The sequence below is a fragment of the Dictyobacter sp. Z7_2 genome, assembly GCF_057551105.1.
Genome location: NZ_BAAJPE010000001.1, coordinates 1,153,035 through 1,210,705, shown reverse-complemented (window position 1 = coordinate 1,210,705; position 57,671 = coordinate 1,153,035). Strand labels below are relative to the sequence as shown.

At 52.0% G+C, this 57,671-nt stretch carries 46 protein-coding genes (1 of these 46 only partly in view); 29 read left to right on the top strand and 17 right to left on the bottom strand.

Translation table 11 applies throughout. The features are described from left to right. Positions 1-189: 189 nt before the first annotated feature. A complete protein-coding gene (locus tag AC27N8_RS04545) occupies positions 190-480 on the top strand; it encodes a hypothetical protein (RefSeq protein WP_487064396.1) in 291 nt (96 codons plus the stop codon). A 4-nt stretch (positions 481-484) separates the two neighbouring features. Here AC27N8_RS04545 and AC27N8_RS04540 read toward each other — a convergent pair whose 3' ends face one another. The 4 genes from AC27N8_RS04540 to AC27N8_RS04525 all read right to left on the bottom strand — a co-directional run bounded on the left by AC27N8_RS04540 (position 485) and on the right by AC27N8_RS04525 (position 5,797). After that, positions 485-1,891: a GH1 family beta-glucosidase gene (locus AC27N8_RS04540; protein WP_487064394.1), complete on the bottom strand. Its 1,407-nt coding sequence runs from the start codon at positions 1,889-1,891 to the stop codon at positions 485-487. A 10-nt stretch (positions 1,892-1,901) separates the two neighbouring features. Beyond that, a complete protein-coding gene (locus AC27N8_RS04535) occupies positions 1,902-2,936 on the bottom strand; it encodes an ABC transporter permease (RefSeq protein ID WP_487064392.1) in 1,035 nt (344 codons plus the stop codon). A 16-nt stretch (positions 2,937-2,952) separates the two neighbouring features. Continuing rightward, positions 2,953-3,924 (bottom strand): ABC transporter permease, encoded by a 972-nt coding sequence (locus AC27N8_RS04530; protein WP_487064390.1) that lies wholly within the window; start codon positions 3,922-3,924, stop codon positions 2,953-2,955. 178 nt (positions 3,925-4,102) lie between these two features. Beyond that, a complete protein-coding gene (locus tag AC27N8_RS04525; protein WP_487064387.1) occupies positions 4,103-5,797 on the bottom strand; it encodes an ABC transporter substrate-binding protein in 1,695 nt (564 codons plus the stop codon). Positions 5,798-6,448: 651 nt separating this feature from the next. Between AC27N8_RS04525 and AC27N8_RS04520 the strand changes: the two genes are divergently transcribed. From AC27N8_RS04520 to AC27N8_RS04500, 5 genes are all read left to right on the top strand, one after another. Then, entirely contained in the window at positions 6,449-9,523 is a 3,075-nt protein-coding gene (locus AC27N8_RS04520) for a discoidin domain-containing protein (protein ID WP_487064385.1), read from the top strand. Between the two features lie 210 nt (positions 9,524-9,733). Then, positions 9,734-11,905 (top strand): discoidin domain-containing protein, encoded by a 2,172-nt coding sequence (locus AC27N8_RS04515; RefSeq protein ID WP_487067902.1) that lies wholly within the window; start codon positions 9,734-9,736, stop codon positions 11,903-11,905. Positions 11,906-11,962: 57 nt separating this feature from the next. Next, complete coding sequence (locus AC27N8_RS04510) at positions 11,963-12,130, top strand: hypothetical protein (RefSeq protein ID WP_487064383.1); 168 nt, start codon at positions 11,963-11,965, stop codon at positions 12,128-12,130. A gap of 104 nt (positions 12,131-12,234) precedes the next feature. Continuing rightward, complete coding sequence (locus AC27N8_RS04505) at positions 12,235-15,810, top strand: glycoside hydrolase family 3 C-terminal domain-containing protein (RefSeq protein WP_487064381.1); 3,576 nt, start codon at positions 12,235-12,237, stop codon at positions 15,808-15,810. A gap of 25 nt (positions 15,811-15,835) precedes the next feature. Beyond that, positions 15,836-19,129 carry a glycosyl hydrolase gene (locus AC27N8_RS04500; protein ID WP_487064379.1) on the top strand — a complete coding sequence of 1,098 codons (3,294 nt, stop codon included), beginning with the start codon at positions 15,836-15,838 and terminating at the stop codon, positions 19,127-19,129. Positions 19,130-19,210: 81 nt separating this feature from the next. Here the strand turns inward: AC27N8_RS04500 and AC27N8_RS04495 are convergent, their stop codons facing one another. From AC27N8_RS04495 to AC27N8_RS04485, 3 genes are all read right to left on the bottom strand, one after another. Beyond that, on the bottom strand, positions 19,211-19,870 hold the full coding sequence (locus tag AC27N8_RS04495; RefSeq protein ID WP_487064377.1) for a response regulator: 660 nt from the start codon (positions 19,868-19,870) through the stop codon (positions 19,211-19,213). A gap of 16 nt (positions 19,871-19,886) precedes the next feature. Then, positions 19,887-21,365 (bottom strand): sensor histidine kinase, encoded by a 1,479-nt coding sequence (locus tag AC27N8_RS04490; protein WP_487064375.1) that lies wholly within the window; start codon positions 21,363-21,365, stop codon positions 19,887-19,889. A 192-nt stretch (positions 21,366-21,557) separates the two neighbouring features. Next, the gene (locus tag AC27N8_RS04485; protein ID WP_487064373.1) at positions 21,558-22,343 is read right to left on the bottom strand and encodes a CPBP family intramembrane glutamic endopeptidase; all 786 of its coding nucleotides are present in this window, start codon (positions 22,341-22,343) and stop codon (positions 21,558-21,560) included. A gap of 283 nt (positions 22,344-22,626) precedes the next feature. Here AC27N8_RS04485 and AC27N8_RS04480 point away from each other — a divergent pair, with 283 nt between their 5' ends. The 4 genes from AC27N8_RS04480 to AC27N8_RS04465 all read left to right on the top strand — a co-directional run bounded on the left by AC27N8_RS04480 (position 22,627) and on the right by AC27N8_RS04465 (position 26,559). After that, positions 22,627-23,568: an LLM class F420-dependent oxidoreductase gene (locus AC27N8_RS04480; RefSeq protein WP_487064371.1), complete on the top strand. Its 942-nt coding sequence runs from the start codon at positions 22,627-22,629 to the stop codon at positions 23,566-23,568. A 107-nt stretch (positions 23,569-23,675) separates the two neighbouring features. Continuing rightward, on the top strand, positions 23,676-24,650 hold the full coding sequence (locus AC27N8_RS04475; protein WP_487064369.1) for a ring-cleaving dioxygenase: 975 nt from the start codon (positions 23,676-23,678) through the stop codon (positions 24,648-24,650). A gap of 32 nt (positions 24,651-24,682) precedes the next feature. Continuing rightward, a complete protein-coding gene (locus AC27N8_RS04470) occupies positions 24,683-25,357 on the top strand; it encodes an alpha/beta hydrolase (RefSeq protein WP_487064367.1) in 675 nt (224 codons plus the stop codon). A 320-nt stretch (positions 25,358-25,677) separates the two neighbouring features. Next, on the top strand, positions 25,678-26,559 hold the full coding sequence (locus AC27N8_RS04465) for an SDR family oxidoreductase (protein ID WP_487064365.1): 882 nt from the start codon (positions 25,678-25,680) through the stop codon (positions 26,557-26,559). A gap of 225 nt (positions 26,560-26,784) precedes the next feature. Here the strand turns inward: AC27N8_RS04465 and AC27N8_RS04460 are convergent, their stop codons facing one another. Both AC27N8_RS04460 and AC27N8_RS04455 read right to left on the bottom strand, forming a co-directional pair. Beyond that, positions 26,785-27,096, bottom strand: coding sequence for a hypothetical protein (locus AC27N8_RS04460; protein WP_487064363.1), 312 nt, complete (start codon positions 27,094-27,096; stop codon positions 26,785-26,787). A 92-nt stretch (positions 27,097-27,188) separates the two neighbouring features. Then, positions 27,189-28,301 (bottom strand): ArsR/SmtB family transcription factor, encoded by a 1,113-nt coding sequence (locus AC27N8_RS04455; RefSeq protein WP_487064361.1) that lies wholly within the window; start codon positions 28,299-28,301, stop codon positions 27,189-27,191. Between the two features lie 327 nt (positions 28,302-28,628). Here AC27N8_RS04455 and AC27N8_RS04450 point away from each other — a divergent pair, with 327 nt between their 5' ends. The 5 genes from AC27N8_RS04450 to AC27N8_RS04430 all read left to right on the top strand — a co-directional run bounded on the left by AC27N8_RS04450 (position 28,629) and on the right by AC27N8_RS04430 (position 32,729). Further along, on the top strand, positions 28,629-28,829 hold the full coding sequence (locus AC27N8_RS04450) for a hypothetical protein (RefSeq protein WP_487064359.1): 201 nt from the start codon (positions 28,629-28,631) through the stop codon (positions 28,827-28,829). Between the two features lie 106 nt (positions 28,830-28,935). Then, entirely contained in the window at positions 28,936-29,520 is a 585-nt protein-coding gene (locus AC27N8_RS04445) for a hypothetical protein (RefSeq protein ID WP_487064357.1), read from the top strand. 14 nt (positions 29,521-29,534) lie between these two features. Next, a complete protein-coding gene (locus AC27N8_RS04440) occupies positions 29,535-29,714 on the top strand; it encodes a hypothetical protein (protein WP_487064355.1) in 180 nt (59 codons plus the stop codon). Between the two features lie 62 nt (positions 29,715-29,776). Next, positions 29,777-31,954 carry a peptidase domain-containing ABC transporter gene (locus AC27N8_RS04435; protein ID WP_487064353.1) on the top strand — a complete coding sequence of 726 codons (2,178 nt, stop codon included), beginning with the start codon at positions 29,777-29,779 and terminating at the stop codon, positions 31,952-31,954. A 109-nt stretch (positions 31,955-32,063) separates the two neighbouring features. Further along, positions 32,064-32,729 carry an MBL fold metallo-hydrolase gene (locus tag AC27N8_RS04430; RefSeq protein WP_487064351.1) on the top strand — a complete coding sequence of 222 codons (666 nt, stop codon included), beginning with the start codon at positions 32,064-32,066 and terminating at the stop codon, positions 32,727-32,729. A 14-nt stretch (positions 32,730-32,743) separates the two neighbouring features. Here the strand turns inward: AC27N8_RS04430 and AC27N8_RS04425 are convergent, their stop codons facing one another. Continuing rightward, complete coding sequence (locus AC27N8_RS04425; RefSeq protein WP_487064349.1) at positions 32,744-33,298, bottom strand: CGNR zinc finger domain-containing protein; 555 nt, start codon at positions 33,296-33,298, stop codon at positions 32,744-32,746. Positions 33,299-33,418: 120 nt separating this feature from the next. On the opposite strand from AC27N8_RS04425, the gene AC27N8_RS04420 reads away from it, so the two are divergent. Next, a complete protein-coding gene (locus tag AC27N8_RS04420; RefSeq protein ID WP_487064347.1) occupies positions 33,419-34,129 on the top strand; it encodes an AzlC family ABC transporter permease in 711 nt (236 codons plus the stop codon). Further along, positions 34,119-34,421: an AzlD family protein gene (locus tag AC27N8_RS04415; protein ID WP_487064345.1), complete on the top strand. Its 303-nt coding sequence runs from the start codon at positions 34,119-34,121 to the stop codon at positions 34,419-34,421. The genes AC27N8_RS04420 and AC27N8_RS04415 overlap by 11 nt, the downstream gene beginning before the upstream one ends. A gap of 75 nt (positions 34,422-34,496) precedes the next feature. Here AC27N8_RS04415 and AC27N8_RS04410 read toward each other — a convergent pair whose 3' ends face one another. Then, positions 34,497-34,952, bottom strand: coding sequence for a DUF5946 family protein (locus AC27N8_RS04410; RefSeq protein ID WP_487067901.1), 456 nt, complete (start codon positions 34,950-34,952; stop codon positions 34,497-34,499). Positions 34,953-35,214: 262 nt separating this feature from the next. Here AC27N8_RS04410 and AC27N8_RS04405 point away from each other — a divergent pair, with 262 nt between their 5' ends. Both AC27N8_RS04405 and AC27N8_RS04400 read left to right on the top strand, forming a co-directional pair. Continuing rightward, the gene (locus AC27N8_RS04405) at positions 35,215-36,144 is read left to right on the top strand and encodes an AraC family transcriptional regulator (RefSeq protein WP_487064343.1); all 930 of its coding nucleotides are present in this window, start codon (positions 35,215-35,217) and stop codon (positions 36,142-36,144) included. A gap of 101 nt (positions 36,145-36,245) precedes the next feature. Next, a complete protein-coding gene (locus tag AC27N8_RS04400) occupies positions 36,246-36,974 on the top strand; it encodes an SDR family oxidoreductase (protein ID WP_487064341.1) in 729 nt (242 codons plus the stop codon). A 62-nt stretch (positions 36,975-37,036) separates the two neighbouring features. Here AC27N8_RS04400 and AC27N8_RS04395 read toward each other — a convergent pair whose 3' ends face one another. Beyond that, positions 37,037-37,939 (bottom strand): aminoglycoside phosphotransferase family protein, encoded by a 903-nt coding sequence (locus AC27N8_RS04395; RefSeq protein WP_487064339.1) that lies wholly within the window; start codon positions 37,937-37,939, stop codon positions 37,037-37,039. Positions 37,940-37,960: 21 nt separating this feature from the next. Then, positions 37,961-39,220 (bottom strand): MFS transporter, encoded by a 1,260-nt coding sequence (locus tag AC27N8_RS04390; protein ID WP_487064338.1) that lies wholly within the window; start codon positions 39,218-39,220, stop codon positions 37,961-37,963. A gap of 245 nt (positions 39,221-39,465) precedes the next feature. Here AC27N8_RS04390 and AC27N8_RS04385 point away from each other — a divergent pair, with 245 nt between their 5' ends. Then, positions 39,466-40,176, top strand: a complete 711-nt coding sequence (locus tag AC27N8_RS04385; RefSeq protein WP_487064336.1) for a MerR family transcriptional regulator — start codon at positions 39,466-39,468, stop codon at positions 40,174-40,176. Here the strand turns inward: AC27N8_RS04385 and AC27N8_RS04380 are convergent. Beyond that, complete coding sequence (locus AC27N8_RS04380; RefSeq protein WP_487064334.1) at positions 40,158-41,129, bottom strand: aminoglycoside phosphotransferase family protein; 972 nt, start codon at positions 41,127-41,129, stop codon at positions 40,158-40,160. The two genes, AC27N8_RS04385 and AC27N8_RS04380, sit on opposite strands and share 19 nt — an antisense overlap. A 358-nt stretch (positions 41,130-41,487) precedes the next feature. Here AC27N8_RS04380 and AC27N8_RS04375 point away from each other — a divergent pair, with 358 nt between their 5' ends. The 4 genes from AC27N8_RS04375 to AC27N8_RS04360 all read left to right on the top strand — a co-directional run bounded on the left by AC27N8_RS04375 (position 41,488) and on the right by AC27N8_RS04360 (position 44,304). Further along, positions 41,488-41,682 carry a hypothetical protein gene (locus tag AC27N8_RS04375; protein ID WP_487064332.1) on the top strand — a complete coding sequence of 65 codons (195 nt, stop codon included), beginning with the start codon at positions 41,488-41,490 and terminating at the stop codon, positions 41,680-41,682. Between the two features lie 125 nt (positions 41,683-41,807). Beyond that, entirely contained in the window at positions 41,808-43,037 is a 1,230-nt protein-coding gene (locus AC27N8_RS04370) for a cytochrome P450 family protein (RefSeq protein ID WP_487064330.1), read from the top strand. Between the two features lie 69 nt (positions 43,038-43,106). Beyond that, complete coding sequence (locus AC27N8_RS04365; RefSeq protein ID WP_487064328.1) at positions 43,107-43,259, top strand: hypothetical protein; 153 nt, start codon at positions 43,107-43,109, stop codon at positions 43,257-43,259. A gap of 100 nt (positions 43,260-43,359) precedes the next feature. Then, positions 43,360-44,304 (top strand): alpha/beta hydrolase, encoded by a 945-nt coding sequence (locus AC27N8_RS04360; protein ID WP_487064326.1) that lies wholly within the window; start codon positions 43,360-43,362, stop codon positions 44,302-44,304. Between the two features lie 36 nt (positions 44,305-44,340). Here the strand turns inward: AC27N8_RS04360 and AC27N8_RS04355 are convergent, their stop codons facing one another. Next, on the bottom strand, positions 44,341-46,692 hold the full coding sequence (locus tag AC27N8_RS04355; RefSeq protein WP_487064324.1) for an outer membrane protein assembly factor BamB family protein: 2,352 nt from the start codon (positions 46,690-46,692) through the stop codon (positions 44,341-44,343). Between the two features lie 316 nt (positions 46,693-47,008). Between AC27N8_RS04355 and AC27N8_RS04350 the strand changes: the two genes are divergently transcribed. Next, positions 47,009-47,557, top strand: a complete 549-nt coding sequence (locus AC27N8_RS04350; protein ID WP_487064322.1) for a J domain-containing protein — start codon at positions 47,009-47,011, stop codon at positions 47,555-47,557. A 446-nt stretch (positions 47,558-48,003) separates the two neighbouring features. Further along, positions 48,004-50,241: a protein kinase domain-containing protein gene (locus AC27N8_RS04345; protein WP_487064320.1), complete on the top strand. Its 2,238-nt coding sequence runs from the start codon at positions 48,004-48,006 to the stop codon at positions 50,239-50,241. Between the two features lie 20 nt (positions 50,242-50,261). Here the strand turns inward: AC27N8_RS04345 and AC27N8_RS04340 are convergent, their stop codons facing one another. After that, a complete protein-coding gene (locus AC27N8_RS04340; RefSeq protein WP_487064318.1) occupies positions 50,262-52,301 on the bottom strand; it encodes a protein kinase domain-containing protein in 2,040 nt (679 codons plus the stop codon). A 236-nt stretch (positions 52,302-52,537) separates the two neighbouring features. Between AC27N8_RS04340 and AC27N8_RS04335 the strand changes: the two genes are divergently transcribed. The 3 genes from AC27N8_RS04335 (at position 52,538) to AC27N8_RS04325 (ending at position 56,789) form a co-directional block, all read left to right on the top strand. Then, on the top strand, positions 52,538-53,281 hold the full coding sequence (locus AC27N8_RS04335; protein WP_487064316.1) for a type IV pili methyl-accepting chemotaxis transducer N-terminal domain-containing protein: 744 nt from the start codon (positions 52,538-52,540) through the stop codon (positions 53,279-53,281). A 386-nt stretch (positions 53,282-53,667) separates the two neighbouring features. Next, positions 53,668-55,326 carry an FAD-dependent oxidoreductase gene (locus AC27N8_RS04330; RefSeq protein WP_487064314.1) on the top strand — a complete coding sequence of 553 codons (1,659 nt, stop codon included), beginning with the start codon at positions 53,668-53,670 and terminating at the stop codon, positions 55,324-55,326. Positions 55,327-55,373: 47 nt separating this feature from the next. Then, positions 55,374-56,789, top strand: coding sequence for an ATP-binding protein (locus tag AC27N8_RS04325; protein ID WP_487064312.1), 1,416 nt, complete (start codon positions 55,374-55,376; stop codon positions 56,787-56,789). Here the strand turns inward: AC27N8_RS04325 and AC27N8_RS04320 are convergent. After that, positions 56,786-57,671 carry the end of a GTP-binding protein gene (locus tag AC27N8_RS04320; RefSeq protein WP_487064310.1) on the bottom strand. The gene runs 1,094 nt beyond the window's last position, so the window shows 886 of its 1,980 coding nt (coding positions 1,095-1,980); its start codon lies beyond the right edge, outside the window — the gene reads right to left on this strand; the stop codon is at positions 56,786-56,788. The genes AC27N8_RS04325 and AC27N8_RS04320 overlap by 4 nt on opposite strands.

Here is a 57,671-nt window from a genome sequence, read left to right as displayed (position 1 = left end):
GTGTGTCTTCGTCCCGCTGCCTACTGTGCCGAGAGGGATTGAGTGATATATTTACTATAACTGTAGTGGCGACCGCGTATCATCCATTTTATGAGCTATTATACCACGAGATGAGCCATGCTGTCACCGTAATGCTATACGTGTCGAGCGAAGCGAAGACGTAGTGCTCTGTCAAAACACAGAAGGACGTTGCGTGGCAAAGGAGGATGGCCCCTTGAACCAGGCGCTCAGGCTCGCCGACGTAGCGGCGCGGCTCCGCCGTGCTGTCACTGGACGCACGAACACGTCCCATGTGCATCTGAAAGCAACGCAGACGAGACGATCCACGGTGGGAAGATCCCACAATGGAATCCCATGGGGAGCGTGGTCGTACGAGTCACAGACAGCACGGCGGAGCCGCGCCGCTACGTCGGTGAGCCTCTCACCCCATCGCCTTCTGGAGCTGTTTTGGACACACATCACCGATACCGCTACGGCTGACCTCTTATTCCTCTTCGGGGGCATCGTGCGATGCTGCCAGCAACGCTGTATACCAATGCCCGCTGTCTTTGATCAGGCGTCGCTGTGTTGGATAGTCCACATAGACGAGCCCAAAGCGTTTGCTATAGCCTTCAGCCCATTCGAAATTGTCGATGAAGGACCAGGCAAAGTATCCCTTCAAGGGGACGCCCTGCTCGATGGCTTCGGCGAGGCCTGTCAGATAGGTACGCAGATAATCTGTGCGGCGAGGATCGTGAATCTGTCCATCGTCCTCGACTACATCTTTGAAGGCGGCGCCATTCTCGGTGACGTAGATGTTGGGGACCGTATAATCCTGATGCAGGCGTAGCAGGAGATCTCTCAGTCCGTTGGGATAGATCTCCCAGGCCATATCCGTATAGGAGGCTTCGGGTACGGGTGAAATGGTCTGGCAGCCATCGGCCAGAGGCTGAGTTGCTGCTCCTCGGATGAGTACACGGGAGTAGTTATTGATCCCCAGAAAATCGAGCGGCGCTGCGATCGTTTGCAGGTCGCCGTCTTGAATGGGAGGCTCAGAGACACTAAGATTGTCGAAGAGCTTGTCGGGATAGTGACCACGTAGGATCGGATCAAGGAACCAGCCATTAGAGAAATCATTTGAGAGTTGCACGTCGCGCAGCGTCTCAGGACGATCATCGGCCGGATAAGCGGGGGAGAGGAGCAGGGTAACGCCTACCTGAGCCTCTGGTGCGATATTGGCTTTGATGCGTGGGACTGCTAATCCGTGTCCCAGCAGCAGATGATGGGCCGCGTCGACCATGCCCTGGCGATCTTGCAGGCCAGGAGCATGCACTCCGATGCCGTAGCCTAGATAGGCGCTGCACCATGGCTCGTTGAGCGTGATCCATCCCGCTACACGATCTCCCAGGCGACGCGTGACCAGATCAGCATAATCGGCAAATGCGAAGGCGGTATCGCGCTTCATCCAGCCGCCTTGCTGCTGTAACGGCGAGGGGAGATCCCAATGATACAGGGTGGCAAAGGGACGAATACCTTTGCGGAGAAGCGTATCTACCAGCCGATCATAGAAATCGAGGCCAGCAGTATTCACCTCACCGCGCCCCTGGGGCACAATGCGCGGCCATGCAAGCGAAAAGCGATAGGCATCCAGGCCCAGTTGAACCATCAGGTCTGTATCTTCTTCGACGCGATGATAATGATCGGCTGCCACCAGACCGGTCTCTCCCTGATGCGTCTTACCTGGAGTCGCGGAAAAGTCGTCCCAGATAGAGGTGCCTCGTCCATCTTCGGAGGCTGCTCCCTCCACTTGATACGCAGCTGTCGCGGCTCCCCATAGAAAGTCTGTGGGGAACCTTTTCGCCAGCTCTGTATCGGCGAGGCTTAGTTTCTGTCCCTTGTAAATTATGCTCATGTTTTTCCTTTTATTGCGCTGAAGATGCCACTGGTACGCGCAGGCTCCTCAGGATCTTCTTGCCCAGCGATCTCTCGACGCGCAGGCGAGGATTGGCAATCTCGTCGATACCAAAGTTGAGCAGCGCTAATCCCGAACCCAGCACGGCAATACACAGACCGGGCGCGAGATACCACCACCAGGCACCAAGTAGAAGGGCGTCATTATTTTGAGCCCAATAGAACATCGTTCCCCAGTCTACAACGTTTGGATCTCCCAATCCAAGAAATTCCAGTCCGGCGGCAGCCAGAATAACATAGATGGTTGTTCCGATGAAACCGGCGGCGACAATGGCGATTTCGTTGGGGAAAATTTCCACAAAAATGACACGCCAGGTCTTTTCACCACTGGACTTTGAGGCTTCGACAAAATCGCGATGCCGCATCGAAAGGGTCTGAGCACGCAAGACGCGAGCCTGATAGGCCCAGCTGGTTGCGGCAATTACCAGAGCGACGGTGAAAGGTCCTTTGATGGGAATGTAGGCGGCGAGTAATACGGCCAGTGGAAAGCCTGGCAGGACCAGGAAAACGTTGATCAGAAAGGTGAGTATATCATCGACGACCCCCCCTGTATATCCTGCCACCAGACCGATCGTCACCGAAAGTGCCGTCACGATCAAGCCGGTCAAGAAGCCCCATAGGAGAGAGACGCGTGTTCCTACCACGACCTGCACGAGCACATCCTGTCCGGTCTGGGTGGTGCCTAGCCAGTGTGTTGATGAGGGAGCTTTCAGCACGTCGATGGAAAAGGCGTTGGGATCGCTGTGGATAAATATGCTACCCAGGATCGCGATCAGTACAAACACGAGAATGATAATGGCGCCAGCGGCGGCCTTGGGATTGGTCGATACGAACCTCCAGCCGTCGCTCAAACGCGTCATTAAGGGAAAGGACATACCTGGATATTCGGTGATAGACTTTTCTGAGACGGCATCTGCTTGCTGTGAGATCAAAGCTGGTTCTGGCTGATCGTTGGAAGCGTCGGGAAACGCCTGGGAATCTTTCATGATGCTCTATCCTTCTCTAGCGAACCCTGGGATCAAGGAGCGTGTAGACCAGATCGGCAATAAAGTTTGCGCCGATCACGGCGATCGCGATAAACAGAAATATGCCTTGCAGCAGTGGATAGTCGGAGTTTTGGGCTGCTTGCAGGAGCGCGAAGCCAATGCCCGGATAAGAAAAGACGACTTCTGTTAGTAGTGAGCCGCCAACCACGAAGCCGAGCGAGAGCGCGAATGCTGTCACATTGGGCAGAATGGCATTGCGTGCGGCATAGGCGTACATCACGCGTCGTTCGCTTAAGCCCTTGGCCTCAGCCAGCAGGACATAATCCTCGGTCAGCGTCGTGAGCATCGTATTGCGCATTCCCAGCATCCAGCCGGCGATAGAGGCGAGCACAATCGTAATCGCCGGCAAGATACCATGCTGGATCGCACTCAGGATAAAATCGGAATTCCATCCCACCGTCACGCCAATATCGTATCCTCCATTGAGAGGGAACAGGTTGAGCAGATAGCCAAAAATGTAGAGAATGATCAGCGCCAGCCAGAAATAAGGGATGGACGAGAAGAAAGTCAGAATGGGTGGGAAGATACCATCGAGAAAGGAGCCGCGTCTCCAGGCGGTCACGATCCCCAGCAGCGTCCCCAGCGCAAAGCTGATGATGACGGAAGTTCCGACCAGCGTGAGCGTCCAGGGAATCTCCTCGCCGATCACGGTCGCCACAGGAGTAGGGAAGTAGGTGAACGAGGTGCCCAGGTTGCTATGTAACAGGTCTCCTAAATAATGAATATATTGGAGCCAGAGCGGATCATTGCTGATCCCGAATTGTAATTGTAAGGCATGAATCGCGTTCGGATTCATTCTGCCCTGGAAGCGTGCCAGCAGGATGCTGGCCGGATCTCCCGGAATCAGGCGTGGAATAAAGAAGTTGATCGTAATCGAGGCCCAGAGAGCCACGAGGTAAAAGCCGATACGGCGTAATAAATGCTTCACCTGTATGTTCCTTTACATTACGCATATATATTTTCCTGACGCTGCTTCTTACACAGAAACAGGTCAGGAGAATGGATGATATGCCGGGAATATACCGCGCACAGGAGGCGTCACTTTACGCGATCTGACCTCAAGAGAGTGCCGGTGAGCAGTTCTCTGAGGTCAGATCAGACAAAGATCAGGCAGCCGGTTTGAGATTTAAGATCACAATTTCGGCGTCAGGGAAGTCGAATGGGGCCGGTGACGCGTATGGATTGTCGGCGGTGGGCCAACCAACGAAATTGGACGTGCTATATTCATTCCAGGTTGCACCAAAGACGAGTGGAATGCTGGGCAATTGCTCGACCATCACCTTTTGCAGGCCGTAGAGCGCTTTTTGTTGGACGCTCTTATCTGCTGTGGTGGCGTAATCTTTCAAGTACTGATCGGTGGCGGGATCGTTCCAGCGCTCGAAATTGGAAGAAGCTACTTTGCCGATTGGGGCCGTGTTGTTACTGTTGAGCAATGAGTTGTAGAGGTAGAAGGGCGTTGAACCTGGATTGGTCCAGGAGATGGCCATGTCATAGCTACCTGTCTGCAAGGCGCTGAAGTAAGCGTTATAGGAAAGGGAGTTGACTCTGGCATCAATACCGATGGCTTTGAGGTTACTGGCCATGATCTGTGTGGCGGTTACCCAGTCGGTCCAGCCGGTGACGACATTGATGTTGAATGAGAGCTTTTTCCCGTTTTGATCAACGTAGATGCCATCAGATCCTTTGGTGAAGCCAGCGCCGGTCAGCAATTGCGTGGATTTTGCGGTATCCAGGGTGAAGGCGGCGTTGGCGTAGGTGGGATCTAAAAAGCTTTTATTGGCCGGGAGAACCAGGCCGGTCGGGTTCGCAACTGGCTCATAGTTGCTTTCAGCAACTTTATAGATCTGGTTACGATCGATGGCGCTGCTGATGGCCTGACGGAAGGCCAGCTGGTTAAATGGAGCTTTGCCGGTGTTCAAGTAGAGCATAACGACGTTGCGGCTGGGGAACCAGTAATGGTTATGGGCCGAGTCTTTCGAAACGAAGGTTTGCTCGATGTTGGGCGTAAAGAGTCCGGTCCAGTCCACATCTTTATGCGCCAGGAGCAATTCTGCGCTCGTGTTCGAGTTAAACGAGGGGTAGCGCAGTTCGTTGACTGCTGGTTTGCCTGGCTGCCAGTAGTTGGTGTTTTTGGTGAGGTCGATCAGTTGCGGGCTAAAGGATTTGAGTTTGTATGGTCCGGTGCCGATCGGGCTGGTATCAGCATATTTCGTTGGATCTCCCACGTTCGACCAGTGTTGTTTGGAGACGATCCATGTCTGTCCGGCCAGATACCACAAAATAGGCGAGAAGGCGGTTTTTAACGTGACGACAACGGTGCTGCTGTCTGGATTCGTGACGGTGTTGATGGTCTGCCAGAGGCTATTGGTGTCTGCCGCAGGATACTGTTTCAGCATTTGTAGCGTGAAAACAACATCATCGGCGCTAAAGGTAGTGCCATCGCTCCACTTAACGTCCTTACGCAGATTGAATGTAATCGTTTTCGCATCGGAAGAGATCTGATAGCTCTGTGCCAGCCAGGGCTTGGTGGTGCCATCCATGCGATTAAAGAAAAGTAACGTCTCATAGATCAAGCCCTGTGCACCGTTGTTGGGTGTGGAAGAATAAGGGCTGAAGCCGTTCGTGAAGTCGCCCTTTGGGCTGGGGACTATGGTCAGAACGGAATTGGTTGTGGACGTTTTGGTTGGACTGCTTTGACCGCACGCGGCTAATATGATGATCAGAAGTGTCAGAAACGAAAGGGCAACCGTCTTTGTATGCTTCTTCGCTTGGCGAGGCAAAGAAAAAGTGTCGGGAGACATAGGGATACCTCCTCATAAAAATAAATCATGCATTGATCTATTTATATGCTTCATTGCTTGTTTCACGTGGATACCCAAAAAATAACCGTTTTTGCTGGTGGTGTGGCCAACCCAACTGTTGGCTGGATGAGTACAAGATGCCGGATTCCCGTGTCATCAGGGCGCTCGGTTCTCCTTCCATAGGAGAGGCGATGGCGTTGATGAGAGATGACTGCTTTAGTCGGGACGCATCAGAAGATGGATAGGATGATGCTGTTGTTCTTCGTTGCCGCTGCTACTCCTTTCTCTCTGTTGATGCCTTCCTTAACATCCCCATATCGATAGTTTTCGAAAAATCATCGGCGAACTATAGTTTAAATATACTTATTTATAGATGGGTTGTCAAGTTGTTTTTGGCTGTCGTTGAAAAGGAGCCTAAAAGGAGCTTTATCTTTTTATCTGGTCGAATTGCAGCGAGGAGAATTCGTTCCTGGTAGCCGCTCGCTACTTGACAAGCAATAAAATAATCACTATATTTATACTATTGCTCCGATATTGATTTCGTAAAATATCGAAAAGAGGCACCGATGCCTCGCTTTATTTTCTCTGATGTAGCACTTGGAAAGGAACACGTCCTCACATATTTATGTAAAAGGCTAACAAGGAGATGTCATGGATGCACATCCTGTCGGTACTATGAGGCACCGAAAAAAAGTTCAACGGTTGATCGCAGTACTCATGCTATTTTGTACCATGGTTGGAATCTTAGCGTATCCTATCCTCACTCCCACGTATGCAGCTGGAACGCGCGTAGTTCTCAATCCGGCTGCCAGCAGTTGCGGCACGACAAATGTTGCCCTCAATCGACCTGTCACTGCCTCGTCGACTGAGAATGTTGCTACCCCTGCTTCCTATGCTGTCGATGGCAATACGACGACACGCTGGTCCAGTGCCGCCAGCGATCCACAATGGCTCCAGATCGATCTTGGAAGTACCCAGACTATCTGCCAGGTTGTCATTCAATGGGAGACTGCCTACGCGACGGCCTATCAGCTCCAACTCTCCCCGGACGCGACAAACTGGACCACTATCTATTCCACGACCACAGGTGCAGGTCACACGGAAACACTGACTATCTCCGGTAGTGGTCGCTATCTCCGCCTGACCGGCACAAAGCGTGCGACTCAATATGGCTATTCGCTCTACGAATTGCAGGCATTTGCTGGCACGAGTACCGGGACAACACCGGTAGTTACTCCCACTGCCACATCGACGCCCACAACCAACTGGACGCCGGTCTGGAGCGATAATTTTGCGGGTGCGTCAGGCACCGCTCCCTCGGCGAGCAACTGGATCGAGGATACCGGAACCAGTTCCGCTGGTGGTCCCGCCAACTGGGGCACCGGTGAGGTCGAGACGATGAGCAACTCGACCGCGAACGTTTCTGTGGATGGGAATAACCATCTGAACATTACCGCGCTCAACACCAACGGAACGTGGACCTCCGGGCGGATCGAATCGCAGCGCAGTGACTTTGCGGCACCCGCTGGTGGCATGATGGAGATCACTGCCTCCCTCAAGCAGCCAAATCCAACCAACGGCCTGGGTTACTGGCCTGCCTTCTGGACATTAGGAAGCGGCAATCGCACCAGCGGTCAGGCGTGGCCGGGCGTTGGCGAGCTGGATATTATGGAGGATGTGAATGCCCGTAACGAAGCGGCTGCCACGCTCCATTGTGGGACAGATCCAGCTGGTCCATGTAACGAACCGAACGGCCTGGGGAGCGGATTAGCTACCTGCTCAGGTTGCCAGACCGGATACCACACCTATGCGGTGGTTGTCGACCGGACCAAGTCGAACGAAGAGGTGCGCTGGTATCTGGATAATCAGCAGATCTGGATTGTCCATGAGAGCCAAGTTGGCGTCAGCACGTGGCAGGCGGCGATTGATCATGGCTTCTTCATCATCTTTGACCTGGCAATCGGTGGAGCATTCCCTAACGGCGTCTGTGGCTGTACCTCGCCGACCAGTGCGACCTCTTCTGGCGGTACCTTGAGCATTGGCTCAGTCGGTGTCTACCAGACGACCGGTACTCCTCCCACCCCGCTGACAACCCCTCCGACTCCAACGACGTCGAGCGTTGTCTCGGTCACGGGGACTCAGGGCAACTGGCAGCTGACCGTAAATGGATCACCTTATCAGATCAAAGGTGTTACTTTTGGACCTCCAGTGGCAGCCTCCGAAGCGTATATGACCGATCTTCAATCGATGGGAGTCAATACCGTACGCACCTGGGGCACCGATGATACGACCCTCCCGCTACTCAATTCGGCGGCGGCGCACGGCATCAAGGTCATCAATGGCTTCTGGTTGGGGCAGGGGAATGATTATCTCAATGATGCCAACTATAAGTCGACGACTCTCACGACTATCAAGAACTGGGTCACGACGTATAAGAACAATCCGGGCGTCCTGATGTGGGATGTCGGGAATGAGGTGCTCCTCAGCTTGCAGAACACGTATTCAGGAACGCAATTGGAGCAAGAGCGCAATGCGTACGCGCAGTATATTGATCAGGTTGCGCAGGCGATCCACACGATCGATCCCTATCATCCGGTGACCTCGACGGATGCCTGGACCGGCGCCTGGCCTTACTATAAAGCAAATTCCCCCCATCTCGATCTGTATGCGGTCAACGCCTATGGTTCATCTTGTGCCCTCAAACAGGACTGGATCAATGGCGGATACACGAAGCCCTACATTGTCACCGAATCGGGTCCCGCTGGTGAGTGGGAGGTGCCCAATGATGCCAATGGCGTGCCAACTGAGCCGACCGATGTGCAGAAGAGTCAGGGCTATGTAACGGCCTGGAATTGTATCACGGGTCATACCGGCGTCGCTCTGGGAGCAACGCTCTTCAACTATGGCATCGAGAACGATTTCGGCGGCGTATGGTTCAATCTGATTACCGGACATTGGAATAGGCTTGCCTACTATGCGGTGAAGCAGCTCTTTACCGGACAGACATCCGCTAACACGCCACCAGTCATCTCAAGCATTGCGCTCAGCGCGAACAGCGTTGCAGCGAAGAGTCAATTCACGGTCAACATCAACGTGAGCGATCCGAATAACGATCCGCTGCGCTACCATGTGATGTTTACAAGCAAGTATGTCGATACGGGAACGGGATTGCAGAATGCAACCTTTACTCAGACCGGAACTACCTCGTTTGCGGTGACGGCTCCCTCGACGTTGGGTACGTGGAAGGTCTACGTGTACGCTTACGATGGTCAGGGCAACGTCGGCATCGAAACGAAATCCTTTAAGGTGGTCCCACCGCCGGTGACTGGCACGAATGTAGCCAGCGGAAAAACGACGACTGCATCATCGTTTCAGGCCACCGGGACGGGCGCACCGTATCCGGCATCGAACACGACCGACGGAAACTTTGCGACACGCTGGGCCAGCGACTGGAGTGATCCGCAGTGGGTGCAGGTTGATCTGGGTCAGGTGACCACGATCAGTCATATCCAGCTGGCCTGGGAATCTGCCTACGCGAAGGCGTATCAGATTCAGGTCTCCAATGACGGCAGCACCTGGACCACGATCTATTCAACCAGTAACGGCGGTGGCGGCTTTGAGGATTTTGATGTGACAGGCTCGGGTCGATACGTGCGTCTGTATGGGACCCAGCGCGCTACTACCTATGGATATTCCCTCTGGGAGTTTGGAATTTATACACGCTAACACCGTGGCTAGAGAGCGTCCAGCAGATTACGCCAGAGCAATCTGCTGGACTCCCTCGGCGCCAGCGGGATATCAGTGCTATTTTGTCTTATTTGTTTTGAGTGCAGAGATGTTACTTCAAGAGATTGAGAAGGAGATGCTATGGATGCAGTTTCTTCGGGCGCTAAGATGCGTTGGAAAAGAATACAACGTCTTTTGATTGGCTTTGTGATGCTTTGTACATTGGTCGGATCGCTACTGGTGTATCCCTTATTTTCTCATCCTCCAGTAGCCAACGCGGCCGCATCATTGTTATCGCAGGGGAAGACCGCGACAGCCTCTTCAGTTGAAGCGGCTGGTACACCGGCCTCCTCTGCCGTCGATGGAGATCTGGGCACGCGTTGGTCAAGCGCCTTTAGCGATCCACAATGGCTACAAGTTGATCTTGGGGCCAGCGACTCTATCACCCAGGTTATCTTGCACTGGGAATCTGCTTACGCGACAGCGTATCAGATCCAGGTTTCAAATGATGCTACCAATTGGAGCAATATCTACTCCACAACCACCGGAGCCGGCGGTACCGAGACCTTGAATGTGACCGGTACCGGTCGCTATGTCCGTTTCTACGGTACGGCACGTGCGACGGCCTATGGATATTCGTTGTGGGAGTTCCAGGTCTATGGCAGCACCTCGACTGGAACGGCCTGTGGGACGACCAATAGCGCCCTTAATAAGACCGCGACAGCTTCATCGGTCGAGGCTGGCAACGTCTTCGTCCCGGCCAGTGCGGTCGATGGCAATTCGGGGACGCGCTGGTCGAGTGCCGCCAGTGATCCACAATGGCTGCAAGTTGATCTGGGCTCGCAGCAATCGATCTGCGAAGTCGCGCTGCAATGGGAGGCTGCCTACGCGAAGGCGTATCAGATCCAGGTCTCGAATGATGCCACCAATTGGACGACGATCTATTCCACGACCACTGGTCCCGGTGGTACCGAGCTCATTTATGCTTCAGGCAGCGGCCGCTATATTCGTTTCTACGGGACTACCCGTGCGACGGCGTATGGATATTCGCTGTGGGAATTTGAGGTCTTTACGAGTAGTGGCGGTACTTCTACACCGACGCCAACCCCAACCAAAGCACCGACACCGACACCAACGGCTACATCAACGCCAGTCTCGGGGAGCGTCTTATTATCCTATAACAAGCCAGCCGTGGCCTCATCGTCCCAGGACGACGCCAATTGTTCTGGATGTACGCCGGCCAAAGCGTTCGATCAGGACCCCGCGACGCGCTGGGCAACCAGCGATACAACTGGTTGGGTAGATCCAGGCTGGATCTATGTCGATCTGGGGGCGACGGCGAACATCTCGCAGGTCGTGTTGCAATGGCAGTACGCCTATGCGACAGCCTATCAGATTCAGGTGTCGGGCGACGCCACCAATTGGACGACGATCTACTCGACAACTACAGGCAAAGGATTCCTGGAGACTTTGAACGTGTCTGGTAGCGGTCGCTACGTTCGCATGTATGGCACCGCACGCTCAACCGCCTATGGATACTCACTATGGGAATTCAAGGTCTATGGCACAGGAGGAAATCCGACCACACCGCCAGCGGCACCACCCAATCCGCGCAATCCCGAGCAGCTCGTCTGGAGCGACGAGTTTAATGGAGCGGCTGGTACTACTCCCGATGCGTCCAAGTGGACGGCCGAGACTGGTCCTGGTCCCAACAATGAGTTGGAATATTATACGAACAACAAAAATGCTCAGATGGATGGCAATGGTGATCTGGTGATGACCGCCCGTAAAGAGGTGACTGCAGGATCAAGTTGTCCCACTGATCCACTCACGGGCAGCACTACCTGTCAATATACCTCGGCACGCATCAACACGCACGGGCACTACAGCTTTACCTATGGACACGTTGAAGCACGCATCAAAGTCTCGGGCACGCAAGGACTCTGGCCTGCCTTCTGGCTACTTGGCAGCAACTACTTTGATAGCAATACGCCGTGGCCCAACTGCGGCGAGATCGATATCATGGAACACATCGGCAAGGAGCCGAGTACGGTGCACTCGACCATTCACGCACCGGCCTACAATGGAGCTGGCGGCATCGGCGGTCCCGACACGCTGGCCAACTCTGCTGATTTTGCCAGCGCTTTCCACGTCTTCGCCCTCGATTGGGATAGCACGCACATGACCTTCTCCGTTGACGGTGGCGCGTTCCTGACCCTTGAGAAGAGCACGATCGAAAGCACGAATGGCCCATGGGTCTATGATCATCCATTCTTTATCATTCTCAACAATGCGGTCGGCGGCGACTGGCCTGGGAATCCCGATAGCACAACCGTATTCCCGCAGCAGATGATCGTGGATTATGTCCGTGTGTACCAATAAAAAGTAGCGTCCAATACGCTCAAGTGAAGGAGCCGCTCCCATTCGCCCTAGGGGCTAATGCTCACCGACGTAGTGGCGCGGCTCCGCCGTGCTGTCAGTAGCTCGTATGAAGCTGCTCGGGTGCGGCTCTCAAGGAAAGAGGTCTCAATGGAACGCTATGGGGAGCGTGGTCGTACGAGTCACAGACAGCACGGCGGAGCCGCGCCGCTACGTCGGCTGGCTTGATCTCTTGAGCGTATTGGATGCAATTCGACATTGTTACGGTGGGTGAATGATTCACCTGTATGGATTCCTCTCCGCTGAGGAATATTGCAACACAAGGAGGTAATATGCACCAGATGCGCATGCGTCGGAGGATACTATGTATCTTTGTCCTCTCGCTTAGCCTGTTCCTTGTTGGTGTGCAGCTAGTTCCCTCTGTTTTAGCGCACGAGTCTCTTGTAACGCGCAGCTGGATGAGTACGGCGCTGACTCCCGATCAACGCGCCGATCAATTGTTGGCCCAGATGACTCTGGATGAGAAGATTGCTCTCATGCATGGTGCCAACGGTTCGTATGTGGGTAACGTGCCAGCGAATACGCGTCTGGGCATCCCGGCGCTCAACTTGCAGGATGGTCCTGCCGGTGTCGGGGATGGGATGACTCAGGTGACGGCTTTTCCTGCTCCTATCGCCGGAGCTGCCAGCTGGGATACTGCTCTGATGCAGCAGTATGGACAGGCTTTAGGTAGCGAGCAGATGGGTAAAGGGACGAATGTCGTTTTGGGACCGACCGTCAATATTTTGCGCAATCCGAACTGGGGACGCAGCTTCGAGAGCTTTGGTGAAGATCCCTATCTCAATGGACAGATCGCAGTAGCTGACATCAATGGTATTCAGAGTCAGTATGCCATTGCCACGGTCAAGCACTATGCAGCCAACAATCAGGAATACGATCGCGGGACGGTGAACGCGAATATCGATGAGCGTACGCTGCATGAGATCTATCTGCCAGCTTTTGAGGCAGCTGTCAAGCAGGGACAGGCTGGCTCTGTAATGTGTTCTTACAATCTCGTCAACGCCATCTACGCCTGTGAACAGGCGGAATTGCTCAATCAGGTTCTCAAGCAAGGCTGGGGCTTTCCCGGTTTTGTAATGTCTGACTGGGGGGCAACGCACAGCACTGTCGCTTCTGCGAATGCTGGACTCGATATGGAGATGCCAGGTGCTTCCTATTATGGGACAGCACTCACCAATGCAGTCCAGAACGGTCAGGTCAGCATGGATACCTTGAACGATCATGTGCATCGTATTCTGCGCACGATGTTTGCCGTTGGCCTGTTTGATCATCCAACCACGGGAGCTCCCGGAAATAATGTGGCCTCTACCGCTGACGCACAGCTGGCTTTGCAGGAGGATGAGCAGGGAAGTGTGCTTCTGAAGAACAATCAGAACGCCCTGCCCTGGAATACATCGCAGGTGCATTCGATTGCCGTGATTGGGGCGGATGCCTCGGTTGCGCCTCAAGTTGTCGGAGGTGGAAGCGCGGGAGTGAATACGCCTCACGTCGTTACGCCGTTGCAGGGAATCACGCAGCGAGCGGGCAGTACCACAACTGTTCAGTATGCGCAGGGACTCGATGCCGCTGGCGATCTGCCGGTGCTGACAACGCAATATCTTACGCCTCCCAGCGGGAGCGGGAATGGATTGCAGGCACAATTTTTCAACAATATGACACTTTCCGGCAATCCTGTTTTGACCCGGACCGATCCCAATCTGGACTTTAATTGGAATGGAGGTTCACCCGGCACCGGTGTCAACTCGACGCAGTGGTCGGCGCGCTGGACCGGAACACTCACTGCTCCTGCTACCGGTACCTATACCTTTACGATTACCAGCGATGATGGAAGTCGCCTGTACATCAACAATCAGCTGGTTATCAACAACTGGTATGATCAGCAATCGACCGCCGCAGGGTACTCGATGCAGTTGACGGCTGGACAAACCTATAACATCAAAGCTGAGTATTATCAGAATGGAGGGGGTAGTAATGCCACTCTGGGATGGAATATTCCCGGACAAAGCACGATGTTTAATCAGGCCACGCAGGCGGCTCAAGCTGCGAATGTCGCCGTTGTTTTCGTCAATGATCGCGAGGCGGAAGCTACCGATCGGGCCAGCCTGGAACTGCCAGGCGCGCAGGATCAGCTTATTCAGGCCGTGGCTCAGGCAAATGCACACACGATTGTTGTGCTGAATACAGGAGCGCCAGTCCTCATGCCGTGGGTAAATCAGGTGCAGGGTATCCTGGAATCCTGGTATCCGGGCCAGGAAGATGGCACAGCGGCGGCGGCACTTCTCTTCGGAGACGTCAATCCGTCGGGAAAGTTGCCGATGACTTTTCCTGCCAGCGCCAGCGATGTGCCTGCGAATACACCCGCTCAATATCCGGGTATCAACGATCAGGAGCAGTACTCGGAAGGCGTCTTTGTTGGCTATCGCTACTACGACAAGAACGCTATCACGCCGCTTTTCCCCTTTGGCCAGGGGCTGTCCTACACTACGTTTTCGTATAGTAATTTGTCTGTCACGCCGAGCTCTGCGTCTTCGACCGGTACTGTGTCGGTAGGCTTTGATGTGACTAATACCGGGACGCGTGCGGGAGCCGAGGTGGCTCAACTTTATCTGGGTATTCCGGCGACGAATGTTGCGGAGCCGCCGAAGCAGCTCAAAGGCTTCCAGAAAGTGATGTTGCAACCCAACCAGACGCAACATATCACCTTTACCATCAATCCGCAGGCGATGTCCTTCTGGGACACGAGCGCCAATAACTGGACGGTTCCGAATGGTACCTTTCAGGTCATGGTTGGCAGCTCGTCGCGTGACATTCGCTTGCAAGGAACTTTCAGTGTCAGTGGATCGGTCTCCAATCCGATACCGACTCCTACTCCGACGCCTTTGCCGACGCCGATCCCAACACCGGTTGGAGGCGGGATACGTATCGATGCGGGCGGCGATGCGGCTCTGAATTTTGTGGCTGATACGGATTTCACCGGAGGCTCGACCGCGAACTCCACGAGTACGATCGATAGCAGTGCTGTGACGAGTCCCGCTCCGCAGAGTGTTTATCAGACGAACCGCTATGGAAACTTTACCTATACGATCCCGAACCTGACGCCTGGTAGCAGCTATACGGTACGGCTGCATTTCGCGGAGACGTACTGGACGCAGGCCGGGAGTCGGACCTTCAATGTCAGTATCAATGGAGCGTCGGTGCTGAGCGCGTTTGACATCCTTGCATCTGCGGGAGCGGCGAATAAAGCGATCGTCAAACAATTCAGCGCGACCGCTGATAGCTCAGGCAAGATCACGATCCAGTTTACGACCGTCAAAGATAATGCCGAGGTGAGTGGGATCGAGGTGCTTGGTACCAGCTCAACACCCCCAACGCCGACGCCCACCTCTACGCCGACACCTGGAGGGAGTGGACTAAAGATCAATTCAGGTGGTAGCGCGGCAACACCTTTTGTGGTTGACGCGGATTTCACTGGAGGATCGACTACAACCTCAAATAATACGATTGATAGCAGTGGCGTCACGAGTCCCGCGCCACAGAGTGTCTATCAGTCGAACCGCTATGGAAGCTTCACCTACACGATCCCTAATCTAACCCCTAATGCTTCCTATACGGTGCGGCTACATTTTGCCGAGACGTATTGGACGCAGGCTGGTAGTCGGACCTTCAATGTCAGTATCAACGGGCAGGCTGTACTGAGCGCCTTTGATATTATTGGGGCCGCTGGGGCGGCCAATAAAGCGATTGTCAGGCAATTTACTACAACCGCTGATAGTTCAGGCAAGATCACGATCCAGTTTGTGACGGTGAAAGATAATGCTCAGGTGAATGGAATCGAGATTTTAGCATAGAAATGGAATGTGAAAGGAAAACAAAATGCAGCAAAAGCTGAGTCGGTTTTCAAAACGCAGCCGAGTGCTTGTTGTGCTCGCAATTGTGATGGCAACGCTTGTCGTGAGCGTCATCGCGGCCCCCATCCAGCGCTCGCAGGCGCAAGCGATTGTCCCGGTTGGATCTGGGAGTTACACCACGGCCGCCCCGGCGGGCGTCACGACTCCTCCGTCGACAATTTATCGTACCGCCAACGTCACCGGCCCGATGCCTACCAGCGATTGGTGGACATCGGTGGCGTGGGCACAACCCGCATTTCCTATTTATCCCTTGCCCCTGGCCTTGCAGACAAGCACTGCGGGCATCGGTGTAAACTATCCAGACCTGCAAGCCGAGACGACTGCAGTCCACGCGGGATACGCGAACGACCTGACGCTCGGTGCTTCGACGGGGACCTTTGCCTCGCCCAATCCGCTGGTGGATGGCTATTCTGATTGGACCGTGTCGATGCTCTGGAATAATGGCGCGGGGAGCACGATGCGGGTGACCGCCGGACAGGGTATCCCTTATCTCTATGCCACCTATGCCAATGAGAATCCACAGCTGACCTTTCCCAGCGTCCCGACCGTCTGGTCTGGGAGCGCCACGACAAGCGTCCTGGGCATCACTATCAATGGACATAATTATGCGCTCTTTGGCGCAAGCGGTTCGACCTGGTCGGGTATTGGCACTACAAAGTTCACGAATAATGCCGCTGGCAAGCAGTATTTCTCGCTGGCTGCGTTACCTGATAATACTGCGGCCACCCTTCAGGCTTTCCAAAAGTATGCCTATTCTTTTGTGACCGGTACTCAAGTTAGCTGGTCATACAATCAGAATAGCAGCCAGGTGGGGACAACCTACACCTTCACGACGCAGGCTAAAGAAGGGACACAGACCGGAACTATTATGGCGCTCTTCCCGAATCAGTGGAAGGTCGCCAATAGCTTTACGCCGCTATCGTACACGTATCACAGCATCCGTGGGACGATGAAAACCATGGCTGGCTCATCCTTCACGACGACGCTAACGTATCATGGTATCCTGCCGAGCTTCCCGGATGTCGGTCAATACAATCAGAGTACGATGATCGATGATGTTGAGCAAGCGACCGCATCCAGTGTCAGCAATACAGTTGGTGATACCTATTGGGGCGGAAAAGCTTTGCTGCAAGCGGCGAATCTGCTCCCCCTGGCGCAGCAGACAGGATTGACATCGGCTTCGAATAAGCTGTTAACCTGGCTGGAAGCCCAGCTGGACGATCACTTTTCCGCGACCGATGCGTCTGGCAACGCGAAAACCACTAATCTCTTTTACTACGATACCGATTGGGGCACTTTGATTGGCTATCCTGCCTCGTATGGATCTGATAGCGATCTTAATGATCATCACTTCCACTACGGCTACTGGATCACTGCGGCGGCCGAAGTTGCTCGCGTCGATCCGGCCTGGGCGACCAAATATGGTGGCATGGTTAAACTGCTGATCAATGATATCGCCGATCCCAGTCGTACCGACACGCAGTTCCCGTTCCTGCGCAACTTCTCACCCTATGAGGGACATTCCTGGGCTTCGGGAAGTGAGCTGGCCTCCTGGGGAAACAACCAGGAATCCTCCTCGGAAGCGATCAACGCCTGGGCGGGCCTGATTGAATGGGGAACCGCGACCGGAAATACGCAGATCCGCGATCTCGGTATCTATCTCTACACGACAGAGACCCAGGCGGTCGAGCAGTACTGGTTTAATGTTGATCATGATAACTTCCCCGCTGGCTACGGCTACGACTATACCGCGCAGGTGTGGGGTGGTCAGATCTGGGATGGTACCTACTTCTCCGCAGATCCACAGGATATTCGCGGCATCAACATTCTGCCAATCACATCGGCATCGATGTATCTGGCCGATAATACCAGTTATGAACGAGAATTTCTGAATGCCATGGCGGCCGAGAATGGTTCGTCGACCTGGAATACCTGGCAAGATACTTTCTGGGAGTATCAGGCTTTTATCGATGCTCCTGGAGCGATCCAGCTCTTCAATGCGCAGCCCAACTATACGCCAGGTGCTTCCGAGTCAAAGGCCTATACCTATTCGATGCTCTACGATATGCAGACGCTTGGCGTGGTGGATGCGGCTGTGACCGCCAATACTCCACTCTATGCGGTCTTTAATCATAGCGGCACGATCAATCACGTTGCCTCTAATGTAGGCACAGCCGCCATTACCGTCACCTTCTCCGATGGGACATCGTTCTCGGTGCCCGCAGGCAAGACGTCAGTGAACGGTACCGTCGTGAATGCACGCACATTGCCGCCCGCAACTGGACTCGATATCAATGCCGGTGGTGGCGAGGATTATCCATTCGTGGCCGATATGGATTTCACTGGCGGAGCGACGGCAAACTCGACCGTCGCGATTAATACGAGTGCTGCGAGCAATCCAGCCCCTCAATATGTGTATCAATCGAACCGCTATGGCAACTTCAGCTATGCCTTTGCCAATCTGACACCGAACACCGCCTATCAGATCCGTCTGCACTTTGCCGAAACATACTGGACGCAGGCGGGACAGAGAGTCTTTAACGTTACGGCCAATGGGACGTCGGTGCTGAGCAACTTTGACATTGTTGCGGCGGCCGGTGGAGCGAATAAAGCGGTCTCGAAACAAGTTACTGCCACTTCCAATGCCAGCGGCGCGATCACGTTGCAATTTATCAGCGTGACCGACAATGCGGAAGTGAGCGGTATCGAGGTCATTGGGGCCAGCGTCGGCACAGGTACGCCAACGCCCACACCGACAACCGTTGCTAATCCGACGCCGACACCTGTCGTCACGCCAACACCTCCACCCACAGGTAATGGAGTGCAGATCAATTCAGGTGGAAGCGCGGCGGCTCCCTATGTGGCCGACACGGACTTTACGGGCGGGACGGCTGTGACCTCCACGAATACGGTTGATACCAGTGCTGTGACGAATCCCGCGCCACAGAGTGTCTATCAAACGAACCGCTATGGCAACTTCAGCTACACGATTCCCAATCTGACGGCGAACGCCTCCTATACAGTACGACTGCATTTTGCCGAGACCTATTGGACGCAGGCCGGTAGTCGAACCTTCAATGTCAGTATCAATGGGACGTCGGTGCTGAGCGCCTTCGACATCTTCAGCGCCGCCGGGGCGGCGAACAAGGCGGTCGTCAAACAATTCACTGTAACTGCCGATAGCACAGGTAAGATTACGATCCAGTTTACTACTGTGGTAGATAATGCCCAGGTCAATGGCATTGAAGTACTCAAGTAGCTGTTAGCAAAGTGACCATCCAGGAGGTATCTCGCACAAGCTGTGGCTTACCTTCTGGATGTTACAACTTGCCAGTCGGGATCATGATTGTTTTCGGTGGACAAGTCCTTGCTGCCAGGCAAAGACGGCGGCCTGGGTACGATCCAGCATATGTAACTTGCTCAGGATATTGCTAACGTGGCCCTTGACAGTCTTTTCGCTGATTACAAGTTGCTCGGCAATCAACGCATTGGAGCGGCCGTCAGCAATCAGGCGCAGAACCTCTATTTCACGCTCACTTAGATCAAGAAATGGATTAAACACAGCTCTATTGGGATGACGGATCTCCTTGACGACACGGGCCGCAACGCGAGGATGTAAAACGGACTCACCAAGAGCGGCTTTCCGTACGGTCTCCGCCAGCTCAGTCGGACTTGCATCTTTGAGGACATAGGAGAGCGCGCCTGCACGCAGGGCCGGGAAGATATATTCATCTTCATGGTAAGAGGTTAACACAATAACCTGGGTATGCAGGCTCTCGTTTTTGATGCGTCGCGTCGCCTCCACTCCGTCCATGCCAGGCATCACCAGATCAATAAGCAGCACATCAGGAACATGCTCGGCAACCAGGCGTACAGCCTCTTCACCCGATCCTGCCTCGGCAACCACGACAAAATCTGGCTGTATTTCCAGGAAGGCTCGCACTCCCTGTCTGACAATCGCGTGGTCATCCACAATCATAATGCTTATGGGTTCGGTCATCGTTCACTGCTCTTTCTCAGTCCTCACAATAGCTATAATGTGCAATAATTTTTGTACCTTTATTTCTGGCGCTAACGATTTCTAACGTCCCACCAAGTTCTACGAGGCGTTCTTGCATAGAAAGCAGGCCAATGCCACGACCATGTGAACGTAGGTGATCAAAGCCATATCCATCATCGGCAATGGCCAGCCGAATCTCATCGTGCTCACTGTCCAGATCGAGATGGACAGCACTGGCGTGGCTATGGCGGACCACATTAGAGAGCGCTTCTTGCGTGATACGGAACAGCGCTTCTTCGGCCACGAAAGGCATCTGCGCCTCTCCTCTCTGTTCAAAAGTCACGGGTATCCCCGTTTGATGCTGCCAATCGTTGACCAGATCTCGCAAGGCACCGAGCAATCCTTTGCCCTCCAACGCAACCGGGCGCAGCTCGTGAATGAGCGATGTGAGTTCCTGCTGCGACTGACGAATCAGGCGTTCAGCTTCGTTCAGCCGCTCGCGTGCCGCCGTTGCATCATGAGTAAGCAGCTCTTTCGCTGTACTGATCTGCATGGAAACGGCGAAAACCTCCTGTTTTACGCTATCGTGCAAGTCGCGTGCCAGACGATTGCGTTCCTCTAAGGTCGCGAGCTTCTGACGCGTTTGCAGCAGCTCTTGCAGGTGCTCGGCCATGCGATTAAGTTGGCGGCCGAGTTGGCCCAATTCGTCGCCGGAAGTATCGCGTACCACTGGTGTGAAGTTCCCCTGGCTCCATTGATCGACCGCCAGTGATAAGTGGGAAAAGCGGCGTGTAAAGCCACGAGCCGTCATGAAGCCGAAGAGCGTTCCAATGATGCTGGCGCACAGAAGATATACGATAAAACTGACAAGGGTCACGCCCAAAAAGATCAGCAAGACCGCATTCTGGGGTGGCTGCAAATGATCTGCCTTCATTAGAATCGCACCATGCACACGATTATCGCGGCCGACAATAGGAGCGATCAAGTAAAACACACCTTGATCGTTCATGATAGTGGCAGATGGTTCTTGTCTGCTCGTGATGATGTTTTTGAGGCTCTTTGCCGTTTGCTCTGGTAGTTGTGTTTGCAGCTTCGTGCCAGGACGTGGGGCTGGTGCTCCATGCTCGTGTGATGCAATGACCGTTTCATTGCTATCTACGACAACGAGAAACCCCTCATCAGTGACCTCAATGGTATTCGAGTCATTTTGTACGATGATGCCTTTCGTGGTAGATGGAGTCTGATCTTGCAAGATTTTGTTTGCCATATTACCATCTATGGATGTAGTGGTTACATAAGGGCGTAACGCGTTGGCTTTCTGTTCCACATCATTCAGTAGCCAGTGTGGTAGGCTCAGCAGGATGAATATATAGCCAATGCCCAGAACCATTACTTCCATAAAGAGAAGAACGCAGACAGTGGTTAGCGTATAAGAAAAGGTCAGTTTCCACCGGAGCCGTTGAAAGCGGCGAAACCAGCCAACAAAGCGGTCCATAATAGCCTCCCAGCTGTGCGGTAAAGATGCCTGCCAACGTGGTGGTTCCGCACCTTGCCCGCGTTACCATTTTTTCAAGATGAGAGGACATCGGCCCCTATCGCCAGTATAGGCTTTTTCTGGCCGTCTGTAAATCGCACTTATAGAGAAGGACCGATGATCCTGCGACATCAATGTGTGATCGCCGCTTGTCTAATTGAGGGTCAGGTAGGTGAGAATGATGCCACATGTATCAAGGACGCCATGCGCAATGATACCAGTCCACAGATTACGGCGTGCGCTGAGATACACCACCCCAAAGAACAGACCAGAGATGCCCGTCTCAATCATTCCCTTTGGTCCTTGATACGCATGACCAAATGCGAAGATGACCGCAGTAATGAGCAAACTGAGTACCCAACCCAGCCGTGATTTGCCAATTATATCGGTGAGACGCGTCATCAAGTATCCACGATTACTTATCTCCTCGCCGAAAGCGGCAACCGTCCAGGTAACAGTGAGCCAACCAAGCAAGGCTGGTATGTTGTGACCCTTGAGGTTGGAGAGCACGCTAAGATTCTCCGGTGGAAGTGTACCGAGCAGCGGTTTGAGCAGATCAAGTATCAAGGACGAGAACGGCTCAAGCAACATGGCAACCCCGACTAATATCCCTAGCAGGATGACAAGCCACCAGCGTGCCGGGCGTTTCAAGCCGATCGTACGCAAGTCCTGACCACGTAACCACAAGGAAAGCAAAATGAGCGGAACTTCGACAAGTGTGACGATAGGCAGAATAAGCACATTGCCCAGATTGATTGACGGCGTTGAAGAGTTGAAGGCGATGTGGATGATCATCCCTACTACAAATGCAATGAAGACGATTTCCCCGGCAATGGCCCATTTAGAATTTTGGAGTGCTGCCCCAATGGCACCACGGGGAACCGGTGCTGGCTCTGCCTCAATGATAGATGAGTTTGTCGTGTAATCTATGTGTTCCATAAAAAAAATAGCCCTTCGTTTTTTGTTTGTTATATTGCTGCATCAACAATGTATTCATAGGATAATCGAGGAGCGCATATGTGTAGTGGGACCAGAGGCGTGTTTTGTATAGGACCAGAGACGTGTTCATATAAATATGAGGTTTTTTCTATAGCAAGAGGAGCCAGAGCAAAGAGACCCACCAAGCTTCTGTAACAGGGAAGCTTACCGGGCAAAAAACACGACCCTCGTCTGATCTGATAGAATTTAGTAGGAACGTTGTTATAAAAAGGGGTTTACATTTATGGCGATGAAATATGGTATTTCGCTTCCTCAAGGCTGGGTGATGGATCTGGCTCATATCAAAGATCCAGTGGAAGCGTATGAGACGATGACAAGTGTGGCGCAAACTGCGGACGAGGCAGGTTTTACGTCGGCATGGCTCGTGGATCATTTTCATACTATCCCGCAGCCATCGCAGGAAGTTACGTTTGAGTGCTGGACCACGACGGCGGCTCTGGCACGTGATACGAAGAACATTCGTATCGGGCAGATGGTCTCATGTAATGGCTATCGCAATTCCGCGCTGCTGGCGAAGATGGCTTCGACCGTTGATGTGCTCTCGCATGGGCGGCTCAACTTTGGCATCGGAGCCGGCTGGTATGAGCACGAATATCGCGCTTATGGCTATGAGTATCCCGATGCTCCAGAGCGGCTCCGGCAGCTGCGCGAGGCCGTCCAGGTGATCCGGGCAATGTGGACGCAGGAGGAGGCGCAATTTGAGGGGAAATATTATCAGGTACGTGGTGCCATTAATCAGCCCAAAGGCGTGCAGAAGCCGCATATTCCACTCCTGATCGGTGGAGGCGGCGAGAAGGTTACGCTCAAGCTGGTGGCGCAATACGGCGATGCCTGTAACGTAACTGGCGATCTTGCCACGCTGCGGCATAAGTTTGACGTGATCAAGCAGCACTGCGAAGCGATCGGGCGTGATTACAATAGCATTCGTCGTACGACTCTGACAACCTGCTCGATTGGCGATACCGATGAGCAGGCTCTGGCGAAAATTCCTGCTGTGATGAGAGCCAGATTCGCTGGCGATGAGGCGCTGATCGGTACTCCCGACACGCTGCGCAAGCGTCTTGCGGCTTTTGAGGAGGCCGGCGTGCAGGAACTGCTGCTGCGCTTTGCCGATCCAACCGATCTGGCTGCGATACGTCGCTTTGCGCAAGAGTTTATCTCATAAGAGTTGCACGATTTTGATTTGATTTTTTTGTGACTTGTGGATATCCTATCAGTATGTTGAGTGCGTGAAAAATACTTGAGATAGAAGAGATTGTCCAGGAGGCATATATGAGCCACAATACTCTCGCAGGTTTTCATCATCTGACCGCTATTGTAGGAGATCCACAGGAGAATATTCAATTTTATACGCAGGTGCTGGGGCAGCGATTGGTCAAGCAGACCGTCAACTTCGATGACCCTGGCACCTATCATCTCTACTACGGCGACGAGGTGGGGACGCCCGGCACGATCGTCACATTCTTTCCCTGGCCAAATGCGCCGCAGGGGCGTCGGGGAACTGGACAAGTTGTCGATATCTCCTTCTCCGTTCCTGCGACCTCTCTGATTTATTGGAGCGATCGTCTCTCCGAATACGGCGTTGAGTTTACCGGTCCAATCTCACGCTTTAACGAGCAGGTGCTTTCATTCCTTGATCCCCATGGACTCTCGTTGGAACTGATTGCATCCGAGGATGAGGATACGCGTAGTGGCTGGACGTCTGGACCTATCCCGGCGGAGTATGCTATTCGAGGCATCGCCAGCGTGACAATGGCGGAGAATCAATACGAGCGCACGACTGCGATGCTGGTCGATGTGCTTGGTTTTCAGCTTGTGAAGCAGGAAGGCAACCGTTTTAGATATGAGACAGGTGCAGGTGGTCTCGGTGCGCGTGTCGATGTTTTGAGTCAACCGGATCAGCCGCGTGGTAGGATAGCAGTAGGCACCGTGCATCATGTGGCCTGGCGCACGGAGGACGATGCGCATCAGCTCGACTGGCGGCAGTATCTGCTCAGCAACGGCAGCGACGTCACTCCCGTACTGGATCGGCAATACTTTCACTCGATCTACTTTCACGAGCCAGGAGGCGTCCTTTTTGAGATCGCGACCGAGCCTCCCGGTTTTTCTGTCGACGAGTCTGTCGAGCAGTTGGGGACGCATCTCAAGCTGCCACCGACGTTGGAGCCGCAGCGTGCACAGATCGAGGAGGTCTTGCTGCCAATCCAGGTGCCGGAGGAGAATAATGCAGGGCATAGTAATTCATAGCATTGGTACGATACAGTATCTTGGAGAGTGGTATGGGAAATCTTTATCGAGCGGACAATGTGCAAGGACCTCATCAAGGACAGCCTGTGCTGGCGGCCGGAGAGCCTATTGAAAGTGCGAAGGCGGCTATGATCATGATCCATGGCCGTGGCTCGTCGGCCGAGGATATGTTGGGTCTGGCTGGAGAGTTTCATCAACCTGGCTTTACCTATCTGGCCCCGCAGGCGGCGGGACATACATGGTATCCAAACAGCTTCCTTTTTCCAATGGACAGTAATGAGCCTGGCCTGTCGTCTGGTTTAGCCGTTATTGCGAGCTTACTGGATCAACTGGCCGCCGCTGGCATCGCTGCCGAACAGACGGTCATCTGCGGTTTTTCGCAAGGCGCCTGTCTGTCGCTGGAGTTCGCGGCCCGCAATGCTCGACGTTATGGAGGTGTGGTGGGCTTGAGCGGAGCCCTGATCGGTCCCGATGGCACTCCGCGTGATTATCCCGGATCGCTGGCAGAGACACCAGTCTTTCTTGGCTGTAGCGATCGAGATTTCCATATTCCCAGGCCACGCGTTGAATTCTCGGCGGATGTCTTGCAAAAGTTAGGCGGGAATGTCACTGCACGTTTGTATCCTAACATGGGACATACGGTCAATCAGGACGAGGTACAATTTGTGCAAGGGCTCATGGCGGCACTTTTAGCCGCGCAAAAATAGTCATTGCGTCCCGTTCTTTTGACAGATCTTTTGTGACCATGCTATGCTAAAAATAGCTGAAAAAGGCAGGCCGGTTCGGTTAGCCCGGCCAACTCTCATCTCTTGATGAGTGCCACTGTCAACGCGCAAGCGAAGGGACCCACAGCAGAAACAAGGCAGTACTCTGTCTAAAAACTGTGGAGGCCCAAATGGTTATGATTGCGCGTCCTACTTGTGTCTTTCTCCCCATTTTACCTTCTTTTATCCCACAGTTTCGTCAGCATCTGCCCATTTGATTCACACATTAATGTATATGCGTGAATAATAAAGGAGCAATGTACATGATTCTTATCACTGGAGCTACGGGAGGCATTGGGCAGGAACTCTGCCAGCACCTGGGACAGTCAGATGTACAGGCAAGAGCCATGTGCCGCAGAACAGAACAATTGAAGCAATTCACTGATATGGGGCTGGATGCGGTTCTCGGTGATTTTGAAGATCCTGAGAGGCTGAGACAAGCCATGAAAGGCTGTGAAAAATTATTCTTATTAGCCGCGCCTGGACCCAGGCAAACGCAGCATCTAAAGCTAGCCATCGATACAGCGGTAGAAACACACATCCGCCACATTGTCAAAATCTCGACCGCCGATTCCAATCTGGGATCAGAAGTGCCATGGGCAAAGGCCAACACGGAAGGTGATCACTATTTAAGAAGCAAGAAGATTGACTGGACTATTCTGCGTCCTTCGGGCTTCATGCAAAATTTCTTAGAAGCTGCTCACACGATTTCAAAAGGATTTATTACCTATGTTACTGGCGATGGACGCGTAAGCTATATCGATGCCCGTGATATTGCTGCAGTAGCTGCCGCAGTATTGACAGAGGATAACCATGTGAACGCTACCTATTATCTCACAGGACCTGAAGCGTTATCCGTTAAGGAGATTGCGTCCAGGCTATCAGAGGGCCTGGGCTACGAGGTACGAGACGTTCCGATCTCGATTGACGACATGCGGAAAAATCTCCAAAAGGCAGGATTGGAAGAGTGGCGCATTAATGCCATATTTGCGCAATATTCCGTCATCTCATCTGGACATGCCATCGATGTCACCGAAGAAGTCAAGCGTCTGACAGGTCAGAACCCGCGCTCATTTATGCAGTTCGCCAGAGACTATCAAGAGCATCTGACACGAGGAAGGCTGGCATCCGAATTCACACATTAATTACATCTTTTGTATAAAAATGTAGCACAGGGGTTTTACGCCCCTGTGAGGTGCCCATGCCACTCATGTGCCATGTTCAGCTCCCAGCGCCTCCCTGGCAATATGATCAATAGAGGATCTTTGACGCTATGGCACCTCACAGGGGCGTAAAACCCCTGTGCTACATTTGCGGTTTTTCGTGCGAGAAATGTAATAAATGATACATTCTCTCAAAGAGAAGACTCTTTAATGGGTCGCACTTTTGATCTTTGCGCCGTTGCTTCCCAGACGTTGCTCCAAATGCTGCATAAAGGTATCTATTGCCATCTCGCTGTTGGTTGTGCCGACCTCCGGATACCACTCAGAGAGTGTGGAACGTAGATCGCGTCTGATGGCTGCAAAATCGCGGTCGGACAACGATGTTTGTGCTACGGTGGCAGCTGGTGTAGGCTCTAGCGCTGTCTGACGATGGCTATGTTTGGCCATGCGCTCATGTGCGGCCTCTTGTAAGAGAGTGTTCTGACGTTGCTGTGCCAGTGATTGACTGAATGGGTACATGATGTTCTCCTCGTTCCTGTATCAATGTTTGATAATTTAATAAGTGCTCGTACTTCTTATAGTACTGATAAAATCAGATAAATGATGATCTATTATGAGCCGCTGAGAAACTCTTCCAGGAGTGTAGAAACTCTGGCGAGCATCTCCGGGCGTAAACTATATTGTTTTTCGTCGGAGCGTATCCTGATCAAACCGGCGGAACGCAGTAGTCCTAAGTGATGATGCATGGTCGATTTTGCTACGCCGAACTCATCGGAGATCTCCTGCAACGAGTAACTGCGCGTTTTGAGCAGCTTAAGAATCCGTAGCCGACGTTCGTCCGCCAGGGCCTGATAAAGTCTGACCAGTTGTACGGGCGGCGCTGAGCGATCTGGCATGACCGCCTCGTCGGCGATTGGATAGATCATCAGCTTAACGTCTTGTTGGTTTGGAGACTCGTTCCAGGGTCGGCCCAGGTAGGCGGGCACGAGCACAATCTTGCGCACTCCTGCCTCTGGGCCATAAACCAGGCCGTTGGTCGCTATCTCTATCAGCTTTTCAGGGCTAAGTGTGGCTTGCAACTTGTGTTTCGCCTCGAGATCACGCTCAAGCATCTCCTGGATAGCAGCTTCCTGCGGACGAAATACATGCTCATACCATCTCCATAAGAGCTGGATCAGCATCTCCTTCATCTCGTTTGCATCAGATGCGACCAGCTTACGAATACGATCCTGGGCAACTGGATTATCAGGTACGGCTGTTTTGAAAAATTGCTGAAGCGCATCCTCGTCGTTCTCAGCCGTCTGGAGAATGATATCCAGCGGCGTTATCTTGCGCAGGCCGCGCTGATAATAGCCGAGCCAATACAGCCAGAGTTCCAATGGATCAAGTAACTCTAGATAATTCATGAACGTAGGAACATCCCTGGGGAGCGGCGCGTCATATACGAGACCCAGTAGATGCGACCAGCTATTGACCAGACTGGATTGCAAGGTAAAGCGCTCTAAACCCTCCAAAAGATCTTTCGTATTGGACGTTCGGATATTGTCGAACCAGCTATCCCCTACTTCGTATTCATTCGTATTCTCTGACCATTCATGCTCGAAATAAATCAGCAGGCTTACGACAAACTCATAAGCCATGCCCATTTCAAGCTCAACTGCCGGCATCGCATGCGCAGCCTGGCGTCTCTGGGTGGTACTATTTTTCTCTGCATCGCTCATCATTCGTATTCTTTCGCGTTCGATATTTACCGTACAGACATACTATACCTCAGAAACGAACGCGTGTCAAGGAAAATACGGCTCGTTTACAGCTTTTTTTGAGCCTATCACGCTTTTCGTTTGAGTTTTGTCGAATATGAACGTTTGAGTTTTGTCGAATGTAGATTGATTGAATATGTGCCAGCAAAGCTCAGCGCTTTGCTGTAATAAATGTAAGATGAGCTTGACAGTTATTTTTGTTTATGATAATAATTCACTGTTGATTGTTCGGCAGTACATTGATATGCAATCAACATGAGTTAAAACTATTGAAGAAAGAGGAGAAAATACATGAACACAACAAGCCATCCTATAAACAAAAACGATACATTGGTAATGATCGACCTGACCGATGAAGAGTTGACAATGATTACCGGTGGATGCTCTAACAACGATAACAATGATGATAACGATGATAATTGTGATAACGACGATTGGAACGATGATTGTGACAATCACAGCAGTCATCATCATCATTGCAATAATGATTAGAGTGATCAGGAAAGCTTTCATCGCTCCGTGTTAGAACGATGAAGATATCTTGGAAAGAGAGATGACAATGCTCTTTCTTTCCAGGATCTCTAGAATTGATGTTGATATGACGCAACAACAAAATCGCCCACTGTTTCGTGAGCATGCTTTACAGCATTATATGGATAAGAACGACGATACTCTCCTACCAGACATAGTCTCGCCCCCAATTTTTTTGCTTAGCTGGATTTTTTGTGCCCTGATTCTGCTCAGCGGCCTGCTTGCCTGGATGGAGCGTATTCCTGTGTTTATTACCAGTTCGGGGGTGGCGATGGCAAGTGATCAGTCGTTCCATCCTCAGCAAAGCGATGAGCATGTGGTCGTATTTGTCCCGGCCGGGAACAGCACGCAGGTGCACGTCGGGATGCACGTCGGGGCACAGTTTGATACATCGCAACACTATTTTGATGGTGTCATCACGAAAGTTACCCCCCTTGTGCTGAGTCCGGGAAGCATCCAGCAACAATATCATCTGAGTTGTAACGCCGTACAAGATGTGTCGGTTCCATCGATAGCGGTCAACATGCTGGTCAAGGTGCCGCCAGACACAGCGGTGGCCAATGGAACCCCTCTGCAAGTACAAATTCAGACCGGCTCACAACGTGTTCTAGATCTGCTACCCTTTTTTCATAGCATCACGGGAGGCTCTTAATATATTTCTTACACATGAGACATCATTTACTCAAGGTGTTAACGCTCACCGACGTAGCGGCGCGGCTCCGCCGTGCTGTCTGTGACTCGTATGATTCGGCTTGGGAGCGTCTCGCAATGGGACCCTATGGGCAAGATGGTCGTACGAGTCACAGACAGCACGGCGGAGCCGCGCCGCTACGTCGGTTTGCTTGACCTCTTCGGTGGGAGGGGCTCGGCTGTTTCTTGATTAATTCGGCGAGAGGATACGGTGCTTGATGCTACAGAAGACGAAAGTCAGGCGTGCCCGTCGCAAAAGAGTTCCGCTGGTGACACAGATGAATGGCGTTGAGTGTGGTGCGGCCTGTCTGGCTATGGTGCTGAGCTATTATGGACGTCCGACCGAGGTGGCAGAAATTCGGAGGCGCTACAATATTGGTCGCGATGGCCTGTCGGCGCGGAGTATTGTCCAGGCGGCGCGGGATTACGGTTTGCGTGTGCGAGCAATTTCTCTGCGGCAGAATGATTTTAGTCAGGTCCATTTACCGGCCATTATCCATTGGGATTTCAATCACTTTGTTGTGCTGGAGGAGTGGACTTCTCACTATGCCGATGTGCTTGATCCTGCGGTTGGGCGCAAGCGCCTGACAACGCAGGAGTTCGATGATGGCTTTACTGGTGTGCTGCTGATGCTGAAACCTGAGGCAGATTTTTCACGTCAGGCGGAGAAACGCACCTTTACGCTTCGCTCCTATGGAGTACAATATGTGCGCCGCGTGCCGGGTATCCTGGTACAGATCCTCCTGGCGTCGCTCCTGCTCCAGATCATGGGACTCGCCGTTCCATTGCTGACAGCAGTGATTGTGGATCAGATCTTGCCCGCCCATTTGACCAGTGTCATGCCGATATTGGGTCTTGGCATGATCGTCCTTGTCGCCGCCGAAAGCCTGATCTTACTCTTGCGTGCCCTGCTGGTGATCTATCTTCAGAATCGCATCGATACCCAGATGATACCCAACTTTTTCGAACATCTGCTGCATCTGCCACTGAGCTTTTTTCAGCAACGGTCGAGTGGTGACATCCTCACGCGTATCTCCAGCAATAGCACCGTGCGTCAGATTATCAGCACCCAACTTGTCTCAAATCTCCTCGACGGTGGAACCGTGATCGTCTATATCATCATCCTCTTCTGGCAATCCTGGTCATTCGGATTATTAGTTCTGGTCATCGCCTGCCTGCGCATTCTTCTGATGCTCGGATCAAATAGCACCATGCGTCGTTACTCCCGACTTGAGCTTGAGGCCACAGGAAAGGCGCAGGGATATGTCACCGAACTGCTTACTGCCATTGAGACCGTCAAGTCGTCTGGCTATGAGACGCAGGCCTTCCAGCATTGGTCAGGTTTTTTCTATAAGCAGCTGCATATCTCTAATCGGAGAAACACCTTTTCAGCTCTGATCAACACCGTCATGTTGTTATTAGGCATCCTTGCGCCCCTCTTTCTGCTCTGGCTAGGAGCATTGCAGGTGCTCAATGGCACCTTAGCGTTGGGGACCATGCTGGCATTAAACTCTCTGGCGCTGATATTTCTGGTCCCGCTGACATCATTAGTGGCAAGCATGATGCAACTCCAGATTGCGCGTACGCATATCGATCGTATCGGCGATGTCTACGAAACGGAGGTTGAGCAGGATCTTCATCTGGTAGCAACTCCACCCGTTTTAACGGGACATATCCGGATAGAGCATGTGAGTTTTCAATATAATTCTCAACTGCCGAACGTTCTGACAGATCTCTCGCTGGATATCAGGTCTGGACAGAAGATCGCTATTGTCGGACAGACAGGATCAGGGAAGAGTACGCTGGGTAAATTATTGCTTGGTCTCCATGCTCCGACCTCAGGCCAGATCCTCTATGACAACATTTCGTTGCAAACGATGAACTATCAGGCCGTGCGAGAGCAGATCGGTGTTGTTATCCAGGAGGCCGGCGTTTTTAGTGGCTCTATTCGGCAAAATATCGCCTTTGCCCATGCCGATGCTACCATGCCTCAGGTTATCGAGGCGGCTCATCTGGCCTGTATCGACGAGGACATTGAGGCTATGCCGATGCACTATGAAACCTTTGTCGCCGAAGGTGGAAACGCTCTCTCAGGCGGACAGAGACAACGTCTGGCGCTGGCGCGTGCGCTGGTCCACAATCCGCGCATTCTATTCATGGATGAGGCCACCAGCTCCCTCGACGTTGTTACCGAGCGCATCGTCGAGCAGAACCTGACACACCTGGCCTGCACTCAGATCATCATCGCGCATCGCCTGAGCACTGTGCGCAACGCCGACATGATCATCGTGCTGGATAAAGGATGCATCGTCGAACGTGGTAGCCATCAGGAACTTATGAGGATGCAAGGCTTCTATGCGACCCTCGTCGGCCATCAAGTTGAACAAGATGCATAGCTTCGCTAAAATATATAATAGAAAAGGAATGCTGAAACAGTTCATGCAAATGCACCGTGTTGGAGATAGCGAAAATATTTTAGTGACCCAGAGATTGGAGAAAAAGATTATGCGTATTTACAAATACATCCATTCGTGTCTTGTAGTTGAAGAAGGGGATGAGAAGATTCTGTTTGATCCTGGAATTTTTTCGTTCATCGAAGGAAAGGTTCATCCCGAAACATTTCAGGATGTCTCCACGATCATTCTCACGCATCAGCATCCCGATCATGTAGACGTTGCGGCGCTCAAGCGTATTCTGGAGCGGAGTCAGGCAACGGTGGTGGCCAATACGGAGGGTCGAGATGTGCTGGCGAAAGAAGGGATTGAAGTGAAAGTGCTCGAAGCAGGAAGCTATCAGACGAAAAACTTCACCATTCGTGCCCTCGGCGTAGAGCATGCCGCGATCTTAGCTCCCACGCTGCCACAGCATACCGCGTACATTTTGAACGATAGCTTTCTCAATCCCGGCGACTCTTTTGCACCAGAACTGGCGACGTTAAAAGGCATCCACACACTGGCCGTGCCGAGTATGGCTCCCTGGACCAGCGAAGTCGCGATTGCTGAATTTGCCCAAACCATGGCTCCCGATATCATCATCCCGGTCCATGATGGCTACGCCAAAGACTTCTTCCTGGCGCAACGCTATGCCAATTACGAACGACACTTCTCTTCCATCGGCATCAAATTTCAGCACATGAGCAAGCCCGGCGACTTTGTCGATATAGAAAAGTAGCGGCGTCTGAGTACTTATGTGTGCTGATGTCGTACGCGAAAACGACGCACGCGCATGATATTGGCACACTCATCGTCGCACCAGCGACGGCTCTTGCTATTACTTTCATCATAATATATCCAGCGACAATCTGGATTCGAGCATTGCTTGATGCGCCTGATATCGTGCTCAGCAAGCAAGGTTGCAAACGAGGCGGCGATCTTTCCCAGCAGCCATGGCCAGTGAGATGTCGCATTGATCCGCTGAAGGTGAAAGCCCTCCTCGTTGTGTGTCAGCTGAAGATGCGAGAGTGCTGGCTTCAGATATGCATTCAGTGCGATAATCTGCTGCTCATCCGGCTGATCACCATCCATGATCATCTCAATCGCCTGCTGGAGAAGCGCACGTAACTCCTGTAGTTGTACGACCACCTCTGGTGACGGCTGTTCTTTCTCCTCGATATCCCACCACTCGCGTAGAAGAAGGTTCCAGCCTGGCTTGAGAAGGCGTAGAAGCCGATCCTCATCTGGTCCAATGCCACGATAATCATGCCAATCTGTGTTGATAAGGGTTTCCCAATACATCTCCATAGCACCCTCTTTCTACTGCTGTGTGCATATCCATCTCTGCTTGCTATTGTAGCGCATGTAATGGTATCATGGCAATCGATGGCATTACATAAAGGACAAAGAACAGAGAGGAATAGACATATGTCTGAAGAGATGCTTGAAGCGGAACAGGTGACCTTTGGTCTGGCTGGTTTCCTGGATGGAATAAAGAAGTCTCTGCCACTGGCTACAGGAGGAATTCCCTTCGGCTTTGTCTATGGAGTACTGGCAGGGCAGACACACTTGAGCCTTCTTGAAGTGATCTTAACGAGTTTGCTCGTCAGTGCAGGTTCGGCGCAATTTATTGTGCTGAGCATGTGGGGAATACCTCTGGCAGTCGTGCCAATTATTTTCACCACCTTCCTGGTGAATTCTCGTCATCTCTTAATGGGAATGACGCTGAGTCCGTGGTTAAAGCGCCTTCATCCCCTCCTTTTATATCCTGCGCTCTATCTCATGGACGATGAAAGTTGGGCGCTGACAATAAACGAGTTTACTCAGGGGAGGCGTGACGCTGCTTTTCTGGTTGGCTGTGGTTTGATGATGCTTGTTTCGTGGGTTGCTTCGACAGCCCTGGGTCGTGTACTGGGAAATGAGATCACTGATCCCGCACGTTGGGGCCTCGATTTTTTGACCACGGCCATCTTTATTGCCCTGCTCTCTGGTTTCTGGAAAAGTAAGGCAGATTTCTGGCCCTGGATAATCGCTGCGATCGTTGCGATCGTATCAGCACGCCTGCTTCCCGGAACGTGGTACATCTTGCTGGGAGCAGTGGCTGGAAGTATTGTAGGAGGGATGCGCCATGCAGATTAGCCTGGTCTCATTTTTAACTATTCTGGGAATGGGTATCGTGACCTACTTCACACGTATCGGTGGCATGTGGTTGATGAAGTACATCCATCTATCTCAATGGCTAAAAAATTGTATGCAGACGCTACCAGCAACTATCCTTGTTGCTCTGGTAGCACCAGAAGTATTTACCGTCAGCTTTGCCAATGCCTGTGCGGCGCTTCTCACACTCATCATCGCAGTGAAAACCCATCGTGTCCTGCTTGCCATGTTTGCGGGACTTATCACAGTTCTGGCGTTACGTTCAGTATTGTGAAGCTGTTCTCGTCAGAGGATAATGGCGAAAAACAATGACGAATATTTGCTTGTATAAGAGTCTATTGCGGATCAGTTACCAGGAATCTAGCAGAGCAGTCATTTCTTGTGACGTTGTACGAGCCCATTGCTTCACGTTGTCTGCGTAAAATTGGGCGTTGTCCAGTCCATGAAATACATCAACAATGGTGACCGACCAGGAGATCTTTGGCAATGGTGGTGCATCGATTGCACGATGAAATTTCCACGTGCGGGGACCAGATGCATTCTCTTTCCCTGCTGTGCGGAGTATATGCAGATGTTGCTGCTCTGTCAGGTCTTCATCAAGGTGAGCACGCAACAGTGAGTGTGCCCACCGAAGAGCCTCATCGCTGTAGCGCTCATGCTGGATCAGAAAGCAGGTTACATGAAAAAAGTGCAGTGAATGAGGGATAGCATTGAGGAGTTCGAAATTCAAGAGCTCTTCATGCATCGTTTGGCAGGTTCTCTTTTCTGGAAGCATGGCTCCGCAGCATGCACATTGCTCTGGCATCTGATTAGCATCTAACATTTTGAGAAATTCGTTCTCTTTATGAAATGTAATAGCAAATAAGTATATCCGCTGATAACGAAATAGGCGAGCTCTTGCTCAGCTTGTGATAATAGTATTGAGATGTGCTGTTATAAATATAACATATCGAAATAATTTAGAGACTTATGGGATTGTGATATACTGGGGCAAGGAAAAAGGAGACACAAAAAGAGCTGGATGAGCTGCAATCTTCGGTCCTCTCGATAAGAAAGCGTGGATATATATGCCTGAGCAACATCGCATTCCTTCTTCTGTATCAGCTTATGAACTTGATCCTTATATCCAGACTCTTCCTCCGTTTTATTCAAGTATTCAGGCAGGATGGGAAGGGGTGGTAGCGCGAACGTATCGCAGCCCGGGGCAGATGGAGAGTATGATTGTTCCTGCCGTTCCCGATGTCTCACTGGTAATGATCACGCAAGGATCTTTGTGGTTTGAAAGCAGATATCTTGGAGAGGACTGGGAAGGCCTGCATGTGGATGCAGGGGACTGGTTTTTAACACCTGGGGGCGGAGCGCCTTACGAACTACGCTGGCACAAGACTTCGGTGGAAGATCCACACATTCTTAACCTCTATATGGATACCAGCTTGCTTCACCATGCAGCACAACAGCTTGCTGATCATCTTCCCGCCCGCATCGAACTGACGGAGAGCGGGGGTTTTCAGGACCCTCTACTGACCCAGATCGGGCTTGCACTACAACGGGAACTACTTGTTCCAAGTTCGGTAGGCAAACTCTATGCTGAAACTGCCGCGCAGATGTTTGCGGTTCACCTGTTGCGGCACTATCTGACCACCAATCTCTCTATTACAGATACTTCTCACAGGCTCTCTCGCCAGCAACTCAAGCAGATCGTTGAGTATATTGTTACCTATCTCGACCAGGATCTCTCCCTCAATGCCCTTGCTCAGCAGCTTGGGTTCAGCCCCTATCACTTTGCACGCCTTTTTCGAGAGACCACTAGCGAAAGTCCGCACCAATTTGTGCTGAACAAACGTATTGAGGCGGCCCAACAGTTACTAAAAACCGCTGATCTGCCCCTGGCCCAGATCGCCTTGGCGGTTGGGTTTCCAAACCAGAGCCACTTCTCTAAAGTTTTCAAACAGAGACGAGGCATCACTCCTGCGCAGTATCGCCATCAGCACGTTTAGAACAAATAGGAGCAAGAATACGCCAGACGCCACTCCTTGTTTTCTTGTATCATAGAGGCAGTCGACAAGTAAGAAACAATAGACATCAAGGAGATAGGTACATGTCCGATAAGACACTTGCTTTAATTACTGGCGCGAATAAGGGCATTGGCTTTGAGACAGCCAGGCAGCTAGGAAAACAGGGGATCCATGTTGTCGTAGGGGCTCGCGATACAGCGAGAGGTGAAGAGGCAGTCCAAAATCTGGCCGATCTCGCTGTTCAGGCCACCTTTATACAAATCGATGTGACGGACGAGGAGAGCGTTACACGAGCTGCTCAAACTATTAACGAAATGTTTGGACATCTGGATATCCTGATCAATAATGCAGGAATAGCTGGAGGGAAAGTGAGCCCACCAGATGAGACGAACCTGGAGAACATGAGAGCCATCTATGACACCAATGTGTTTGGCGTGGTGACTGTTACCAAAGCGATGTTGCCATTGCTACGCAAATCCCCGGCTGGCCGGGTTGTGAATGTTTCGAGTGGATTAGGTTCGATTACTCAGGCCAGTGATAGAAATCACATGTTTTTCCAGGTTAAGGATATGCCATACCAATCCTCGAAAGCAGCAGTCAATGCAATAACCGTAGAATTTGCCAAAGAGTTGTCACAGACACCGATCAAGGTCAATGCTGCTGATCCTGGCTATACCGCCACGGATCTGAATAATAACACTGGCTATCGAACTGTGGAGCAGGCAGCAACGGTCATCGTATACCTGGCGACACTGGACGAAGATGGTCCAACAGGAAGCTTTCAGGATGAAGACGGAAACATTCCCTGGTGAGCGCTCTCTGAGCCGATAGTCGTAGAAATAAAGTAGAGCATTGTATGATTGAGTGCAATGCTCTACTTTAATAGATCGACGAAGTACAAGCTATCCTGATCGATTTTTCCTGTGTCTTCGATCGTCCACAGTACAGACAGTATGGCTTGTGAGAGTCCCCAGCCATGGATGCGTTCGCGCTCAAAGCCTAATTCGGCCGCGAACTGGTCGATGCGGCGTCTCATGAGCGCTTTGGGATTGGCAACCGATAGAATATCCGGCCAGAAGTTGCGCAAGATGGAGCCTGTTTCGTACGCAGGTTCACCGATCACTCCTTTGGGATCGACCGCCAGCCATGGCTCACGCTCGGCCGACAGGATATTATCCTGATGGAGATCGCCATGCAGCAATACTGCTTCGGCCGTGGATGTACTCAGTTCGGCGTAAAGTTTCGCTCCTCTATCGAAGAGCGCGGGCGGGATGGGACCTGTCCCGCCTGCATATAAAGTACGTATGCGTGCGAAGCCTTTTCCCCAATCATTGATCGTCGGAAAGGGATAATGCTGCTGCGGGAGAGGATGCCAGAGTTGACGCATCAGCTCGATCGCGATCGAGATCGCGACTTCATCATCCTCAACAGTACGCAGCGAGCTACCCGGCTGCAAACGCTCTAAGAGCATCGCAGCATTGTGCGCATCATATTCCAGCATCTGTACCATACCATGTCCGGCAAAATGCTTCAGCGCCTCCGGCTGAGAAGGGAACTCATCGGTCAGCCCCGTTTTTATAATCACATGGGTGCCATCGGCGCGAACCGCTGGCGCGACGTAGTTGAATGATAGGTTAGCAAAGGGTGCACCGATGGTGAGATCCCAGCGCTGCTCACAGGTACTGAGAATCGCTGGCAAACGATCGAGCCAGGCACGTCCCTCTTCACCAGAGAGCTCAAGCATAAATGCGGCAAAGTTATCAGGAATAATAAACAAAGCAGACCTCCTACATTAGTATTATGCCATTTTTCGCACCTCCCGTACGAGGAGTGGGAGGGAGTTGGCAGAGAGGGCCAGCAAGCCACCCAGAATAAAGACTCGCGCCGGTCCCAGTTGATCTGTGAGTACGCCGCCGAGGGCTTGAGAGATGGGGATCGAGAGAAACGATCCGAGCATACTCAGGCTAATGACGCGTCCCAGTTTGTCGGCTGGAATGAGTTCCTGTAACATGGTAAACCAGTTGGTATTGAAGAACGCGCCACTAAAACCAAACATGGCGCTCGCCAGAGGTCCGACCACAAAAAAAGCTGTCTGCGACCAGGGGAGCCCAAATAGAATCAGGCCCAATCCAGCCGGGATGAGAGAAAGATACGAGATGAAGCCGCGCCTCTTTAAGCGTTTTGTCTGACCGACGAGCAGCAAGCCTGCCAGCGAGCCAATAGCCACCGCAGAGCTAATTAGTCCAAGTAACCATGCCCCCTGTCCATAAACGTCATGAATCAGCTTGGGCGCTGCGACCGTAAGTGGACCAGCCATCCCCAGGCTGCCTATCGAAAGACATAGGATACTTATCCAGAGCCAGCGTGAGCTCTTGATATAGATGAGTCCTTCCTGTACGTCTGCGATAACGCTGGCTGGACCACGCTGTCGCGAACCGACGAATTGCACATGTCGTTCGGAAATCTGCACGGATAGCAGGAAGCCCACAGATAGCAAGAAGCTCAAACTATCCAGAGCAAAGACGCCGATCGAGCTGATCAAGGCGATCAGAGCGGCTCCCAGGACCGGGCCGATTAACTGCATCAATGTTTGGCTGAAAGAAGTCAGGGCATTGGCGGAAGGCAGGTCATCCTGCTCTACCAGATCAGGGGTGATCGCCATAATTGCCGGCGTAAAGAAACCATCCACCAGGCCAAAGATCAGCGCCTGAAGCACAAGATGCCAGAATTGTAGCCGACCCGTAAAACCCAGGATGCTGATGAGCAGCACAACTACTCCACGGCCGCCATCGGACCAGAGAATAATCAGTCGACGTGGCAAACGATCAGCTGCCACACCACCGATAAGCATAAAGATCAGGCGCGGGATGGTCGAGGCGATCAGGACAAGACCCATCGCCGTTCCTGATCCAGTCATCAGAAGTACTTGCCAGGCCAGAGCGATGTAAAAGATACTATCACCCAGTCCAGAGAGACTCTGCCCGATCCAGATCATCGCGTACGGTCGCGATTTCAGTGCGCGTGCAAAACGTAGGAAATTTTTAGAGGCAGTCATCATAGAACAGAAAATCCCTTTCAACTCATTGGAATTTTTTCAACACAACCAGTGATCCGAGCGCATCAGGTTTTTACCTGGCTCACAAATCTACCTTACAACAGTGATGCCCTATTAGAGGGTTGGGCGGAATATAATCTCGCATGCGCATATACCAGAGCTCTATTTGAGCTTCATTTCTTGGCCGTTCTATGGTATAAAGAGAGCTGCATGTTTGGATAGTCTCTAAAAGCACATGAGGTTTTTACATGACACTTTCTGGTTACTTGCGTACGGTTGATCTGGCTCGGTCGGGTGAGATGAGTGTTCAGCAGGTGCGCAACTATGAGGCCAGTGGTTTGATACCACCAGCTGAGCGCAGCGCGAGTGGTTATCGTCTCTACACACAGAAACATCTGGACGCCCTCAAGACTGCTCGCAGCCTGGCTGGTGGCTATGGCTGGCTGCGAACACGTGCAATTATGCAGGCGGTTTATCAGGATAAGCTTTCAGTCGCACTGGCTTTGATCGACGAGCGGCATGCCGAGCTTGCCAACAAACGTCTCCAGGCCGAACAGACTCTGTCAGCCTTAAGCATATTGTCGGCCGGGCCTACTCCTCCGACTAACATCTACCACTCACGACCACTGCGTGTGGGAGAGGCCGCAAAGCAAGTGGACGTGCGTGTCTCGGCCCTTCATTTCTGGGAGCAGCAAGGTCTCTTACATCCGACACGCGATAAGTACAGCCATTATCGCCTCTACGACGAACAACAAATGTATCGCCTGCGTGTGATTGTCCTGCTCAGAGAGGCAGGTTATGACTTCAAAGTTATCCTGCCCGTGTTGAGCGAACTGACGGCCGGACGGCCGGAGAAAGCCATCGCCGCCGTTGAGAGGCGACGCGAGGAGTTGGCACATCTGAGCTGGGTCTGTATTGAAGCGCTGTCCCTATTTCATCGTTACGTCAGCGAGTCTTGAAGAAAAGCCAGATCCCGGCGCAGCCCATGTAATTGATAGGGTGTGTGAGGACGCTTTTGTAGAACACGAGCCAGCGTTCGAATAGTGATCAGAAAGGCTTCAAAGCGAATAAATGGCTCATAATTTGGAGGAAGTGAGTTGATCTCTTGGTATCCATGCAAAAGAGAGGGTAGAAGCTGTTTGGGAAATACGTCTTCTTCGCGCATATGGAAGTGTCCCAGATCATACCAGGCATTTGTTCCGCGGACCTCACCGAAATCTATGATCCCCGTATAGTGTCCCTTCTCCTGATAAATATGAGTAGTATCGAAATCTCCATGAGCCAGTTGTCCCTGTTTAACGTCGAGCCATGAGTTGTAGCGAGAATGGATCTGTTCAATCTGTGCGGCATCGGAGGCTGTAAGGATATTTTGGGCTAAAAAAGCAAGGTCGTCATCCCAATATTCGAGGGCAAATGCTCGATGCGTTGACCATTGGGCTCTGAGAGGCGCTTCCTCTGGTCGGTCACGTTCAATCCAGCCAAACCCTTGTACGGGAATGTTGTTGATGTGAGCCAGGTCTCGACCAGCTTCGATGAGAATTGCATGTAGCTCTTCTTTGCTGAGTGAGGGGGATTGACTTAGCGGCATCCCTTTGATTTCGGTGGTGACCATAATTGAGCGTTGCAACAACTCATTACAATGTTCAAAGTAGATCACTTCTGGTACCTTGACTTGAAGGCGTCGGAGCTGTGTATGAATAGCCGCCTCTGGCGCAAAACTTTCGTGCTCCTGCTCCTTTGGAAGAATACGCAGGTAAAAGATTTTGTCAGAGAAGATAATGCGATAGACTATAGTGGAAACGCCTTCTGTTACGCGCGTGATTTGTATTGAAACTGATGGAAAGATCTGCCGTACAGCTGTTTCGACAAGCTGCGTATCTATAGGATGTGAATTTGGATATGAGTTGACCAAGTTTTCCCCCTTCTTTAAAGGCTTTTTGTGCTTAATGGAACTACTGTACCATAACTGATCTATTCACATAAAAATTTGACATTCTTGTGCGAAAGAGATGGTGAACATTTTCATAGTTGAGTGAGCATTCAATACTGCTCGGAGACGAGCGGCCTTATCTGCCTTTTTCTCAAGATTGCATGTCCATGATAATAGAGATGATAGAGATGATATGTATGTAGTGAAAAAATGAGTATAAAATGCATTCATTACCTGCTCTATATAGTGCTACGAAGGATAGTAGATAATGCTCTATTTACCCGATGAGCCATGCAACTGTATCATATTCATCAAACGATCAAAAGATGAGAAAATTTATGTGGATTTAAACTTTCGTGAGTGGCATTCAACGAACCAGGATATGGTCATTTTTCCTACGGAGAAGCAGGCAGCTCAAGCTTTTCTCGCACTGATACAAGATACGGCTCACTATGCTGCTGCTGCCTGTGATCTACAATTAGCTTTAATGATAGTGAGTGGCATTTGGGGCACCAATAATCTGTCCCTCTATTAAGAATTGATTTTGCTTGAAATAATCCTGTTCTTACGGTATGGTATAGGGAGTAAATTGAAATATAGCGCTGTGTAGATGAAAAGCAGTAGTAAGATCTTCAGCGCCAATACCTGGGAGATTGTTCATTGGATATAAATCTCGCTTCTCCTGACTTTAAATTAGAGCAATATCCTATCCTTGCTCAGCTGAGGTCAGAGGATCCCTTTCACAAACTTGCATTACCCGGTAATCGGGAAGGCTGGCTGGTGACACGTTACGAAGATGCTGAGGTGATCTTAAAAGACCAGCGCTTCATCAAGGATGTCTATCATGCCATGTCGCCGGCCAAGATTGCCGAATTGTATAGCTGGCTGGTACGTCCTGAGGAAGAGCAGGCGGCGAACTCTGATCCATCGATGAATCATCATATGCTTAACACGGACCCGCCGGATCATACGCGGCTGCGAGCACTGGTCAATCTATCGTTTACGCCTCGCCTGGTGGAGCAATGGCGTGAGCGTATCCAGAAGATTACGAACGAGCTGATCGATGCGGTCGAGCCGAACGGGGCGATGGAGCTGATTAGCGATGTTGCCTTTCCTCTGCCGATTACGGTGATTACTGAGATGCTGGGCATTCCTCCCGAGGATCACTCGAAGTTTCGTAGATGGTCAAATGCGGCTATCGAAGCGACGGGCAATCCAGAGGCCGTGAAGAAGTCCTATGGGGCGATGCAGGAATTTCGTACGTATCTGCGCGATATGATCCATGCACGGCGCGACCAGCATGGCGATGATCTCCTTACCAGGCTTGTGCAGGCCGAGATGGAAGGCGATAAATTAAGCGAAGATGAATTGATTGGGATGGTCTTTCTGCTCCTGGTGGCCGGTCACGAAACGACGGTCAACCTGATCAGTAATGGCATGCTGGCCCTCCTGACGCATCCAGATCAGAAGGAGAAGCTCCAGCAAGATCCATCTTTGATCAAAACCGCCATTGAGGAATTTCTGCGCTATCAGGGACCTCTGGCGGTGGCGACACAGCGCTGGGCTCGAGAAGATCTCGAATTGCATGGCATGCAGATTCATCGCGGCGATTATATGCTGATTTCTCTTGCTTCTGCGAATCGTGATGGCACTGTCTTTAAAGGAGCCGATGATCTGGATATCACACGCGCAGAGAATCGTCATCTCGCCTTTGGTAAAGGCATTCACTACTGCCTGGGCGCGCCGTTGGCGCGTATGGAAGGGCAGATAGCCATTAATACACTGCTTGCGCGCCTCCCCAATCTGGATCTCAACGTCGATCCTACCACGCTGACCTGGCGTCCAGGAGCAACCATGCTGGGATTACGTGCGTTGCCGCTAAAGTTCTAAATTGCCTCTTGCCCTGGATAAAGCTGTCAAGCGAAGCGAAGACAGTGTAGCGTCGCACGCTGGCGTGCGATGTCCCACGCGACGTACGAGAAAGCAGGCTCTTGGTGCACCACGCTGGCGGGCCTGATCGTACGAGCTTCTGGGACATCGCACGCCAGCGTGCGACGCTACGGTGTCCTCGCTTCGCTTGACACTGGTCATGGGAACGCCGCACCCAAATGAGTTACTGTATTGCAAGAAGAAGGTCGATCTGGTAAAGTGGAAGGAAATAAGTACATGAAGTCCTCATGATGATAGTACACGGGGAAGGGTAATTTCATCTATGCAGAAATATACGCTTGACTGGAAGACGAAAGTGCTTTTCTGGCTGATGAGTCATAGCCCATCAATAGCCGAGAGCGATCTGAAAAAAATGCAAGCAGGTTCGAACTCCAAGATGCTATCCAACATATTGTTCCAGCACATACGCATTGCCGACATCACAGATCGCTCAATCCCCGGTCGACACGCCTCTATCCCCGTACGGATATATCGTCCCCTACGAGTAGCGAACCTACCAGTCGTCGTCTTTTTTCATGGTGGTGGTTGGGTATTGGGTGGACTTGACGGTCATGACGCCATCTGCCGACGTGTCGCCGTAGAGAACGGAGCACTGGTCGTCTCAGTAGATTATCGTCTGGCACCGGAGTATCCATATCCGGCGGCGGTGGAAGATGCGTATGATGCTACATGTTGGGTGGCGGAACATGCAGATGAACTGGGTGCGTCCCCGAGCAAATTAATCGTTATGGGAGATAGTGCAGGAGGCAACCTGGCAGCGGTCGTTAGCCTAATGGCACGTGAATCGGCCAGTCCGCCGATCGCATTCCAGGTACTGATTTATCCAGCGGTGGATATGGGGGATACCTTTCCTTCTAAGCGGCGCTATGACGATACGCCAGTGCTCCCTCGTCAAGCAATGGATTACTTTCTCAATTTGTATATTCAGCAACCCGCCGATCTCAGAGATCCCTATGTCTCGCCACTCCTGGCAGATGACCTGACCAATCTTCCGCCGGCTCTCATTCTGACTGGCGAATATGATCCTTTAAGTGACGAAGGCAAAGCCTATGCGGATCGTCTCCAAGCGTCTGGAAACGCAGTCGACCTTGTCTGTTATCCAGGCATGCCCCATGGTTTTATCAGCTTTGGATGGCTGGGCAGCAAGACAGATGCTGCCTTTGCCAGGATTAAACAGGCCCTTCAGCAGTTTTCCGTGTCACAATAATGGAATTACATTGCTGCTTGACTTATGGTACAGCCTCTACAGGCGGAACGCATAGAGTGGACCTCCTCTGGACCCCGAGGCGAGGTAGACCATCCCATTTGCGACAGCTGGTGTCGTGAATACTTGATCGTTGGCTGGTGGGGATATCCATAACGTTTTCCCGGTCTTAGCATCGAGTGCATAGACATTGTTGCTTGCGGCCGAACACACATAGACGACTCCGTTGGCGACAAGCGTTGAATCGGCGCTGAATGCTCCAACGTCGTCAGAGACCCAGAGCGTTTGGCCTGTCATGGCATCAAAAGCGGTGACTTGCTCCTGCGAATGATAGACGATGCCGTTCGCGACTGCTGGCGAAGACCCGCTACTGCCTGCGGAAGGAGCAGAGATCCAGCGCGTGTGACCCGTAGTGGCGTCAAAGGCGACCACCCCTCCATCGCCCGAACCGACATAGACCATTCCATTTGCTACCGTGGGTGAGGAGTTGGTATCGATGCCATGTGTGATCAGGTCAGAGATCCAATGTGTCTGGCCTATTGCCGCATTGAGTGCATAGATGCGACCTTGATATGGACTATTGTCTGATTGGACGGTATAGATTATTTGATGTGCAACTGCTACCGGTGAACCAATTGTTAGTGGAGCGGAAGATGTCCATCGGAGGTGACCTGTCACGGCATCAAAAGCGGACAAGCTCGCGTCATTAGTTGAGTAGACGATGCCGTCGACCACAGTAGGTGAGTAGTATGCGCTTGGGGTAGAGGAGATCCAACGAGGCTGACCCGTGATTGCATCGAAGGCATACAGATTGCGATCTTGTAAACAGAAATAGGCTATCCCTTTGGCGATTGCCACCGTGGATGAGGTGCCCGTTAATCCTGCTACGCTGCTTTGAGGTCCATTGGTGACCCAGCGTGTCTGACCAGAGGCCGCATTGAAAGCCCAAAGGCGGCCATCTTCTGTAACGAGATAAACAGAGTCTCCGCTGACTATGGGTGAAGAAAAGCCAATTTGTCCAAGCGGTTCAGTGTGCCACGCGGTCTTTAGATGAGAGACGTTGCTGGGGTTCAGTATTGTTTCAGAGGTGTTGAAGTTTGTGTGCTGTGCATCAAAACCAAACATCACGTCCGGGGCAAAGTGACTTGCTGGAGGAGGGGCCGTTGGGCGTGGAGCTACAGGTTTAGGTCTGGCTTGAGACTTCACCGCTGATGGAGCGTAAAAGCTCAGGACTCCTCCTGCTGCGGCTGTCAGCGCGAGGCCAGTCAGGACGCCTCCAATGATCAGCTTGCGCCGTAGAGGATCGATGGGTGGAGACTCCTCCTGTCTCTGCTCTTGTATCTGTTCCTGCTGTCTCTCGGATGAGCGTTCTCGTTCAGCAGTGCGTGGAGGCGTGTTTGTCTCTGTGTTGAACTGTCTTTGCGTCTGGACTTCGCTCGGACTAGCATGCTCACCCGTGCTTAGAGCTACTATCATCTGCAATTCAGCTTGCACTGCGGCGGCACTTGTGGGTCGCTGTCCGGTATCCAGAGCCGTCATGCGCGTAATCAACTGTTCCATTTCTGGCATGCCGGAGCCGTACAGGGGTAGTGGAGGAAGTTGAAAGGGTTTATCCGCTGGATCTAATCCTGATAGAAGATGATGAAAGAGTACTCCCAGGCTGTAGATGTCGCTCTGTGGCGTGGTCTGAGCTTTCCCATATTGCTCAGGCGGGGCAAATCCTGGAGAGCCAAACGCGATTGTATCCTTGACTTGGCCGAGCTTGAAGTGGCGTGCGATGCCAAAGTCTATCAGGTAGAGATGTTTCGATGATGTGCTCATAATGTTGGCCGGTTTGAGGTCGCGGAATATGATCGATGGACGACGCGTATGAAGGTAGTCAAGCACGGAGCAGAGCTGGATTCCGATATCTAACGTTTCTTGAAGCGAGAGGCGCTGATCGTTTTGACGTAGCAAGGTTTCTTCTAACGTCTCGCCCTCGATAAAATCCAGGATGAGGTACCAGCGTCCTTGCTCGCTGAAGTGATCATAGATGCGTGGTAGATTGGGATGGAGGAGGCTGGCTAGCAACTGCGCTTCATGCTCAAAGGCTTTAACTGCTTCACCCAACTCCTGAGCGCTCAGGCCGCGCTGCCTCATCTCTTTGATCGCGACGCGACGATTGTGCAGTTGCGTATCCTGGGCCTGATAGACAGCGGCGAAGCCTCCTCGTCCGATGGGTGTTAGGATATGATAGCGCTCTTTAAGGATCTGATGAGGAGAGAGTCGACCCGTCAGGTGGCTTGTGCCGGTGATATTATTGACTAATGGCTCGCCGCACGCGATGCAGAAGGTCGCATGAGCCGGGTTCTCTGTGTGACATATCTGGCAGTAGAGCAAGATGGTTGTCATAACATATATCCTTTTTAAAAGTATTTTACGAATATATTTGCCAGGAGGAGTGTTGCACGAACCGTATGTGAGATGTGAAAAGTAGGTATCTTTCCTCCGACAAAACAGTGTAAATGGGAGTAGTGAAAGGTAATATTCTGCTATATAAATTGTAATAGTTGTGCTTGTAAATAAAAACGGATAGAGATCGTAAGAAGTGACAAATTTGTCTGAGCTGTGCAATATTTTGTCTGCCAGAAAGATTGTGTTGCCAAATGGAAGTTAATTTGATAGAGTTGATGGAAAAGAGTAAAAGGCTCAGGGATAAGAATTGTCCATGTATAAGTTACGGGTAACCAATATCTATGATGTAGGGGATGACTACTACATCATTCAGATCGAGAATCGCGGCGTCAATTCGCGCGATGGAGCTCTGCGACGTTCCGTGAAAGATGCGTTTTCTGCGCTGCGAAAAGCCATGAATGCCTATCGTCTGCTCCCTGAGTATGCCACGATCTATCGTACCGATTGGCGCTACAGCGTCAAAGGCAATAACTGGTGTTTGCATAAACAGTTGCTGGTGCAGTTTGCATCCTGGCTAGAATTTTCTGGCCCACTTGAACGACTCCTGCTGGAAGCCACCATCCGTGCTCAATGGCAGCAGCAGAGCTTTCAGGAACCATATCGTGGCTCGCATTCAGCCGTCGATGAGGCCTTGAACTTTTTCCATCTGGACCGTACGGCGACGGATGAGGATGTGAAACGACAGTATCGACAATTGGTAAAGCAATATCATCCCGATACCGGCGGTGACGAAGCGAAATTCAAGGCTCTCCAGCGTGCTCATGCGATCTTGAAGACGCATTTGCAGATGCAGTCTCTTTGAATAAAGCAGAAAAGATTATTTATGCTTCTTTTTTCTCGTGTGCCTCAAACTGGCTGATGCGTTGTATCTGCAAGCGATTCCAATCATCATCTGCATAAGGAGTCGCAAACCAGGCATCCAGGATCTCTTTCCGGATACCAAACCTCCTGTCTCCATAGATTAGGAACCTTTTTTACTATTTCATGATAACAATTTGACTTGTCTCCTGCAAGGCTTCCATAATATAATAGTTAACGCATTCATCTGCATTTTCTTTCAACAGGAGATTTTGCTTTTTTTATGGATAAGACAATCTCTTATTGCTGCTCTCCATCCTCTTATCTAAGCAATTTTAAGGGAATGAGTTGAGCTGATATATGGAATAGAGTCTATATTCACTATGTCCGACGCTTAGGATGTATCGAGAAAAGTGTATGGAAGCATGTATCGTTTAAAGGTATAAATCATTGTCTACATTTCATCATTATTATCTTGCCTCTCATATCGCTTACAAAGCTGGACGTGATATCTATCTTGCCTCCCCCTCCGACGAGCCAGAGCAGAAAGTCTTGCTCAAAATATTTGATGCCAGATGCCTCCTGCCATCTGTGAGCCAGCAAGATGCTCGACAGATGACCCAGCACTTGCAGCTTTTGAGTCATCCGGGTATCGTTGCGGTGCGGGAGGTGGGAATAGAAGAGGGGAAGCCGTATTTTGTCAGTGACTACCTGTCGGCGGGCTCGCTACGTCAGCATTTGCAGCAACGCTCCACTGAGCGCTTGAGCATTGATGAGGCGATCAAGCTTGTGTTGCGGATAGGACAAGCAGTGTCCTTTGCTCATAGCCAATCGATTGTACATCTGCATATCAGGCCAGAAAACATCATGCTCAACGAGCGGGGAGAAGTGCTGCTGACAGACTTTAGTCTGGGGACCATCATCGATGAGACGCAGATTGAGGATATGTCTGATGAGAACGTGACCTGCTATCTGGCGCCGGAGCAATTGGCGGGCGAGGTAGATCCTGCCAGTGATCAATATGCTCTGGGATGTCTGCTCTATGAGCTGGTGACGGGCACGCTACCTTTTAAGTTGGATGGTCAATCTCTGCCAGCGCAACTCTCAGATCTGGCGGCACCGCTCGCACCCACGACGCTTGTCCCGGCGTTATCCTACATGGTCGAAACGGTGATGCTGCGGGCCATAGAGTTGAAGCCACACAGGCGTTACAGCGATCTCCCCACATTTCTGACCGCCTTGAAAGCAGCCTCTCAGCCAGAGCTGCCAGCCTTTCCATTTGCGCATCTGACGGCTGCCCCTCGGCGTCGAGGCTTTCGTCCTGTGAACTCGCAGGAAACAGCTCCTCTCCAGATGTCTCCCGAGATGTTTGAGGAGCGTGCCCCGGCTGAAGAAAAAGTAGCAGCTTCCCTCAGTCCTGAGCCAGTGAAGGCAGATGAGCCGGAGGTGGTCGTTGAGCTGGAGATGGTCGTTAAGCCAGAAGCGGTGGTTGAGCCGATTGAGGATAATGCTCTGGCTGGTGAGATGAGCGTTCCCACTCAGGAAGATCTCCCGACGGAAGTTTTTTTACCTACCTCGGCTGAGGAAGATCTCCCGACGGAAGTGCTTGTACCTGTCTCGGCTGAGGAAGATTTTTCCTTACGGCCGACCAGACCAGATCCGCTTGTAAGCTCATCAGCTCCTTTGGGTGAGGAATTGGCCGATAAAGATCTGGCAGAAGTTGATACAGTTCCTGAGGTCTCGGAGGTAGAGCCTGCTTCAAGCATCTCGGCACCACTGCTTATTCCTGGTATTGTCTTATCCGCACGTGCTCAGGCCAGGCGTAGCGAGGCTCACGCTCAGGTGGCAGGCCAGAGTGCGGTCGTATTGCCCAAACAACGAACGTGGCGCTTGCTCGTGATGGCTGTGATAGTGGTGCTCATTTTTGCCATGCTTGGACAGGTGTTTGATGCTGGCGTGATCAAGGCTATTAATCGTGATCCAGTACTGGCAGCTTCAGGAGCTCCTAAGAGCCTGTTACCGTCGCAGGCGCCTTTATTAAGTCCGACCTCGATCGTGATTACCTGGTTGACAGCTACTCCAACTCCGAAGCCGAAGCCAAAGCCGACGTCAAAACCAAAACCGAAGCCGACAGCAAAGCCAGTGTCCAAGCCGACAGCAAAGCCGACGACTCCACCAGTTTTCATACCAGCTTTAGCGCCCACATCCGTGCCGGTGCGGGTCCCGACGCCAACCAAAGCGCCGGTTGTCGTCGTGCATCCGACGCCAACGCCGAAGCCGATCGTGGATGTAAGCGCATCATACGAAGCAGAATCTTCTCAGAACACGCGGGCGGCCAATCTCAAAGAATTCAGCTGCCCCTATTGTTCGAGTGGGAATAGGATTGGCTGGATCTATGGTAGTGATACGCTGATCTTCAATGGCGTTACTTCCGCTCATACGCGCAGCTATACGTTGCTCGTTTACTACTATAATTCGGTCCCCAATCGCGTGACACAACTCTTCGTGAGCGTCAATGGCGGCGGCAATATCGAAGTAGGTCTACAAGTCGCAACGGGGAATTGTTGTGATTATGCTCCTTATGTCGGGAGCATCACGATCACGTTGCAAGCGGGGAATAATAACATCCGGCTGTCAAATCCCAACGGACCCGCTCCCGACGTTGATCGCATTGTGACGCAGCCGTGATCATATCATATGTTCTGTCCTTAGAGCACACGCCAGATCTGGGAGATACTGTTTGTACAGGCGGTCCCAATGCGTGTGCTGTCTGAGGACCAGGCAATGCCATTGATGGGCAATGACTGATATGTGGCATGCGTCACACCTGTCTTTGCATCCCAAACATGCATATTCACCTCTTTAGTACCACGCGTCCCGATAAAGACATTGCCAGTTACGGTACCTACCTCGCCGGCCGACGCGATATATTTGCCGTTGGGAGACCAGGCAACGGCGTTGAGCCAGCCGCCCTTATGTTTCTTATAGCTTAGATAGACATGCCCTGATTTTGCATCCCAGATCTGGGCCGTATTATCCATGCTACAGGACACCAGGCGGCTGTCATCTGCCGACCAGGCGACAGAGGTGACCTCACGCTGATGCTCGTTGAAGTTGAGCAGTGCTTGTCCGGTGGTTGCATTCCAGACCTGTACCGTATTATCGTAGCTACCCGATGCGATCTTGTGACCATCATGTGACCAGGCCAAGGTTTGCACTATATTAGCATGCCCTGTAAACGTTGTCATTAGTTTCTGCGTGGCCAATTCGTAGACCCGAACTTTACCGTCCTCGCCGCCGGCGGCCAGATATTTTTCGTCGGGCGAGCACGCGACTCCGTTGATACCTACCGATGTGTCGCCGTAGCTGGCGAATTGTTTTTGCGTGCTCGTATCGACTCCCTGAGTCGTTCCGTCATCGAAACCGACCACAAAGCGTTTGCTATCAGCCAGCCAGCGTACGGCGAGGGCAGTATCATTTGACTCGGCGGGCTGGATCTGACTGCTGTAGGAGAACAGGCGATCGCCGGTCTCGGCCGTCCAGACCTGTGCTGTGCCGTCCTCAGCTACCGTGACGATCGACTTCCCATCGGGAGACCAGTCGATGCCTGCGACATCGTCGGTATGCTTTTTGTACGTGAGTAGCGCGGCTGTGGCCGGGGTAAGTACTGCCTGTGTCTCGGTGGGCGTACCATGAGACTGTGTCACGGTTCCTCCTGACGTTCTCTGCGAGAGGACAACCCATGTGAGCCCACTACTGGCAATGGCGACCAGTCCACATACTCCGATCAGCGCCGTTCGACGTGATATCTGTGCTGGCTGTTTTGGTCCAGCCTGCGTAGAAACAGGTGGATTGGTCGTGAGCGGAGCGGGCTTGGTTTGATAAGGTGAGGGCATAAAGAAGTTTCCGCTGCCTCCGGGTATGGGCTGCTGGCTGCTGACCTGCTCCAATGCCTGCGCGAAGGCGCGAATCGAAGGGAAGCGCTGCTGAGGATCTTTGTTCAAGGCAATCATCACGACCTGCTCAATTTCTAGCGGGAGCGTCGGCAGATATTGGCGGAGAGGTGGCGGTGGTGTGATGCTTTGTTGAAGGGCAATCTGTGTGAATGTTCCCTGAAAAGGGCGATTGCCACAGAGCCATTCATAGACGACGACTGCCAGTGAGTATTGGTCGCTTGCCGGTCGTGGATATCCCTGGATCTGCTCGGGAGCCATGTAGACGACCGTTCCGGCGATGTTCTGCGTGCTTTGAGAAATTGTGCCGTGTGATGTCAGGGCGATCCCAAAATCGCTGAGTAGCAACTGATCTTGCTCGCCGAGCAGCATATTTTCAGGCTTCACGTCGCGGTGGATGAGTCTTTGATCGTGCGCGTACTGCAACGCTTCAGCGATCTGTCTGACGTACACGACGATGGTGTTCAATGGGAGTATACTGCCTTTGGGATGGCGATCACGTAAGGTGCCGTGGGGAGCATAATCCATAATCAGATAGGCGATATTGTCCTGGAGGCCGAAGTCGTAGACCTGCACAATCGAGGGATGTCGCAGATGGGCAATTGTTTGTGCCTCATGCCTGAACGTATCGATCGCCTCCTGCGTCAGATGGGTCAGGAGTACTTTGATGGCGACCTGCGTCTTGAGATGAACATGTTCTCCGAGATAGACTTCCGCGAAGCCTCCCTGTCCCAGACGTCGTATGAGGCGATAGTTACCTAGAAGTTGACCACTATGGTCAGCGCTCTGTTGCATCTTCATTTCTCACAATTTATATAAAATATTGGGGCGTGGGTATTAAATACAGCTCAAGTGTAGAGGACCTGAGCGAAAAAAGCAACTGTGTAGGCCACTTGAGTTGCGTGGTATCCTTGAATACAATACTTTTCAAAGAGTATCCCTGGATGAGGGACAATGACCATTGATCGAGTAAGCGCGGCGCGCTTTTGCGCCAGATATGATATTTTATTAATTATGGAGTGTAATCGTATATGTATACAATAAAATCACAATCCAGACCTCCCGCGCATCGTTTATCGATACTTTATACCATTGCGCTGAGCAGCATTGCTGTGCTGGCCCTGCTCGGTCAGATCGTGCTCCAGTCAGCGTCGAAGCAGCAAGCGAGTGACGCCCTGGTAATCAACACTGCCGGTCGTCAGGGCATGTTAAGCCAGCGTTTGAGTAAGGCGGCCCTGACACTCGAAGTTTTCACGGGTGCTCAGGATCGTCAGCGGAATGCGCAAGAATTGCGCGACGTTGTGACGTTATGGAAGAGCAGTCAGGAAGGTCTCCAACATGGGGATGCGACCATGGGTCTTCCCGGCCAGAATAGTCTGGAGATCCAGCACTTATTTGCCAGCATTGAACCCTCATATGAATCCATGTTACAAGCCTCCAACATACTCCTTGCTCTTGCCGAGCCAACGCGAACACCAGCGGTATCATCAACAGCTTTTTTACCTCCTATCCGCGAGATTCTCAGCGCCCAGACGAAGTTCCTGGTGGGCATAGGCCAGATTGTGGCACAGTATCAGCAAGAGGCGCAAGAGCATATTTTGCAGCTAAAATTGGTTGAGTTGGCGTTATTTTTCCTTACACTCCTGGTCTTGCTTTTGGAAGGTCTTTTTATTTTCCGTCCCGCCATTGGACAACTGCACCAGGCGCTGTTAGACCTGCTCCAGGCTAACGAGCGAGCTGGCAGGGAAGAGATGATGCCTGAAAGCATCGATTGAGCCAGATACCCAGATGCCTATTACGCTGCCAAAGGCCATCGCACCAATGTCGCATTGGAGACGAGCATCCCAATGAGGTGAGCCTCTCACCCCATCGCCTTCCGGAGCTGTTTTGGACACACATCACCGATACCGCATCGGCGTGATGACTTTTGACAGAGTAGTAGCGCCGTGGTCTTGTGCCCGGCGACCAGTTCACGCACGAAAATGTTCCTTGTCGCTTTGCCGCATTGAGTAACAAAAGCGAGCGTTACGTACGTCACGAGGCCGCCGGGCGCAAGACCACGGCGCTACGCCGGCTGGCTTTGATGCCGCCTTCTCTGCTCATTGTGTTATATTGTCTATGTTTGCAAATGCTTTCGAAGTATTAGTAAGGAGTTTTCACGATGCCCAGACCCATTATTCTGTTGATTGATGATGAGCCTGAAGTATTACAGGCGGTTGAACGGGATATACGGCGTAAGTATGGCAAAGAATACCGTGTCATGAAGGCGATCTCAGGTCACGAAGGATTATCTATTCTCCGGCGTGTCGCGGTGCGTAACGAGCAAGTAGCCTTGCTTCTCACCGATCATCGCATGCCGCAGATGAATGGAATAGAATTTTTGAAAGAAGCATTTAGTGTCTTTCCTCTGGCAAAACGGGTCCTGCTAACGGCGTATGCTGATTCTACGGCTGCTATTCAGGCCATTAACGATATTCGCTTGGATTATTATCTGATGAAGCCCTGGGACCCGCCGGATCAGCATCTCTATCCGGTGGTTGATGATCTGCTCGGCGATTGGCAAGGCACGAATCGTTCGCCCTTTGAGGGTATTCGGGTGCTTGGTCAACATTGGTCATCCTCGTCGCATCTGATCAAAGAGTTTCTGGGTCGTAACGGCGTGCCCTATCAGTGGATCGATCTCGAAAACGCTGAGGGACAACATCTGCTCCAGGTCATGCAGATGACCACACCCACGTTGCCGCTGGTCATCTTTCCCGATGGCGAAGTGTTTCAGAATCCTTCTCCTGCGGAGATTGCCGAGCGCGTCGGCTTGCGCACGCAGGCGGGGAGCTCATTCTACGATCTTGTGATTATTGGTGGAGGGCCTGCCGGACTGGCGGCGGCTGTCTATGGAGCCTCCGAAGGACTCTCGACGGTCATGGTCGAGCGCGAGGCTCCTGGCGGTCAGGCGGGGACGAGTTCACGCATCGAGAACTATCTGGGATTTCCAACGGGCCTCTCCGGAGCGGATCTCTCAAGGCGAGCGGTCTCGCAGGCGCTGCGTTTTGGCGTTGAGATGCTGGCTCCTCAGGAGGTGGTCAAGCTGCGCATTGAAGATCCTTATCGCTATATCACGCTGGCCGATGGCACTGAGATCACCTGCCATGCGCTGATTATCGCTACTGGCGTTTCTTATAGGACCCTGGATGTGCCCGATATCGAGCGTTTTAATGGCATCGGCGTCTATTACGGAGCGGCGATCAGCGAAGCGCTCGCGCATCAGGGAGAAGACGTCTATATCGTAGGAGGAGCTAACTCAGCCGGACAGGCCGCGCTCTACTTTGCTCGCTATGCGCGCTCGGTTACGATACTGATACGTGGGACATCGCTCACCAAAAGCATGTCACAATATCTCATTGATGAGATCGGCTTGCAGAAAAATATTACGGTTCGCATCAACACGCAGGTCGTTGGGGTCGAAGGCGAACATAATCTTGAGCGGATTATTGTTGCCAGTAGTGAGACAGGAGCGCGAGAAGTCTTGCCGACGACCGCGTTGTTTATCTTTATCGGAGCCATGCCGCGTACAGAGTGGCTGGACGGCCAGCTTGAATGCGATGGACAGGGATTTATCTTAGCGGGGCCTGATCTTTTCCAGGCTGGGAAGCGTCCAAAGGGCTGGGCGCTCGAACGTGATCCATATTTGTTAGAGACAAATATCCCAGGTATCTTCGTGGCAGGAGATGTCCGCCTGCACTCGATCAAGCGTGTGGCTGCAAGCGTCGGAGATGGATCGAGTGCGGTCCAATTTGTGCATCAATATCTTAGTAAAGTCTAGATCCTTAAAGTGTAGGCCCTTGAGTTTCAATCAGAAAGAGCACGTAGATGGAAAAACCGACCGTCGCAGAGCTACAGACGACATTCTTCTTTGAAAAATGTACCGAGGAACAATTGCAGTGGGTATGTGAGCACTCAGAGGTGGTCGTATTCGAAGCGGGCTTGAGGATTTTAGGCGATGATGAGCCGGCTAACGCGCTTTTGATCCTGCTTGTTGGCCGGCTACAGTTTACGCGCAAATACAACGGACGTGATATCGTCACGGAAGATACCGACCGTCCGGGCATCTGGGGAGGATGGTTACCGACCATTGGTGATCTCCTGACACAAAATGCCTATGCCATCCATACGATGCGGCGTTGTCGCATCGTGCGCATCTCGAAAGAGAACGTCCAAAGCATGCTGAATCAGGGCTTCCCGGTGATAAATCATCTGCTGGCGGGCCTCTACGGCGGTGCGCATAATTTCGAATCGATGATTCGGCAGCAAGATAAGCTGGCGGCCCTCGGTAAATTATCGGCAGGACTGGCACACGAGCTGAACAATCCGGCGGCAGCCATTCGGCGTGGAGCGGAACAGTTGCGCGAGGTGATTGGCGAGCAGGAGGAGCGTACCTTGAAGCTTGGGCAATTGCTCGATGACAAGAGTCGAGACGTCCTCACCGCATTTCGTCGTACCATCCTCAAGGGACTGGACAGCGCTCCGCGCCTGGATGCATTGGCGCGGAGCGATCTGGAAGATGAGTTGCAGAATTGGCTGGACGAGCATGATGTGAGTGAAAGCTGGAATCTCGCGCCGACCTTTGTCGATGTGAATATCAGCCTTCAGGATCTTGAGGCTTTAGCTCCTCAATTTTCAGAGGAAGCGCTGCCGCTAGCCCTTGACTGGCTGTGTGCCACCTTTTCTGTCATCCGTGTCACGGCCACGCTTGAGACGGGATCGGCGCGGATCTCGGATCTGGTCAAAGCTATCAAGGATTATACCTACATGGATCAGATGCCCGTTCAGGATGTCGACATTCATGCGGGCCTGGATAATACCCTGGCCATCCTGAGCTACAAGCTCAAAAAGCAGAGCATCACCGTTGAGCGTCACTACGACCGCGATCTGCCGAAGATCACCGCCTATGGAAGCCAGCTCAATCAGGTCTGGACAAACTTGCTTGATAATGCCATCGATGCCCTCAGTGCGGTGCCTGTATCCGATCGCCGCATCCAGATCAGGACCAGCAGAGATCAAGATCAAGTGTTGGTAGAAATCCAGGATAATGGATCAGGTATCCCCATCGAGATTCAGAAGCAGATCTTTGATCCCTTCTTCACAACCAAAAAGGCCGGCGAAGGCACCGGCCTGGGACTCGATATCAGCTATCGGATCATTGTCCAGCAGCATCGCGGCTCGATGAAATGCGAGTCGCGGGTAGGCGATACCCGCTTCCAGGTTCGCCTACCTATTACGGATTAATACGTGTGAAGAATATGCAGCAAGTAGTCCTTTCTGTTGAGTGGATTAAAATCGACCCTTTTGCGGATTGGGAAGGCGCTTTCTATTTTGATAAATCCAGATGGCTTGGAGATGAAAACGCCTTCTCCCTCTGTAAAAGAGCGCATCTCTTGTTTGAAGGTCTCGGTTGTGGCTACGGGTAAAGTTCCGCTGATGAGAAATGTCTCGTTATGCATCTCAGGTATCTCAAATACGGCTTTTGAGGCCGATAATTTGAGGATCGTTTTGCTGATCGTTTGTGCGGGAATGGTCAATTCGAATTGGTTGACTGGTTCGTAGACCTCGGTGCCGGCGTGCGAGAGTGCTGCCATTAAGACAAGCGGCACAAGCTTTCTGAAATCTCCGGCGGTTGTCACGGGACTGGAATAGCCGGTGTGGGTGAGGATAACGATACTATCAGTGACTTCCCAGCCGTACAGACCCTGTTTCAGCGTCTCGAAGACGGTATGCTCGATGGCGCGGTGAAAGGGAAGAGGCAATGAACCCAGCTTCACTTCTAATCTGTACGTCACGCCGCTGCCTGAGGGTCCCGGCTCGATCCTGAAGCCGACGGTGGCGGGAAAGGGATTATCCGCCGTGCCGATGATCTCAGCGGCTTCTCCGCTGGCTTTTGGCTTTTCAACACAGACTATTCTGGTCTCTGAGAAAACAATGTCCAGGCCATAGTTTTCCTTGAGGATCGTCTCTATCACCTCTTTTTGCACTTCTCCGAAGAGTCGCAGATAGATTTCATGATGGAAATCGTCCTTGAGAACCTGGATGAGCGGATCTTCTTCCGCCAGTGCGACAAGTGCTCGGTAGAGTCGGTGCTTCTGCTCAGGTTGTCGGGCCTCGACACGCGTT

What these genes read in the sequence shown, in the direction of transcription:
- AC27N8_RS04515 (WP_487067902.1), top strand. Translation starts at nt 9,734, where the DNA reads ATGCTTTGTACATTGGTCGGATCGCTACTGGTGTATCCCTTATTTTCT.
- AC27N8_RS04335 (WP_487064316.1), top strand. Translation starts at nt 52,538, where the DNA reads ATGTATACAATAAAATCACAATCCAGACCTCCCGCGCATCGTTTATCG.
- AC27N8_RS04495 (WP_487064377.1), bottom strand. Translation starts at nt 19,870, where the DNA reads ATGACCGAACCCATAAGCATTATGATTGTGGATGACCACGCGATTGTC.
- AC27N8_RS04405 (WP_487064343.1), top strand. Translation starts at nt 35,215, where the DNA reads ATGCCTGAGCAACATCGCATTCCTTCTTCTGTATCAGCTTATGAACTT.
- AC27N8_RS04385 (WP_487064336.1), top strand. Translation starts at nt 39,466, where the DNA reads ATGACACTTTCTGGTTACTTGCGTACGGTTGATCTGGCTCGGTCGGGT.
- AC27N8_RS04455 (WP_487064361.1), bottom strand. Translation starts at nt 28,301, where the DNA reads ATGATGAGCGATGCAGAGAAAAATAGTACCACCCAGAGACGCCAGGCT.
- AC27N8_RS04540 (WP_487064394.1), bottom strand. Translation starts at nt 1,891, where the DNA reads ATGAGCATAATTTACAAGGGACAGAAACTAAGCCTCGCCGATACAGAG.
- AC27N8_RS04425 (WP_487064349.1), bottom strand. Translation starts at nt 33,298, where the DNA reads ATGGAGATGTATTGGGAAACCCTTATCAACACAGATTGGCATGATTAT.
- AC27N8_RS04410 (WP_487067901.1), bottom strand. Translation starts at nt 34,952, where the DNA reads ATGCCAGAGCAATGTGCATGCTGCGGAGCCATGCTTCCAGAAAAGAGA.
- AC27N8_RS04460 (WP_487064363.1), bottom strand. Translation starts at nt 27,096, where the DNA reads ATGTACCCATTCAGTCAATCACTGGCACAGCAACGTCAGAACACTCTC.
- AC27N8_RS04480 (WP_487064371.1), top strand. Translation starts at nt 22,627, where the DNA reads ATGGCGATGAAATATGGTATTTCGCTTCCTCAAGGCTGGGTGATGGAT.
- AC27N8_RS04430 (WP_487064351.1), top strand. Translation starts at nt 32,064, where the DNA reads ATGCGTATTTACAAATACATCCATTCGTGTCTTGTAGTTGAAGAAGGG.
- AC27N8_RS04445 (WP_487064357.1), top strand. Translation starts at nt 28,936, where the DNA reads ATGACGCAACAACAAAATCGCCCACTGTTTCGTGAGCATGCTTTACAG.
- AC27N8_RS04490 (WP_487064375.1), bottom strand. Translation starts at nt 21,365, where the DNA reads ATGGACCGCTTTGTTGGCTGGTTTCGCCGCTTTCAACGGCTCCGGTGG.
- AC27N8_RS04440 (WP_487064355.1), top strand. Translation starts at nt 29,535, where the DNA reads ATGAGACATCATTTACTCAAGGTGTTAACGCTCACCGACGTAGCGGCG.
- AC27N8_RS04355 (WP_487064324.1), bottom strand. Translation starts at nt 46,692, where the DNA reads ATGACAACCATCTTGCTCTACTGCCAGATATGTCACACAGAGAACCCG.
- AC27N8_RS04475 (WP_487064369.1), top strand. Translation starts at nt 23,676, where the DNA reads ATGAGCCACAATACTCTCGCAGGTTTTCATCATCTGACCGCTATTGTA.
- AC27N8_RS04365 (WP_487064328.1), top strand. Translation starts at nt 43,107, where the DNA reads ATGTCCCACGCGACGTACGAGAAAGCAGGCTCTTGGTGCACCACGCTG.
- AC27N8_RS04360 (WP_487064326.1), top strand. Translation starts at nt 43,360, where the DNA reads ATGCAGAAATATACGCTTGACTGGAAGACGAAAGTGCTTTTCTGGCTG.
- AC27N8_RS04470 (WP_487064367.1), top strand. Translation starts at nt 24,683, where the DNA reads ATGGGAAATCTTTATCGAGCGGACAATGTGCAAGGACCTCATCAAGGA.
- AC27N8_RS04525 (WP_487064387.1), bottom strand. Translation starts at nt 5,797, where the DNA reads ATGTCTCCCGACACTTTTTCTTTGCCTCGCCAAGCGAAGAAGCATACA.
- AC27N8_RS04350 (WP_487064322.1), top strand. Translation starts at nt 47,009, where the DNA reads ATGTATAAGTTACGGGTAACCAATATCTATGATGTAGGGGATGACTAC.
- AC27N8_RS04415 (WP_487064345.1), top strand. Translation starts at nt 34,119, where the DNA reads ATGCAGATTAGCCTGGTCTCATTTTTAACTATTCTGGGAATGGGTATC.
- AC27N8_RS04520 (WP_487064385.1), top strand. Translation starts at nt 6,449, where the DNA reads ATGGATGCACATCCTGTCGGTACTATGAGGCACCGAAAAAAAGTTCAA.
- AC27N8_RS04330 (WP_487064314.1), top strand. Translation starts at nt 53,668, where the DNA reads ATGCCCAGACCCATTATTCTGTTGATTGATGATGAGCCTGAAGTATTA.
- AC27N8_RS04435 (WP_487064353.1), top strand. Translation starts at nt 29,777, where the DNA reads ATGCTACAGAAGACGAAAGTCAGGCGTGCCCGTCGCAAAAGAGTTCCG.
- AC27N8_RS04390 (WP_487064338.1), bottom strand. Translation starts at nt 39,220, where the DNA reads ATGATGACTGCCTCTAAAAATTTCCTACGTTTTGCACGCGCACTGAAA.
- AC27N8_RS04485 (WP_487064373.1), bottom strand. Translation starts at nt 22,343, where the DNA reads ATGGAACACATAGATTACACGACAAACTCATCTATCATTGAGGCAGAG.
- AC27N8_RS04505 (WP_487064381.1), top strand. Translation starts at nt 12,235, where the DNA reads ATGCACCAGATGCGCATGCGTCGGAGGATACTATGTATCTTTGTCCTC.
- AC27N8_RS04510 (WP_487064383.1), top strand. Translation starts at nt 11,963, where the DNA reads ATGCTCACCGACGTAGTGGCGCGGCTCCGCCGTGCTGTCAGTAGCTCG.
- AC27N8_RS04450 (WP_487064359.1), top strand. Translation starts at nt 28,629, where the DNA reads ATGAACACAACAAGCCATCCTATAAACAAAAACGATACATTGGTAATG.
- AC27N8_RS04535 (WP_487064392.1), bottom strand. Translation starts at nt 2,936, where the DNA reads ATGAAAGATTCCCAGGCGTTTCCCGACGCTTCCAACGATCAGCCAGAA.
- AC27N8_RS04400 (WP_487064341.1), top strand. Translation starts at nt 36,246, where the DNA reads ATGTCCGATAAGACACTTGCTTTAATTACTGGCGCGAATAAGGGCATT.
- AC27N8_RS04325 (WP_487064312.1), top strand. Translation starts at nt 55,374, where the DNA reads ATGGAAAAACCGACCGTCGCAGAGCTACAGACGACATTCTTCTTTGAA.
- AC27N8_RS04500 (WP_487064379.1), top strand. Translation starts at nt 15,836, where the DNA reads ATGCAGCAAAAGCTGAGTCGGTTTTCAAAACGCAGCCGAGTGCTTGTT.
- AC27N8_RS04340 (WP_487064318.1), bottom strand. Translation starts at nt 52,301, where the DNA reads ATGCAACAGAGCGCTGACCATAGTGGTCAACTTCTAGGTAACTATCGC.
- AC27N8_RS04420 (WP_487064347.1), top strand. Translation starts at nt 33,419, where the DNA reads ATGTCTGAAGAGATGCTTGAAGCGGAACAGGTGACCTTTGGTCTGGCT.
- AC27N8_RS04465 (WP_487064365.1), top strand. Translation starts at nt 25,678, where the DNA reads ATGATTCTTATCACTGGAGCTACGGGAGGCATTGGGCAGGAACTCTGC.